This window comes from Ruegeria sp. YTSA072, from assembly GCF_059610285.1.
Genome location: NZ_JBXWNI010000001.1, coordinates 399,951 through 457,621, shown reverse-complemented (window position 1 = coordinate 457,621; position 57,671 = coordinate 399,951). Strand labels below are relative to the sequence as shown.

The following is a 57,671-nucleotide window of genomic DNA, read 5'->3' as shown; positions in this document are numbered from 1 at the left end:
AACTTTCCCCTGCCCCACGAACGCCCGTCAGGCTGTAACTTTGGCCCGCGCTGCGACTATTTCGAAGAAGGCCGATGCGACGCGCAGAACATTCTGATGGAGCCTGTGCCTGGCAATGACCGCCACCACACACGCTGTTTGAAGTTCAAGGAGATTGACTGGAACGCCCCGATCACTTTGGCCGACAAGAAAGAAAAAGGCGAAATCGGCCGCGTTGTCCTGAAAATGGACAACCTCAAGAAATACTATGAGGTAGCCGCCAATGCGTTGTTCGGGGGCGGTGAGAAGAAGGTAGTCAAAGCCAACGAAACACTGAGCTTTGAGGCACATGAATCTGAGACGCTGGCGATTGTGGGCGAATCTGGGTGCGGTAAATCCACTTTTGCCAAGGTTTTGATGGGGCTTGAAACGGCCACAGATGGGCAAATCCTGCTGGACAACCGCAACATCGAAGACGTGCCGATCGAAGAGCGGGATGCCAAGACCGTGGGCGAAGTTCAAATGGTGTTCCAGAACCCGTTTGACACTCTGAACCCCTCGATGACCGTTGGGCGACAGATCATCCGTGCGCTGGAAATTTTTGGCATCGGCAATTCCGAGGCTGAACGAAAACAACGCATGCTGGAATTGTTGGACCTGGTGAAGCTACCGCGCGCCTTTGCCGATCGGATGCCGCGTCAGTTGTCCGGTGGACAGAAACAGCGCGTCGGTATCGCGCGCGCCTTTGCAGGCGATGCGCGGATCGTAGTTGCGGACGAACCTGTGTCGGCTTTGGATGTGTCTGTACAAGCGGCGGTGACCGACCTGTTGATGGAGATTCAGCGCGAACACAAGACCACCTTGCTGTTTATCAGCCACGACCTGTCGATTGTACGCTATCTCAGCGACCGGGTAATGGTGATGTATCTGGGCCATGTGGTCGAATTGGGGACCACCGACCAGGTGTTTTCGCCGCCCTATCACCCCTATACCGAGGCTCTGCTGAGTGCTGTTCCCATCGCGGATACGTCGGTTGAAAAAGCGCATATCGTTCTGGATGGTGATATCCCCTCGGCCATGAACCCGCCCCCGGGGTGCCCTTTCCAGACGCGCTGTCGCTGGAAATCCGAAGTGCCGGGCGGGCTGTGCGAGAAAGATGTGCCGCCGGTAAAAACCCTGGCGGACGGACATCAGGTCAAATGCCATCTGTCCGAAGAAGTTCTGGCCCGCATGGAGCCGGTCATCAAGATCGCGGCCGAGTAACGGCCCAAACGCAAAGAACCGGCCACAGCGCCGGTTCTTTTCTGACTTGGGTTGGTAGTTTATCAGCCGCCCCAGATCACTTTCACATAGTTCTGGGTTTCTTTGTAAGGTGGCACGCCGCCATGCTTTTCCACGGCTTTCGGACCGGCGTTATAAGCCGCCAGCGCCAGACGCCAGGATTTGAACTTGCGATACTGCCACGACAAATAACGAGCCCCGCCTTCCAGATTTTGTTTCGGATCATGCGGGTTCACACCCAAAAGACGCGCGGTTCCAGGCATCAGCTGCGCCAAACCCAGTGCCCCTTTGTGAGACACCGCGTGCGGGTTCCATCCGCTTTCCTGTTGCACCAGTCGCAAGAACAACTCTTCCGGGACACTGTGTTTCCGGGCTGCTTGCCGCGCCAGCGCCAGGTATTGGCCGCGATATTTACCATTATATCGCTTGATGACTTGAGTTGGCTGCGCTGTTTTTGGCTTCAGCCGTTCAGAGCCGCGGTATTGGGTGGCAGCGCGCGAGTCTAAGATCTTGGATTGTTTGAGGAAAATATCCTTACGGTTTTTGGTGGACAGGGTTTCTGCCGCAGCCGGACCCGAAACCAGCGCAAGGCACAGAACAGAAAAACAACCAACTTGAAAACGCATTTATGCCAATCCCGCTCGCTCTCGAACCCGAATGAGTATAGGTATTTCAGGCAAGAATAAAAGCTTGGTAAACAGAACCTGCATAGTTTCTTGCCAACCGTTGCACACATCAACTGTGTTTTAACCATGACGCAGGCCGTATAGGGTCGCGTAGAAACTTCGCGTCAGATTCGGGCGCGCTCGACACAGACAAGAACGGGGAAATATATGGCAGGTTCAGTCAACAAGGTCATTCTGGTCGGAAATCTTGGCCGCGATCCTGAAGTTAGGAATTTCCAAAACGGGGGCAAAGTATGCAACCTGCGCATCGCCACATCCGAAAACTGGAAAGACCGCAATACTGGCGAGCGTCGTGAGCGCACCGAGTGGCACTCGGTCGCGATCTTTAACGAAGGGCTGGTCCGCGTGGCGGAACAATATCTGCGCAAAGGCTCGAAGGTCTATCTCGAAGGGCAATTGCAGACCCGCAAATGGCAGGACCAATCTGGGCAGGATCGTTATTCGACTGAGGTTGTTCTTCAGGGCTTCGGCTCGACCCTTGTGATGCTGGATGCACGCGGCGAAGGCGGCGGCGGGGGCGGTTACGGCGGCGGACAGTCAGGCAGCTATGGCGGCGGTCAGGCGGGCGGCGGCTATGGCGACCCCTATGGCGGACAGTCCAGCGCCCCTGCCCCTGCACCTGCATCCGGCGGAATCGACGACGACGAGATTCCGTTCTAAGGCAAACGGAGACGAATCATGACATGGTCCTTCTCTCTCGGCCGGGTACTGGGGTCGGAACTGAGGGTCCATGTCACCTTTTTCCTACTACTGGGCTGGGTCGCCTTTGCGGCTTATTCCAAAGGCGGGGTGCCCGCCGCGATCGACAACCTGATCTTTGTTCTGGCGCTGTTTGCCTGCGTTGTCGCGCATGAGTTCGGCCACGCGCTGATGGCGCGGCGCTACGGCATCAAAACCCCTGACATCACCTTGCTGCCTATCGGCGGGCTTGCCCGGCTCGAACGGATGCCTGAGAAGCCCATGGAAGAAGTCTGGGTCGCTCTGGCCGGGCCGGCGGTAAATATTGTGATCTGGATCGTTTTGATGGCCATGGGGGCAGGAATGACGCTGGACTCGCTGGCCCGGATCGATTCGACCAGTGCCGGACTGTTGAACCGGCTTGCCTATGTGAATTTGTTGCTGGCCGTATTCAACATGATCCCGGCCTTCCCTATGGACGGCGGCCGGGTATTCCGCGCGCTTTTATGTCTGAAGATGGACCGGGTAAAAGCCACACGTATCGCCGCTCTGGCGGGTCAGGTCGTGGCGGTGGCGTTTGGTTTTCTCGGTCTGAGCACAGGTAACCCTCTGCTGGTTTTGATCGCCGTCTTTGTGTTCGTCGCGGCCAATGCGGAAAGCCACGATGTGGCCATGCGCTCAGTCGCGCGGCGGGTGCTGGCCCGCGACGCGATGATTACCGAGTTTCACGCCCTATCGCCCAGCGACACGCTTGCAACTGCCGCACAGGCCGTCATTCACACCACGCAACACGAATTCCCCGTGTTGGGTCCGAATGGAGACCTGCTGGGCTTTATAGCACGCGGCACGCTGTTCACTGCCATGGCGCAAGAGGCACCTCGGTCCGATCTGGCAACTTCGATCATGGAAACCGAGATCCCGCGCGTTGAATTGACCACCGGCCTGGAAACCGTGCTGGGGAAACTACACAAGGGTGCTCCCGCCGTCGCAGTTTGCACGCAGGCCGGGACAATGGTTGGCTACATCACCCGCGAAAACATCGGTGAATTGATGGTGATCCGCGGACGCTGATCAGACCGTTGCCAAGGCGTCTTCCAGCACTGTCAGCACAGCGTCGCGCGGGACATCCGAAGTGACAAAAGCCTGGCCGATCCCGCGGGCAAGAATAAACCGCAACTGCCCGTCGATGACCTTTTTATCCTGCGCCATCAGGTCAACCAGCGCTTCGGCACCCGGCAGATCTCCGGGAATGTCCGCCAGATCGGTTTTCATTCCCATCGCGCGCAAGTGTGCCCGAACACGGCTCGGTTCCTCCTGTGAGCACAGCCCAAGACGAGAGGACAGCTCAAACGCCAGTGCACAACCGATAGCGACACCCTCGCCGTGCAACAGGCGATCAGAATACCCGGTGGCCGCTTCCAGCGCATGACAGAAAGTGTGCCCAAGGTTCAGCAGCGCACGGTCGCCCTGCTCAGTCTCGTCGCGGGCTACGATATCGGCCTTCATCTGAACCGAGCGTGTGACCGCCCGTACACGCGCGGCCATGTCCCCGTCCGAGACGTTGGGGCCGTTGACCTCAAGCCACTCGAAGAATTCGGCGTCACCCAGCAGGCCGTATTTGACGACCTCGCCATAACCCGACAGGAAGTCTCGCTGGGTCATCGTGCCCAGAACAGAAGTGTCCGCCAGAACCAGCGACGGCTGATGGAATGCCCCAATCAGGTTCTTACCCTGTGGTGCGTTTATTCCGGTTTTTCCGCCGACAGAACTGTCCACTTGCGCCAGCAACGAGGTTGGTATCTGGACGAAACGGACACCGCGCCGCAAAACGGCCGCAGCAAATCCCGCAAGATCACCAATGACCCCGCCACCCAAGGCGATAACCACGTCGCGACGTTCTACCTTTTCCGACAACAGCCACTCAACCGCGCGTTCAAAATGCGGCCAGCTTTTGGTGGCTTCTCCTGCGGGCAAGGCCAGCGAGGTCATCTCGATACCAGCTGTTGCCAGGCCATCCCGCAACGCATCAAGGTGCAACCCGGCCACGTTCTCATCCGTCAGAACGGCGACCTTGGGCCGGTGTAGCAAGGGCGCAATTATTGTGCCGGATTGTTCCAGCAGGTCAGGCCCGATTTCCACGTCATAGGAGCGTTCGCCCAGCTCTACATGTACGGTTTGGTGCATTTACTTCCGTTCCAATACGTCAGGGCGCGTCAACATCGACTCCACCACCCGGTCCACCATATTTTCAATCGAGGTTTCGCCATCGGACTCAACTGTCAGCCCTGCCTGCGCATAAACCGGGACGCGGGCTTCATACAAGGCGCGCAAGGTCGCATAAGGGTCGGCCGTGCGTAGCAACGGTCGTGTGTCCTTATGTTTGACCCTGTTCCACAACACCTTCAAGTCAGCCCGCAGCCAGACCGAAACCCCGCGTTCAGTGATCATCTGGCGGTTCTGATCGGAAAGAAAAGCGCCGCCGCCAGTTGACAGGATGCCTTTTTCCTCGTCCAGCAGACGTCCGATGACCTGACTTTCCTTGGCGCGAAAGAACGGTTCACCATCACGCTCAAATATCTCGGGGATGGTCATATTGGCAGCCGATTCGATCTCGGCGTCGCTGTCGAGGAAGGGAACACCCAGCCTTGCGGCCAAAGCACGGCCCACAGCCGTCTTTCCGGCCCCCATCATGCCAACAAGAACGACGGTTTTGTGCAGTTCAAAGACCGCATCAGTACCTTCTGTGTGGGCGTTATGCTTAATTTCGCTCATTTCAACGTGAATGACGTGATCTTACGAAAAATGCCAGCTATAACTATGGCAAAAGACAAAATTGGGGCAGCGTTGAGCAATGGGCCGTCTGATCAAGTTCCTGATATATATTGTTTGCCTGTGTTTTGTCGGGCTGGTGGGGTATGCGTATCTGGGTCCGATATTCGGAGTGGATTTCTCGGCCCCGCAAGACGAGATCCGAGAGCCGGTAATCCTGAATGTTGAATAAAGCCGCACTGGCTGCCTTATTGCTGGCTGGATCAGCGCAGGCGCAGCAGGCTCCTCTTTCTGTCATCGATTGGCTGACGGACCCTCCGGAAAACCTGCCAGGGACTGTCCTGTTGGAACCACCGGTCACGGAAACGGGCATTCAGCCGGATATCCAAGTCTCTCCGCTTGAGGCGCTGTCACAGCCGTTGGGGCTTGTGTCGTCGTCGGTGACTGGCCTGCCGGTGCATCTTTGGCAGAATAGTGATGCCGACCGGCTGGCCGAGCTGATCACCGACGTGCCGGTTCGCTATAACCCCGCGATGCAGCGGTTGTTGTTTACGCTGATCCTGTCCGAGGCCCGCGCGCCAGCTGGTTCGGGTGCTGAAGAAACCCTGCTGCTCGCCCGCATAGACCGATTGATGCAGCTTGGCGCAGCCGACCCGGCGCAATCGCTGGTCCAACTGGCCGGTCCGACCGACACACGCGACAGGTTCCAGCGCTGGTTTGACGCCACTTTACTTACCGGAGACGAGGATCGCAGCTGTACGTCGCTGATCGCGAAGCCACACCTGTCGCAGGACTACGCCGCACAGATTTTCTGCAAGGCCCGACGCGGAGACTGGCCATCAGCCGCCCTCACGCTGGAAGCTGCACATGCATTGCAAATACTGCCACCAGAAGAACTGGATGTGCTGGATCGCTTTCTCAGCCCCGAGTTGTTTGAAGACGCTGAATACCTGCCGCAACCAGATGATCCCAGCCCACTGACTTTTCGCCTGTTTGAGGCCATCGGAGAGCGCCTGCCATCGGCCCCACTGCCCCGTGCCTTTGCGAATGCCGACCTGCGGGACGTAGCCGGGTGGAAAGCGCAGATCGAAGCGGCTGAGCGGCTGACCCGTATCGGCGCGCTTACCCCCAACCAGTTGCTGGGGCTGTATACCGAGCGCTCTCCGGCCGCGTCCGGCGCAGTTTGGGACAGGGTCTCGGCCGTGCAACGGTTCGAGTCTGCACTGGATTCGCACAATCCCGAGAAAATCGCACGGGCTTTAAATACCGTGTGGACGCAAATGCGCCTGATCGGATTAGAGGTGCCCTTTGCAGAATTGTTCGCAGAACGCCTGTCACAGATCGAACTGACCGACCCGTCAGCGGAACAGCTGCGCTGGCGTATCCTGCTGCTGTCCGAACTGTATGAAACAGCGGCCCTTTCTGTGCCTGATCAATCTGACGAAAGTCACTTTCTGGCGGCGTTAGCGCAAGGCGATCCGGGGCGAGCGCGCTCTCCTTCGCCTCTGGCGGATGCGGTTGCGCAAGGGTTTGCATGGGCTGCTCCGGTCCCGCCGAATATCGAAACGATGCTAAACAATGATCAGCTGGGGGAAGCGATCTTGGAGACCATGCAGCGGTTCGCGCACGGGTCGCGCGGCAACCTAGTCGATCTAACAGCAGCCATTGCGACTCTGCGCCGTGTGGGTCTTGAGGACACCGCCCGCCGCGCCGCACTGAACTTGCTGATCCTGCAGGACCGCTGATCGTGGCGGCCCCGGCGACGCAGGACTTGTGGATTTCCACCTTTTTGCAAGCTCAGGCCGCCGAATTGGGGGCCGCGACCAATACGCTGCTAGCCTATGGTCGCGATCTGAAAGAATTCTCGGCCTGGCTGGAACGTCGAAAGACGGGTTTTCCCGACACACAAAGAGAACAAATCGAACAATACCTGATTGACTGCGACGCACAGGGCCTGTCCCGTTCCACGCGCGCACGTCGGTTGTCCGCGATCAAGCAACTGTTCCGGTTCGCCTTCGAAGAAGGTTGGCTTGAAGCTAACCCCGCCATTCAGATCAAAGGCCCCGGTCGACAAAAACGCCTGCCCAAAACGTTGGATGTCGCTGAAGTCGATCGTTTGCTTGAGGCCGCGCGCCGCACCGGTCGCAAAGATGCAGACCGGGTCCGCAACACCTGCCTGATGGAGGTTCTTTACGCCACGGGAATGCGGGTGACCGAATTGGTTTCGCTGCCAGTCTCTTCGGCCAGAGGTTATCCCCGGATGCTGCTTGTGCTGGGCAAAGGTGGCAAGGAACGGATGGTGCCTCTGTCCCCTCCAGCACGCGATGCGTTGGCGGCGTGGTTGCTTATCAGGGACGAGACCGAGGACAAGCAGGTTGCAGGCGGTGCTCAGCGTTCCAAGTTCCTGTTTCCGTCTCGCGGCAAATCCGGCTATCTGACCCGGCACAGGTTTTTTCTGCTGGTCAAGGAACTGGCCGTAGAAGGTGGCGTTTCCCCGGAAAAAGTGACACCACATACCCTGCGCCATGCCTTTGCCACGCACCTTCTGGCCAATGGCGCTGATCTGAGGTCGATCCAGACCCTGCTGGGCCATGCCGACGTGGCGACCACGGAAATCTACACCCATGTCCTGGACGAACGCCTGTCAGAGCTTGTGTTGCAGCATCACCCGCTGGCGAAAGACGGCGATGACGACGGCTAACCCCTTGATCCACAGCATGCGCACCCCCATAACGGATGCAGTATCACGAACAACCAAGGACCGATGGAACCCTCTTCTGCTTCTCTGATCGACGGCGCATTCTGGTTTACCACAGGCGCCATCCTGTTTTTGCTTGTCCTGTCGGGCTTTTTTTCGGGTTCTGAAACGGCATTGACCGCATCATCGCGCGGAAAACTGCGTGCGCAGGCCGACAAGGGTTCACGCGGCGCGCAAAAGGCGCTGGAAATCACGGACGACAACGAACGGCTGATCGGCTCGGTCCTGTTGGGCAACAACCTTGTCAACATCCTTGCCGCGTCGCTGGCGACCGCGTTGTTCACCCGGCTGTTCGGTGAAAGCGGCGTTGCGCTGGCAACGCTTGTGATGACGTTGCTGGTCCTGATCTTTGCCGAGGTTCTTCCCAAGACCTACGCGATCACCAATTCGGAAAAGGCGGCCGCTGCCGTGGCGCCTATCATCGGTGTCGTCGTGACGGTGTTTTCTCCCATCGTTGCAGCCGTGCGCCTGCTGGTACGTGGTGTTCTGCGCCTGTTCGGCGTCCAGATCGACCCGGACAGCAACATTCTGGCCGTGCGCGAGGAAATCGCCGGAGCGTTGCAGCTTGGACATTCCGAAGGCGTGGTCGAAAAGGAAGACCGCGACCGTATCCTTGGCGCGCTGGATCTGGGCGATCGTACGGTTGAAGAGATCATGTTGCACCGCTCGAATATTGAGATGATCGATGCAGACGCTTCGCCCGAGGCCATCCTTCAGCAATGTCTGAAAAGCAGCCACACCCGCCTGCCCGTGTTTCGCGACGAACAGGAAAACATCGTTGGTGTCGTCCACGCCAAGGACCTGTTCCGCGCGATGTACGCCCATGCCGGCGGCAGTGAGAACGCTGATAACCGACTGAAAGAGTTCGATATCCTCAAAGTCGCGAACGACCCCTATTTTGTTCCGGAAACCACCACTCTGGACGATCAGATGCGCGAATTCCTGCGAATGCACAGCCACTTTGCGCTGGTGGTGGATGAATACGGTTCGCTGCGCGGGCTGATCACACTTGAGGATATCCTCGAGGAAATCGTGGGCGAGATCGCGGATGAGTTCGACATAGACGAAGACGTATCCGTGACCCGAACCGAAGATGGGCAGTTTCTGGTCGAAGGGGCCACCACGATCCGCGACGCCAACCGCGCGATGGATTGGTCCCTGCCCGACGTTGAGGCAAACACCATCGCCGGTCTGGTCATTCACGAAGCGCAAATGATCCCAACCGTCGGTCAGGTCTTTTCCTTTCACGGCTTCCGCTTTGAGGTGACAAAACGTCAAGGCAACCGGATCACCGAACTGAAAGTTCGACCTCTCTGAGAACAACCCAAAAAACTGCAAGAATCCACCGGCGCTCTGATCCGAGCGCCGGTTTTCTTTTGGACAACCACCGTATCCTTCCTGTTTGGGGTCGCCAGCAGGTGCTGAACCCGGATCGCCTTCCGCGACACTTTCTGTCGCTGAAGCTATTGCAAAGGCAGCTTTCCTATTGAGACTGACGGCATAGCCATCAGGAGACGTGCATGAAACTCACAACCCAAGTTGCAGTCATCGGCGGCGGAGTCGTTGGATGTTCCGTACTGTATCACCTGACCAAGCTGGGGTGGACGGACGTGATGCTGTTGGAACGCTCCGAACTGACCAGCGGGTCGACTTGGCACGCGGCGGGTGGGTTTCACACCCTGAACGGCGACACCAACATGGCGGCGCTGCAAGGATATACGATCCGGCTGTATAAAGAGCTGGAAGAGATTACCGGCATGTCCTGCGGTCTGCATCATGTGGGCGGAGTGACGCTGGCAGATAATCAGGATCGGTTCGACATGTTGCTGGCAGAACGCGCCAAGCATCGGTTCATGGGGTTGGAGACGGAAATCGTTGGTCCGGATGAGATTAAAAAGATCGCTCCGATCACCAACACCGACGGGATCATCGGCGCACTTTATGATCCGCTGGACGGTCATCTGGATCCGTCGGGGACCACCCATGCCTATGCCAAAGCGGCCCGGATGGGAGGCGCTACGATCGAAACGCACTGCATGGTACGCGAGACCACCCAACGCACCGATGGGACATGGGATGTGGTTACCGACAAGGGTACGATCCATGCCGAACACATCGTCAATGCCGGTGGCCTTTGGGCGCGCGAGGTTGGCGCGATGGCGGGCGTCTATTTCCCCCTGCACCCGATGGAACACCAGTATCTGGTGACAGACTCGATCCCTCAGATCGAAGCGATCATCGACGCTGGCGGCGAGCATCCGCATGTGATGGATCCCGCCGGAGAAAGCTATCTGCGGCAGGAAGGGCGCGGGCTGTGTATTGGATTCTATGAACAACCCTGCAAACCCTGGGCTGTCGATGGCACACCGTGGGAGTTCGGCCACGAACTGCTGCCCGACGATTATGACAAGATCACCGACAGCATCGAATTTGCCTACAAACGCTTCCCCGTTCTGGCCGAGGCTGGCGTCAAATCGGTGATCCATGGACCGTTTACCTTTGCGCCCGATGGCAACCCGCTCGTCGGGCCGGTGCCGGGCATGCGCAACTATTGGTCCGCCTGTGGCGTGATGGCGGGTTTCAGTCAGGGCGGCGGGGTTGGCCTAACGTTGGCGCAATGGATGATCGAAGGAGAGCCTGAGCGCGATGTGTTCGCCATGGATGTCGCCCGCTTGGGCGACTGGATCGGGCCTGGCTATACGCGCCCGAAGGTGATCGAGAACTATCAGAAACGCTTTAGTGTCGCCTACCCCAACGAAGAACTGCCTGCCGCGCGTCCGAACCGAACCACCCCGATGTACGATATCTTCAGCGATCTGGGCGCGGTTTGGGGTCAGCAATACGGGCTGGAGGTTGCGAACTATTTTGCGCAAGGCGATGAGCCGGGTTATGAAACGCCCTCATTCCGCCGCTCGGATGCCTTCGAGGCGACCGGGCGCGAGGTGCGCGCTGTGCGCAACGGTGTCGGCATCAACGAGGTCCACAATTTCGGCAAGTATCGCATCACCGGCCCGGGTGCGCGCGACTGGCTGGACAGGGTCATGGCCGGGCGCATCCCAAAGCCAGGGCGACTTTCGCTGACGCCCATGTTGTCGCCCAAGGGCAAGCTGATCGGGGATTTCACCGTTTCCTGTCTGGCCGAAACCGAATTCCAACTAACGGCGTCATATGGCAGTCAGGCCTTCCATATGCGGTGGTTCCTGCAGCATCAGGACGACGGCGTTACAATTGAAAACGTCAGCGATCGTCTAAACGGTTTTCAGATCGCAGGTCCCAAGGCAACTGAGGTTCTGGCCGCCTGTACCCGTACGGACATCTCGGACCTCAGGTTCCTTGATGTTCGCCGAATGACCATCGGTATGACCAACTGCACCGTTCAAAGGGTCAGCTACACGGGCGATCTGGGGTACGAAATCTACTGTGATCCGATGGCTCAACGGCAGCTGTGGTGGACCCTGTGGCAGGCTGGTCAGCCCCACGGCATAGTGCCCTTCGGCATGCGCGCGATGATGAGCCTGCGGCTGGATAAGTTCTTTGGATCGTGGATGCGCGAATTCTCCCCCGATTACACCGCAGCTGAAACCGGGCTGGATCGCTTTATTGCCTTCACGAAGAACACCGACTTTATCGGTCGCGCCACGGCCGAGCTTGAACGCTCCGAGGGGACCGCGCGCAAGCTGGTGTCGTTCGAAGTCGATGCCGATGATGCGGATGTAAACGCCTATGAGCCGATCTGGCTGGATGGTGCGGTCGTCGGATTCTGCACCTCGGGCGGGTATTCACACTATGCCGGGAAATCCATCGCCATGGGTTTCCTGCCCTCGGACCGCATACGTGACGGCTTGGAGGTCGAGATTGAGATACTGGGCCAGATGCGCAAGGCGCGCGTGATCTCAACCCCACTGTTCGACGCGGACGGTGCACGTATGCGGGGATGACAAAAGACGGCTATGGCGGCTATGTGGTGGTATGAATTACATTCCCATCATCCTTCTGGCAGCAGGGCAATCCCGCCGCATGGCTGGCTCGGACAAGCTGATGCATAGCGTCGATGGCATGCCCCTGCTACGGCGATCCGCACAAACAGCGTTGCAGGTAGGCCCGGTACTCGTTGCGCTTCCGCCTGCTCCACATCCTCGCCAGGACGCCTTGAAAGGTATGGATGTTGTTGCAGTTGAAATACCCGACGCTGATGAGGGCATGAACGCCAGTTTGCGCGGTGCTCTTTCGCATGTGCCAGCCGATTCCGCGGCCGTCATGGTTTTACTGGCAGATTTGCCGGAAATCACAGTTGGTGACCTGAAGCAGGTCGCAGAGTCCGTCCAAGAATATCCAAATTGCTTGATCTGGCGTGGGGCGACGGCCACAGGAAAGCCCGGCCATCCGGTTGTGTTTGCTCGTCCGCTGTTCAAAGAGCTCAGGCAACTTACAGGCGATGAGGGCGCGCAGTCCGTTGTGCAGGCGCATAAGAATGCAGTGCATCTTCAACCACTACCCGGTCAAAACGCCCTGTTGGATCTGGACACTCCCGAGGATTGGGCACGCTGGCGGGCCGGGAAGGCCACATAACCGGCCTACCAAAATAGAAACGGCCCGGTCGATACCGACCAGGCCGCTTGCCCAAAACAGGACTACCACTTTTCACCAATCCTGAAAACGCTGCCAAAAATGCCTATGGCACCCTGGCTATTCCGCCGCTGAACCTAAACAAGACCCCCTCGTTAACATGCCGCTCAGCGTTTCCAGTGACTATGACAAGCCGTTGGCACCCCCTAGTGCCTTCGGCTCCCCCTTCGCTTGGGCAAGTTCATCGTCACCCAAACGGTGCGCCCAAACAATGTAAAATTGGAAAGAACGGTTAATTTTTGGCGTCTCGGTTTGGTTTTTGCGCAACATCCCGCCGAGGCGAGATCAACCTATAGACGATCATAAGCTACACGCCTTAGGTCACATCGGAAATTATGTATACTCTTTATTAAGCATATTTAAACCTTATCGGGAATATATGCACTTGTTTTGTTCAGGTTGTAGAAACGCGTCACAACCAAGAGACGAGCGCTTTTTCGCCAAAGCCTTCCAGTGATCCTTTGTTACCAAAACTGAATCAATTCAGGATGATTCAGAATTTGACTCCAAAATTGGCGACAATGAATGATTCGCGACTAGCGATTCGCTGGACTTCTCTTCGGATCCCCCATATGAAACACCCTGTTTGTGGCTAAATTAAGATATCTTAATCCTCAGCACAGGAAACTCACAGACTGATGCCTCATTTCCTCGGTTAACGCGCGCCAGCAATCGCGCGATATAAACAGGAGACTAAAATGAGCATCCGTAAATCCTCGCTGCTTTTGCCACGCGCCACTGGCTTGGTTGGCGCATCTGCCCTTGGTGCAGCACTGCTAGCCACGACTGCCCTGCCCTCGCTGGCCGACGAAGCCCTGGCCGACCTGGTCGAAGGCGTGTCACCGTCGGTAGTGACCATCATCGCTGAACAGGACATCGTGCCCGTGCAAGCACCGGGACAGGGACAGAATTTTGGATTAGAAGACCACCCCTTTGGTGAGTTCTTCAAACGCTTCGGAGCGCCTGAGGGCTTTCAGGGACCGCAGCGTGGACCATCGCAAGGCTTGGGATCGGGGTTTGTACTCGACGAAGCCGGGTACATCATCACCAACCACCATGTTGTCGACAATGCCTCGACCGTGACCGTCCGTCTGAGCGACGACCGTAGTTTCGAAGCCGAGATTGTGGGCACCGACCCGCTGACCGATATCGCCGTCCTGAAGATTGACGCCGGCGAAGCGCTGCAAGCCGTTGAGATCGGGGACAGTGACGTTATCCGCGTGGGTGAGGACGTCGTGGCCATCGGCAACCCGTTTGGCCTGCATTCGACCGTGACCACGGGCATCGTTTCGGCCAAAGGCCGCAATATCTCGGCCGGGCCCTACGCTGAATTCATTCAGACCGATGCGGCCATCAACAAGGGCAACTCGGGCGGTCCACTGTTCAACATGGAAGGCGAAGTGATTGGCGTGAACTCGGCCATCTACTCGCCCACCGGCGGGTCGGTTGGTCTGGGCTTTGCCGTGACCTCGAACATCGTTGAACATATCGCCGCCGATCTGCGCGATGACGGCCAGGTCAGCCGCGGCTGGCTGGGTGTTTCGATCCAGAATGTCAGCCCCGAGATCGCAGCAGCGATGGGTATCGACGCCTCAACCGGCGCGCTGGTGTCGGATGTCGTCGCAGGCAGCCCGGCCGAGGGCGTGCTTGAGCAAGGTGATGTCATCCTGACCTTCAACGACGAATCCGTCGACTCCAGCAGTGAATTGCCGATCCTTGTGGGCACAACCAAAGTCGGTACCGACAGTGTCATGACCGTTCTGCGCGATGGCAAGGAACAGCAGATTGAACTGACAATCGGTCAGCATCAAAGCGCCTCGGCTGAGATCGACAAATCCGTGGACAAAGGTATCTCGGGCACTGCATTGGGCGTGACCGTCGCACCGCTGACCGACAGCAACCGCGCTCAGATGGGCGTTGCTGAGAATGTCGACGGCGTGGTCGTCACTGATCTGAAGCCCGACAGCCCTGCCGCCAAGGCCGGTCTGCAACGCGGCGACGTGATCGTAAAACTGGGCGGTCAAGAGACCGCCTCACCCGACGCGCTGAAGGCTGCGCTGGACAGCGAAAAGACTGACCCCGCACTGGTGCTGATCAACCGGGGCGGAAACCAGATCTTCGTGGCGGTGGAAATCGCCTGACCCGAAGTCCGCGTGCGCCATTTGATGGGGATTTCTGGCGTGCGCCTCCTCGGCGGATTGAATTGTCCGCATTCCGCCGGGACTGCCGGGTGCGCTGCAACGCACCCGGCACGTAATTTACGCAAATCATGTGCTTTTCAGGAAATTTGTGTTTAAATCCCGATAGAAAGGAACCCTAAACATGAGCCGCCGCCTGCTGATCGTCGAAGATGACGAGGACACTCGTGAGTTCATCGCCAAGGGCTTTGGCGAAGAAGGCTATGTGGTCGAGCAGGCCGCAGATGGCCGCGAGGGTCTGTACCACGCCACGGATGGTGGGTTTGACGCCATCGTGCTGGACCGGATGCTTCCCGGTCTTGATGGCCTTTCGCTGATCCGATCCTTAAGGGCGGCTGGGGTCAAGACCCCTACCCTGATGCTGACCGCAATGAGCGCGGTTGACGAAAGGGTTAAGGGGTTGCGGTCGGGTGCAGATGACTACCTGGTCAAACCGTTTTCGTTTCAGGAACTCCACGCGCGGATCGAAGCCCTGTTGCGACGCCCGCAGGAATCTGAGGAAACCGCGACGCTGACCTGCCGCGACCTGGAAATGGACTTACTGACACGCAAAGTCACCCGCGATGGACAAGAGATTTCCCTGACCCCGCGTGAGTTCCAGATCCTTGAATTCTTCCTGCGCCGCAAGAACCGCGTCGTATCGCGCACCATGCTGCTGGAAGGTGTCTGGGATTACCATTTTGACCCAAATACCAACGTGGTCGACGTCCATATCTCAAAACTGCGCCGCCAGTTGGATGAAGGCGACAGGCCGCCGTTGATTGAAACGGTTCGAGGTGCGGGTTACATGATATCCGATGGATAACCTGCGACTTTCGTTCAATAATTCTCGCACCCGCCTCGTTCTAGCCAGCATGGTTCTCAGCACATTGCTGACGGCCATCGTGCTGGGGCTTGTATACTTCACCGCCAATCGCAGTATTGAGGGCGAGACTCGATCGGTGGTATCCGCCGAATTAACCGGTCTGGCCGATGAATATGAACGGCGCGGCCTATTCGGGCTGTTGCAAGCCATTGAACGCAGGATTCCAACCGCGTCCGAACGGGATGCTTTGTATCTTTTGACTGACCGGTTCGGTGTAAAGCTGGCCGGAAACCTCAAGCACTGGCCTGCGGACGTCACAGCAGGCAGTGGCTGGGTTGATTTGGAACTTCGCCGGGCCGATAACGACCAGTTGGTCCCGATCTCGGCCGCCTCGGTCCGCTTGCCCGGTGGCGAACGCCTGCTGGTAGGTCGTGATGCCCTTGCACGGCAGCAATTCGACAGGGCGCTGTTGCGCGCGGTTGGCTTGGCGCTTGCAATCGCGTTGGCGCTGAGCCTTTTAACTGGTTGGCTTTTTACACGGCTGGTCTTCACTCGCCTGTCTGAATTTGCGGGCACGGCGGAAAACATCGTGTCAGGTGATCTGTCCCGCCGCATGCCCTTGCGCGGAACCGGGGATGAGCTGGATCAAGTGGCCGGAACCCTGAACAGCATGTTGGATCGGATTGAGGAACTGATCAGCAATCTGCGCACAACCTCAAATTCAATCGCGCATGACTTGCGATCCCCCCTGTCCCGTCTGCGCCAAAGGGTCGAGTCGCTGTCTGACCCGTCCAAAAGTGATCTGGACCGCGAGGTCGACGTGGCCCGCGCTGCGGCCGAAATCGACCACGTGCTGCGCGTTCTTGGGCAGCTGACTGAAATCTCACGCGCCGAGGCTGGTGTTGGGCGGGAACAGTTCGAACCTGTGGACCTGCAGCAACTGATTGGCGACGTCGTCGAACTTTATGATCCTGTTGCGGCCGATCAGGGAATTTCTTTGGAAGTTGTGGGCACCGCTCACACTGTTCAGGGACACCGCCCGCTTCTGTCTCAAGCACTGTCGAATCTTCTGGAAAATGCCATGCGTTATGCCCCGGAAAAGACGGCGATCACGATCACCCTGTCAGAAAGCGGCCCCTACACCTGCCTGAGCGTGCGAGACCGGGGCCCTGGTGTCCCTGAAGAGGATTTGCCACGCCTGCAGGTGCCCTTTGTGACGCTCGATCCCGCAAGGACCGAGCGCAACTCAGGCTTGGGTCTGGCGCTAGTGGCAGCGATTTCACACATGCATCAGGGCGCATTCGAGGCCCGCAATTGCGACCCGGGTCTTGAGGCAACAATCAAACTGGCGCGTAAGCCCTAGATTGGCACACCCTTGATCGCCATCATCTTGTTTTTATAGCGTTTATCTGCCGTCACATCTGTTCCGAACCAGTCGGGCGGCGTGAATGCCTGCGCCTCGGCCTCTGTGTCGAACTCCACCTCGACCAGCCGCAGCGGCGCGAGGTTTCCCAGAAAAATGTCCAGCTCAAACACCCGACCGTCTGGCATTTTTCCGGTATAGCGTTCTTTCTCAACCCGACGTCCTTCGGTTTCCGGCCAGAAGGTTTCGAATTGCTCGGCCGTGATCTCGGCCTCGCGTTCCACCCGCACCAAGGAGCCCGCCCCTTTGAGCGTCAAAAAGTACCCGTCATTCTTCTGCCGCAGACGCAGTTCCGTGGAATCGCTCGGTGCAGTCAGATAACCTTGGCGGACGACAGCCTTATCCGCGCCGCTCAGGTCGGGCAGTTCCGCCACCAGGAACTTGCGTTCAATTTCGGTGCTCATCGCTTTGAAATAACTCCGTTTTCCATCTCATCGTACAGCTTTTGATATGCCAAGCTGGCAGCGCTGCGCGGGGCGAATTCACTGACCGGCGCACGGTTCTGCCCCATCCGTTCGATATCCGCCGCAAACGGGATTGAGCTGCGCAGGAACCGTTTGCGATAGAGCTTTCGCATCGCATCCATAGTCTCAAGGTGCAGGGTCTTGCGCTGTTGCACCATGGAGAAGAATGCCGTCAGCTTTTTTTTCGACAACTTGTTGGCATCAAAAAACCCGACCAACTGATCGAAAGACCGTTCAGACAGGGTCGTCGGGATGACCGGAACCACGATCTGATCGGCCGCTTTGAAGATGTTTTCCGACAGGGTCGAAAAGTTGGGGGGGCAATCCAGAATGATCACCTCATAATCGCTGCCCGCCGAGATCAGCGCTTTTTTCAGCCTGGATCGTTTGTTCCGCATCCGCGACAGGAAGACGTCAAAATCCCGGAAGGTCATGTTTGCTGGCAGCACGTCCAGCCCTTCGAAATCGCTGGCTCGAATGGACTTGGTAAAGCGCGCGACATCGTCAAAAAACCGCGCATCTGTCAGCTTTTTGGACGGCTTGACGCGCAGATAAAACCCAGACGCCCCTTGCGGATCCAGGTCGCATAGCAAAACCTTGTGCCCTGCTGCTGCGTAGGCATGCGCCAGATTGACCGAGGTGGCGGTTTTACCCACACCGCCCTTGTTGCTGTAACAGGCAATGATCTTCACTCCTCAGCCCTCCTTTTGATGAAACAAACTGCGGAACAGGTGCCGGATGTCCGGGCTGTCGAAATGCTTGAAATTTGCGATGACTCGGTCGCGTTCTGCCTTTTGGAGTTGATCCAGAACAGAAATCAGCCCGCCCACGGACAAGGCCAACTGCGCATCAGCGCGGCCTTGCATATTGGTGTGCTGTTTAACAAAGCTCAGAAGCGCCTCTTGTTGGACCGAGAAATCATTGAATAGACCCAAATTATCCTGCAGCCTTTTCAATGGCTTTATGATCGTTTTAAATGCCTTTTCAACGAACAAAGGGGCAAAGAACTCCATAAGATAACGCAGTTTTTTGCAGTCGATCCGCAACTTATGAACATCTTCATCAGGCGTGTCCGAGGTGATACGTCGCGCCAGTTTGCAGGTTTTGCGATATCGCTTCCAGATTAGGGCGCGCGCGTATTCATACGCAGGCCGATCTGCATTTGGGCCAGACTGCAGGTTTGTCGGATCAGCGAATAGTTCGGTCAACTTTTTCATCTGATTGTCATAGTTTTGCGTCCGAAAACGCCGGGACAGACTGCCAAGTGCCTGACTGCGTTCCTTTTCGAATTGCGCAAACATGGTCACGGCACCTTTATGAAGGTTCGGCGGTATGAGATTGAAGTAACTGTCTTTTTCCAACAGATAGACATCCAAATCGCGTACGCGACCAGTGGGTTCCATCAAACCGGAAAACTCGCGCTTTAGTGCAGCGGTTTGTTCGGGTGAGAACACACCCTTGAACAGGCCGATTACAGATCGCACGCGGCGCAGAGAAACGCGATAGTCATGCAAAAATTCAGTATCGATATCATCGATCACCCCCGCCTCATTCTGGCGCGCAACCGCCAGATAGGTCCGAATGATGTCGGTGGCGACTTCAATTGATGGCTCTTGTTTACTAACGCGGATTTCGGGCTTGGCCTTGTATATGGTCGCGTCGGGAAACAACCAGTCGAACAATGGCTTAGCCTTGCTTTTGCCAGCCTCCAACTTAGTCAGCTTTTCACAAACAGTCTTATACGCCCGGTCATATCCACGCATGTGTTGAACGGCTACAACTGTTACCTGCCCCTGATCCGAGGACATCAACATCATCGTGCCACGCACTTGCGTCTTTTGCAGGTCACCCAGAATGGCAAACGATCGGTGCTTGGCCCTGCCCGCTCCGACGCTCATCAACGCGCGCAACTTGGGAAAGCCCGCTAGACCCGCCTTGACGGGTCCGTCAGGCAAATCCTGCACGAACTTGCCCTTACCCTTGCACCACTGGGTTACGGCTCGGGCACCGTGCAAAAGGATCAAGGACTCATCGGTTTCGATCAAAACTTTGGCAGATGCCCTGAGGGATTGGTCATGACAATCCAGAATATCAAAATTTCCAGCAGGTTCAGCGGCCTCGAACCGCAATGCCAGTTCTTTCAAAGATTTAGTAAAACCCGCCTCATCGAATGTGCCCGGAATAACAAAACAGTTTTTGACCCGAGCCATTAAAAGTGTCCCTTTCACCGAGGATCCAGTACATGATCATGAATTCATATTCCTGCGATCCGATCAACGACTAACTCCGATGATCAACAGCAATGACCAGAACATCAGATTTAACTCGAACAACCAAATGACTCTGTCCGGGCATTTGGCTAAGACGGGGGTATGTCTGATCCTGTTTCATCGATCCGCAATCTCGGCCCGGCTTTTGAGCAATCCTGCGCACGCGCAGGCATTCATTCTGCGCAGGAATTGCGCGAATTGGGTGCGGATGAGGCCTATGCAAGGCTGTTACAGGCGGGCACCCGGCCGCATTTCATCGGATACTACGTATTAGTGATGGGATTGCAGGGGCGCCCCTGGAACGACTGCAAGGGCGAGGAAAAGAAGGCACTGCGCGTAAAGTTCGACGCGATAAAATCCAGCGTCAGCACCGCCCCGGAAACCCAGATGATCTCTGATCTGGATGCGATTGGCATACGCGTTGCGCCGAGAGATCTTAAACAGGTCTGAAACGAAAAAGGCCGCACCCCCAATGGGATGCGGCCCTGAACTTCGTCCGACGGCGGATTAGCCGACCAGTTCGATGCCCGAGAAGAAGTACGCGATTTCAACGGCAGCAGTTTCAGGCGCGTCCGAACCGTGGACCGAGTTTTCGCCAACCGATTCAGCGAACTCGGCGCGGATGGTGCCGGGTGCTGCGTCCGCAGGGTTGGTTGCGCCCATGACTTCGCGGTTCTTTGCAATGGCGCCTTCGCCTTCCAGAACCTGAACGATAACCGGCTCGGAGGACATGAATTCGCACAGTTCGTCATAGAACGGACGCTCGGCATGCACGTCGTAGAACTTGCCAGCCTGAGCTTTGGTCATGTGGATGCGCTTTTGCGCAACGATGCGCAGGCCAGCGTCTTCGAACTTGGCGTTGATCTTGCCAGTCAGGTTGCGACGGGTTGCATCAGGTTTGATGATCGAGAATGTGCGTTCCAGTGCCATATCGGCCTCTCCTTACTATATGGCGCGAGGTACGCGCCGAAATCCATCGCGCGCCGCCTAACACGGTATGTGCCTCATGAAAAGTGGAATGATTGCGCCAGTGGGTCTTGGCGATCAGATTGTGTCCGGCAAGGGCTCTGACGCGTCGATCCGGCGAACGTAAAGCACCGCAAGCAATCCGACAAAGCTGCTGGCGAACATCATGCCCAACACCAGAAAGGGCCCATTTTCAGGGCTAACAAACGCGCCGGTCATCAAGGTCAGAACTGCGCCCAACGCCACGATTAGTGCCCCGGAAAGCCCCGCGGCGCTGCCTGCCAGATTGGGTCTCACGGACATTACCCCGGCCGAGGCGTTGGCATTCGTCAGCCCGTTACCAAAGCCTACGCAAATGGCCGAGCCGAAGAATACCCAGACTGAACCCAGACCTGCTGTAAACAACAGCAACCCGCAGAAAGGGCCAATAGAGGCAACGACCCGACCGATCAGGATCATCGTCGTCAGCTTCGTGTGTGCTGCGATACGCCCGGTGATGTAATTGCCCACCATGAAGCCGCCGGTAATAATTCCGATCCCTAGACCCAGCATGGCAGGGCTCAGGTCGAACCAGACCGCGGCGACCAGTGGCGCACCGGTGATAAAGCTGAAGAACCCGCCGATCGAGAATGCCGCACACAGCCCGTAACCCCAGAACCGACGCGCGCGAAACAGGTGCGGGTATTCCTTTAGCTGAGCCGAGAATGTTGCGGAACGGTTCGTATTCGTCTCACCCATATCCGCCCACAACAGCACTAGCATCCCCGCCCCCAGGACCGAGTACAAAATGAATCCTGCCCGCCAGCCGAACAGAATATCCAGTGCACCGCCCAGCATCGGGCCAAGCATCGGTGCCAAAGCCATTGCCATCGCAACATAACCCAGTTTGCTGGCGGCCTCGTTCGGGGCATAGAGATCCCGGATTGAGGCGCTGGACAGCACGGGTCCGGCCACCACCGCTGCTTGAAGCAGACGGAAACCGAGGAACATCCAGATCGACTCGGCCAATACGCAGCCAACCGATGCCACTGTGAAAACTGCCATGCAAATCAACAGGATCGGTCTGCGACCATATCGGTCGGACAACGGCCCCATGATCAATTGCAACACGGCGGATACCGCCAGATACCCGGCGACTGACAGGTTAATCAGTCCGTAGTCGACCTGAAACCCCTCGGCCATCCTCGCAAGCGACGGCAGGAACATGTTCAACGACAAAACCGACAACGCCGTGGCGAAGATCAAAGTGACCAAAGAAGGAGGCGTCTGAGCCGCGCGCATGATGAAAACCGTCGAGTAATGCCAACCGGATCAGCGCTAACACATTGCCTGGATATTGAACATATCAAGCTGCTGGCGGCGGCACCAAGGCTCTGCTAAGAGCGCGTCATGCTACGGATTCAAGACATAACCTACGCCGTTGAAGGCCGCCCACTGTTCGATGGGGCCAGTGCGACTATTCCCGACGGCCACAAGGTAGGCCTTGTGGGGCGGAACGGCACGGGGAAGACAACCCTGTTCCGACTGATCCGGGGCGAATTGGCTCTGGAATCAGGCAATATCAATGTCCCAAAGCGCGCCCGGATTGGCGGAGTGGCGCAAGAGGTGCCCTCCTCGGACGTGTCGCTGATCAACACGGTTCTGGCCGCCGATACCGAGCGCAGCTCGCTGATGGACGAGGCCGACACCGCGACCGATCCCACACGTATCGCCGAAATCCAGACCCGCCTGGTAGATATCGACGCCTGGTCCGCCGAAGCGCGCGCCGCCTCGATCCTCAAAGGTCTTGGGTTTGATGATGACGACCAGTTGCGCCCCTGCTCCGATTTCTCGGGCGGCTGGCGGATGCGCGTGGCATTGGCGGCGGTGCTGTTTTCTCAGCCCGATCTGCTGTTGCTGGACGAACCGACGAACTACCTGGACCTCGAAGGTGCGCTGTGGCTGGAGAGCTATTTAGCCAAATATCCGCACACCGTCATCATCATCAGTCACGACCGCGGGTTGCTAAACCGCGCGGTGGGGTCGATTCTGCATTTGGAAGACCGCAAACTGACCTATTACGCGGTTCCTTATGACAAATTCGCCGAACGCCGCGCTGAACGGCTGGCGCAGGCGGAATCCGAGAACGTGAAAGCCAAGGCCCGGATCGCCCATCTGCAGAGTTTCGTGGATCGCTTCCGCTACAAGGCATCCAAGGCGGTTCAGGCCCAGTCACGCCTGAAAATGATCGAGCGCATTCAACTGGTTTCAACCCCTCAAGAGGCCGCTCTGCGCGCATTCTCCTTCCCCGAACCAGAAGAGCTGTCCCCGCCGATCATTCAGGTTGAAGGCGGCGTGACGGGCTATGGTGAAACCGAGGTACTGCGCCGCTTGAACCTGCGTATTGACCAGGACGACCGGATCGCGCTGCTGGGCAAGAACGGTCAGGGCAAGTCGACCCTGTCCAAGCTGCTGTCCGACCGACTGCCTTTGATGGCCGGCAAGATGACCCGCAGCAACAAGCTGCGGATTGGTTATTTTGCGCAGCATCAGGTGGATGAGCTTTATGTGGACGAAACGCCGCTGGACCATTTGCGACGCCTGCGCCCGAACGAGGCGCCGGGCAAGTGGCGGTCGCGTCTGGCGGGGTTCGGGCTGAACGCGGATCAGGCTGAAACCAAGGTTGGTCGTCTATCGGGCGGCCAGAAGGCACGCCTTTCGCTGCTGATCGCCACCATTGACGCGCCGCATATGTTGATCCTGGACGAGCCGACCAACCACCTGGATATCGAAAGCCGTGAGGCGCTGGTCGAAGCGTTGACCGCCTATTCCGGTGCGGTGGTTCTGGTCAGCCACGATATGCACCTATTGTCGCTGGTCGCGGACCATCTGTGGCTGGTCTCGGACGGAATGGTCAAACCCTTCGAGGGAGATCTCGAGACCTATCGCACCATGCTGCTGGGACGCTACAAACCGGCCAAAGAGAAACCGCAAGTGATCAAGCCCAAGCGCCCCTCGCGCGAGGCAGTGCTGAACCTGCGGGCGGACCTTCGCAAATGCGAGGACCGGATCGAGAAGCTAACGGATATGCATGATAAACTGTCGGCCAAACTTGCAGATCCTGCGCTTTACGAGGACGACAGGAAAAACGATCTTGCAACGTGGAACCGGAAATTTGCCGAAGTGGTCGAAGCCATGCAAAAAGCCGAGGCGCTTTGGGTTGTCGCAGCCGAACGCCTGGAAAAGGCCGAAGCGACATGACGAAACCCGTAATCGAAACGACAGCCATGATCGCAGGCATGCGCCCTGAACTTCAGGACGCAGAATTTGCCTTTGTCGTTTGGCCGCATGACAAAGCTTGGCCCGAAGGAACGCGGGCCAGTTGTATGGAGGCCGAAGGTTTGTCCCTTATCGTGCCGATCGACGCAGCACCCGCTGGCGCCATCAGTATGAAGTGCATCACCTTGCGGGTTCATTCCTCACTGGAAGGCGTTGGCTTGACTGCCGCTGTGTCCGATGCTCTTGCACAAAGTGACATTCCGGCAAACATGGTCGCGGGGTATCACCACGACCACGTCTATGTTCCAAGCAATCTGGCGGAAAAAGCTGTGGCCGTTCTGTTAGACCTCCAACAAGGTGCCGGCAAATGATCGACCTCGCCTTTTTCATCACTGCCTTCACCACCCTGTTCGTGGTGATTGACCCCTTTGGCACCGCGCCGATTTTTGTGGCTTTAACTCAGGACATGGACGCCCGCGCCCGTCGCCGGACGGCCTATCGCACCTGTGCCGTTGCCTCTGGCATACTCATTGCCTTTGCCGCCTTTGGCGAAGCGGTGCTGGGCTTTGTCGGTATCTCGATGGAGGCCTTCAAGGTCGCCGGGGGCGCGTTGTTGTTTCTTACCGCATTGGACATGCTGTTCGAACGACGCACCAAACGCCGTGAAGACCGGGTCGAGGAAGAAGAGGAACACCACGACCCGTCCGTGTTCCCACTGGCCATTCCGCTGGTCGCCGGTCCCGGATCAATTGCGACGATTATCCTGCTGGCCGGACAGCACCCGGGCATTCTTGGCATTGTCGAGGCCTGTATCGTCATGCTGGCCGTCATGGCCGTGGTTTTGACCTTCTTCCTGTCCGGCGGCTTGATTGCGCGTTTGCTGGGCAAAACCGGCCTGAACGTATTGACGCGGCTGTTGGGGATGCTGCTGGCGGCGTTGTCGGTTCAATTCATCCTGGACGGCCTCAAGGCCTTTGGTTTTGCGTCGTAAAACCCCATATATCTTTCAGAGAATATGGTGAGGAGCGCTATGGACGGCGACAACATTGGACGTTTGGTATATCTGGCCGTGCTTGGTACGGCCGTTGTGGCGTGGTTTGTCGCACAAAACCGCCAATCTCTGAACAAAACGCTGCAGCAGGCTTTGGCGTGGGTCTTTATCTTTGTCGGTGTCATTGCCGTTGTCGGCCTGTGGGAAGACATCCGCACCACTGTTGGCCCTGCCCCGCAAATGACTGTCACCGGCCAGACCATAGAGGTTCCGCGCGCCTCCGACGGGCACTATTATCTGCCCATTTATGTGAACGGAGAACCGGTCACCTTTCTGGTGGACACCGGCGCAAGCCAGATTGTCTTAAGCTCGCGGGACGCCGAACGTGTTGGCATTGATCCCGATCAGTTGAATTATTTCGGCCGGGCAAACACGGCCAATGGCGTTGTGCGGACCGCGCCAGTGCGCCTGGATACGCTGGCATTGGGGCCAATCACGGACCAGAATATCTCGGCCTGGGTAAACGAAGGGGAATTGGACAAATCCTTGCTGGGTATGGATTACCTGCATCGGTTCTCGAATATCCAGTTCGCCAATGGCCGCCTGCTTTTGTCTCGCTAAGGCATCCGTTGCCGCAATTCCACAATTGAGAACAAAATAAGAACATGCTAGCCTGACAGCATGTCTACACATCTTCTTGGCCGCAAACCCGCGCGTGACGTGCCGGGGATAGATCTTCATCCGCAGATCAGACTGCAACTGGCCCGCGTGCACGAGGCCTGCGGCCCCGCCCGGCGCAGCTTTGCCATGTGGCTGGCGGGGCAGATGCAGGGGCCGGTGCTGTGGATCGCGCCCGCATGGGAGCCCGGCCAGCTTAACCCTGATGGCATGATGGCCTTCGCCGATCCCGCCCGGTTCATCTTTGTGCGCCCGACCCGGTCCGAAGATCTGCTGTGGTGCGTAGAAGAGGCCCTGCGCAGCGCGGCCATGCCTTTGGTTGTCGGTGATCTGCCGGGCGCGCCGGGGCTGACGCCAGTGCGGCGCATGCATCTGGCCGCAGAACAGGGTGGTGCGATGGGGCGTGCCCCGCTGGGGATGCTGCTGACCCCCGGTGACGGAGGTGCACAGGGGGTAGAGACGCGCTGGCACATGGCCGCAAACCATCAGGGGGAGGCCCGGCGCTGGACCCTGACCCGCCGCCGCGCCCGCGCCCTGCCCCCGGTCAGCTGGCATGCCACGCAGACCAAACCGCGCGCCGGTCTGCACCTGCAACAGATCGCCACAGAAGACACACCCGTGTGATCACGCGCCCCTCACGGGGTTTGTGACTGGCCAAAGCAAGGGCCGAGCCCTAGCGTTTCGGGATGAGCCACGCGATCCATGATAGCCGATACTCCTGGCTGCGACTTGCGATCACTTTGATCATCGCAACCGTGGCAAATGTGGGAATGTGGGCAGTCATCGTTGTGATGCCCGCCATCGAAACCCAATTCAACGCCGGACGTGCCGAGGCCGCGATGCCTTACACATTGGCCATGATCGGGTTCGCCTTTGGCAATTATTGGATGGGGCAATTGGTGGATCGGCTGGGCGTGACCAAAGCCCTGACCGGGGCCGCAATCCTCAGCGCGACCAGCTATCTGCTGGCGACACTGGCGCCCAATATTGTGATGTTGTCGGTCGCACATCTTCTGTTGGGCCTCGGGGCATCCATCGGCTTTGGACCATTGATCGCCGACATCTCGCACTGGTTTATGAAACGCCGCGGGATCGCTGTGGGTCTGGTGGCAAGCGGAAACTACCTGTCCGGGGCTATCTGGCCGACATTGCTGTCTGGAATACTTGCGCGCGACGGCTGGCAGCAGGTCTACCTGACGCTGGCCGTCATAACGCTGCTGGTCGTTATCCCCCTGTCTCTACTGTTGCGCCGACAGGTCCCGGCCGAGGCGCACAGCACCGCAGCGTCTGCCGCACAAATCAAGGCGCGCAGCGTTGGCATTTCCCCCCGGGCACTTCAATACATCCTCGGTCTGGCCGGTATTTCGTGCTGTGTCGCGATGTCGATGCCTCAGGTGCATATCGTGTCCTATTGCGTCGGGCTGGGTTACGGACCCACAGTCGGCGCCGAGATGTTGTCCCTGATGCTGTTCGGAGGTGTGATCAGCCGAGTAATATCAGGCATGGTCGCCGATCAACTGGGCGGCGTTCTGACGGTTCTGATCGGCTCGGTCCTGCAATGCCTCGCGCTGTTTCTGTTCCTGCCTTATGACGGGATGGTCTCACTCTACCTGATCAGCCTGCTTTTTGGCCTGTCACAAGGCGGCATCGTTCCCGGTTATGCCCTTATTGTGCGCGAATATATGCCCCCGCGAGAGGCCGGTGCGCGCGTGGGGTTTGTCATGATGATGACGATCATGGGCATGGCGCTGGGGGGATGGATGTCCGGCTGGATTTACGACGTGACCGGCAATTACCAACTGGCTTTCGTAAACGGCATTCTATGGAACGGCCTGAACATCGGAATTCTGCTGTTTCTGCTCAGCCGCTCGCGCGCCCACAGACAAGAGGTTTTGGCATGAGATCATTGACGCGGCGCTTTCTGATTGCGGGTCTGGCGAGCCTTCCGTTGGCACGGCCAACTCATGCTGCGTTGGTCCAATATGAATTGTCTCGAGCCGGGACGTCCGTCGGCTTTTCCTTCATGCTTTCGGGGGTTGCGCAGTCAGGCACGATGCCGATCCAATCGGCAGATATTCGGGTCGACACGGATCAGTTACAAAACAGCCGTGTCACCGTCGTGTTGAATGTAGCCGCGGCGCGCACCCGGTTGCCCTTTGCCCGCGGCCCGATGCTAAGCAAAAGCGTGCTAAACGCGCAGGAATTTCCGAGCATTGCGTTCAAATCTACCCGAATACAGCTTGGCCCCACTGGCCGCATTTCCGAAGGCGCAACCATCACCGGAAACCTGACGGTGCGCGGGGTCACACGCCCGGTGACCCTGCAAGCCAATCTGTACCGTCAACCCGGATCCGAGGCTGATGATCTGAACGCATTGTCAATTCGACTGTCGGGCGCGTTGAACCGTCACGAATTCGGCGCCTCTGGTTATCCCGATCTGGTCGCCGATACCGTGTCTTTGAACATCCGGGCCGAGTTGACCCGCAAGGCCTGACACCCAAAGGACAAAAAACGACGCGCAGAGGTCGAATTATCACGCGCAACGCTCGCTGATGGGGTAATGCTGGGCGCACTATGCGCACGATCATTTCTTTTGCCGCCCTGTTTCTTTCTGTCATTCTTCTGCAGCTCTCGACGGGCGGCGTTGGTCCTTTGGATGCGATCTCGGGCATCACGCTTGGGTTCACGACCGGACAAATCGGTATGTTGGGTTCGGCCCATTTTGTTGGCTTCTTCATTGGCTGCTGGTGGTCCCCCCGCCTGATGGGCAGTGTCGGACATTCGCGCGCTTTTGCGGTCTGCACGGCCTTGGGTGCAATGGGTCTTATTGGACATACGTTGACCGAAAACCCGTACATCTGGGCAGCCCTTCGGGTCGCATCCGGAACCTGTGTCGCCGGGGCCTATACGGTGATCGAGGCATGGCTGAACGCCAAAGTCACAAACGAAACGCGCGGCCGCGCCATGGGGACTTATCGCATCGCGGATATGGGCGCGTCTCTGTGCGCGCAGTTGATCATCGCGGTTCTGCCGCCTGCTTCATACGTGTCCTACAACTTGCTGGCGATTCTGTGTTGTGCATCCCTGTTGCCGCTGACGTTGACACGGGCCAGCCAGCCGAAAACACCCGACGCCCCTCGGTTAAAGCCCAAACTGGCCTGGCGCAGCTCGCCTCTGGCTGTTGCAGGGGTGATCGTTGCGGCGCTCAGCTCTGCGTCGTTTCGGATGGTTGGTCCGGTCTACGGTCAGGAAGTTGGGCTGGACGTGGACCAGATTGCATTCTTCCTGGCGTCATTCGTATTGGGTGGCGCACTGGCGCAGTACCCGGTTGGCTGGCTGGCCGACAAATATGACAGGCGCTGGGTGCTGATCTGGCTATCCGTTGCTGCGGTCGTCAGCAGCGGTGTCACAATGGCGGCCAGCGGAACAGGAACGGTAGGCGTCATGCTGGCTGCCGTATTCTTTGGCCTGACAACCTTCCCGATCTTCTCAGTCTCTTCCGCTCATGCGAACGACTTTGCAACGGCAGAAGAACGGGTCGAGCTTTCCGCGGCACTAATGTTCTGGTTCGCTTTGGGTGCGATAGCCTCACCTTATATTTCATCGACATTGATTCAGCAGTTCGGACCCGGAGCCCTGTTTGCATTTGTGGCGGTCGGCCATGTTTTCCTGATAATCTTTGGCCTGGCCCGAATGCGCTCACGCCCGACGCCCGAAGAGCGGACCAACTATGTCTACGCACCACGCACGTCGTTCACCATCGGTCGTTTGCTGAAACGGTCGCGTGAAAAGCAATAAAAAAGGGCCGGAAAAACCCCGGCCCCTTTCGATTAGTGTTCTGTTCGCGATCCTTCTTCGATCACGCCGCCTTCTTCGGCAGGTTCAACCGTCGATTCAAGCGCACCGTTAACGACACCCCCGACACCGTTTTCCATAGACAGGCCAAGCTCTTCGCCCAGCTTCTTGAGTGCGGGCATCTGCACCGCCATTCCCATGATCGAGTCCAGCGCCTGGTTGACGACCGGCTTGTCGCCGTTCGATGCGCCACCGCCATTCGTGCCACCGATTCCGCCAACCTGATGGATCTTGATCGAGTCGATCTTCTCAGCCGGTTTGACCATTTCCGCGATGATCGACGGCATGGTTTCGATCCGCGCCAGATCAACCTTCATGCGGATCTGATCCACTGACAGCACGTTGTCTGCTTCGACGATCGCACGCTTACCTTCGGCTTCGGCCAGCATGTCGTTCTTCTTGGCCTCAGCCCGAATGTTCAGAGCGTCCGCTTCGGCCTGCGCCTCTTCACGGCGGGCTTCGGCGCGGTCAGCAGCGGCTTCTTTGTCAGCCTGCGCAGCCAGTCGGATCGCCGTCGCCTGACGTTCAGCTTCACGCGTGGCTTCAATCAGGGCGATCTGCTTGATACGCTCAGCCTCGGCAACCTTCTGCGCGGTCGCCACGGCTTCGGTCGCTTTGGTCGCCTCGGCACGGGCCAAATCAGCAGATGCACGCGCGCGGCTTTCCTCTTCGGATTTCTGCGCGATGATGATCTGACGCTCTTGCTCGGCCACTTCCAGTTCACGCTCTTTCGAGATCTCGGCCTCGCGGATTTTTCGCTCACGCTCAATGTCCGCCGAACGGATCGCTTCTTCCCGCGCAATCCGGGCGCGTTCTGTTTCACGCACCGAGTCTTCGGTTCGCGCAGCGATCTCGGCCTCTTGCGCAACGCGCAGGGTTTCGACCTGTTGCGTCTGCTCGATGCGCGCCTGCTCTTCGTCCTTTTCGATCAACAGCTTCTGACGCTGAGCTTCCATCGCTGCACGACGTACCTCGACCTCGGCATCGGCATCAATCTGCGCGCGCTCTTTTTTCGAGGTCGCAATGACCTCGGCCAGCTTGCGCATACCCACAGCATTAAAGGCGTTGTTTTCGTCCAGAGCCTCAAACGGCGTCTGGTCCAACGCGGTCAGCGAGACGGATTCCAAAGACAGTCCGTTCTTCAACAGATCCTCGGACACCGCATTCTGCACCTCTTGCACAAAGTCGGCGCGGTTTTCGTGCAGACCGTCCATCGTCATCTGAGCCGCAACTGCGCGCAGACCGTCGATCAATTTGCCTTCGATCATTTCCCGTAGCTGTTCGACGTCGAACGTCCGGTCGCCAAGGGTTTGCGCAGCACGTGCGATGCCCTCTTCTGTCGCCATGACAGAAACGTAGAACTCGACGCCCACGTCGACACGCATCCGGTCCTTGGTGATCAAAGCGGCCTCACCGCTGCGCTGAACCTCAAGGCGCAGGGTTTTCATGTTGACGGGGCTGACTTCGTGCAGCAACGGCACGACGATGACGCCACCATCCATGATGACTTTCTTACCGCCAGCACCGGTTTTCACCAGGCTGATCTCTCGGGTCGCGCGGCGGTAAAGACGGCCAAGCACAAGGCCGATAAACAAAACTACTGCCAGAATGGTCACAACTGTGACGGCTAGGAATGTAAGTTCCATGCAAAATCCTCCGTGATGGGGTTAGAAATTTTGGCTATTCAGACATGCCGACCAGAACGAACCGGTCGCGCCGTCGGTCGCGCAGCACAAGCACATCGGTGCCCTGCTCAAGCGTGTCCTTGTCCTGCAACGGCTCGGCGCGCAGGTAGTGGGTATTGCCAAATCGATCCATGACGCGCACCTCGGCGGGGCGTCCGCGCGAAGCGGTGCCTTGTGTGATCACGCCACGGCGACGGGCAAGCAGGCGCTCCGACATCGCCTCGGTCTCGGTCTTGGGCAGCAGACGAGCAAAGATGCCGCCAAAGCCACGTGCAAACCACAGGCCAAAGGCACCGGCGGGAATCGCGGCCATCCAAGGCGGAAGGTCAAAGCCTAACAGGTCGCGCAGCGTCAGTTGCAGGCCCATACCGGACAAACCGAAGCCTGCCAGCAGAACCACCAGCCAGATCATGAACGGTACTTTGCCGATCCCCAGCCACGCTAAAGGTCCCGCAGAGACCGCGCCTGGCGCGTATGCCTCGATCTCGGCCAATTCGAAATCGCCCAGATCCATGTCGGCATCAATATCCAGACCGAAATCACCGACATCCAGATCGGGGGCATCCACAACATCCAGATCGACATCGCCCTCGCCCGCCATAAGGCTTCCACCCAGGACCAATGCGATCAGTTCCAGCACAAGCAGGCCGAACAGAAGCGCAAGCGCCAAAGTGAAGGGTACAAATGCACCCTCAAGCAGAAAGTCGAACATCAGTTGTTTGCCCTCGTTATTGTATACTGTGGTATACATGATGGATGGGAACTCATTGCGGAAATTCAAGGGTTTGTGATTCTAATTTACAACTTTGAGGTATTGCATGCGATGAAGGCGGTGCAATCCAAGGCTGCAAGCCAGGCCGATTTTCCCGGCGACCCGTGCCTAAAATGACGTCCGAACCAAAGCCGGGGTTTTGCTGGCCGGTTACTTAATGTAGACGGGCGCGCAGACAGTTACGCGGAAACGGAACATGGCTCGGATTCTCATCACCTCAGCGATCCCTTACATCAACGGGATCAAGCACCTCGGTAACCTGATCGGCTCGCAATTGCCGGCTGATCTGTACGCACGCTACCTGCGTGGCCGGGGGAACGAGGTCATGTTCCTGTGCGCCACCGACGAACACGGCACACCTGCCGAGCTGGCCGCAGCGAAAGCGGGCAAGCCGGTGGCTGAATACTGCGCAGATATGTACGAGGTCCAGGCGGACATCGCCAAGCGTTTTGGTATGAGTTTCGATCATTTTGGCCGCTCGTCCAGCGAGCAAAACAAGACGCTGACCCAGCATTTCGCCGGGAAGCTGGACGATGCAGGGCTGATCCGAGAAGTCAGCGAAAAACAGGTCTATTCGAACGCCGATGGCCGCTTTCTTCCTGACCGCTACATTGAAGGTACCTGCCCCAATTGCGGTTATGAACGTGCGCGGGGCGACCAGTGTGAAAACTGCACCAAACAGCTGGACCCGACCGATTTGATCGAGCCGCGCTCGGCCATATCCGGATCGACCGATCTGGAGGTGCGCGAGACCAAGCACCTGTACCTGCGTCAATCTGCGATGAAAGATCAGCTGGACGCGTGGATCGACAGCAAGAAAGATTGGCCGATCCTGACCACCTCGATTGCCAAGAAGTGGCTGCATGACGGTGACGGCCTGCAAGACCGCGGCATTACCCGCGATCTGGACTGGGGCGTTCCGGTCAAGAAGGGCGATCAGGACTGGCCCGGCATGGAGGGCAAAGTCTTCTACGTCTGGTTCGACGCGCCGATCGAATACATCGCCTGCGCAAAGGAATGGGCGGATGCCAACGGCAGGACCGACGCCGACTGGGAGCGCTGGTGGCGCACCGACAAAGGTGCGGATGATGTCCGTTATGTCCAGTTCATGGGCAAGGACAACGTGCCCTTCCACACCCTTTCCTTCCCGGCAACTATTTTGGGCACCAACACCTACAACGAAGAATCTGGGTCATCCGAACGTTGGAAGCTTGTCGACTACATTAAGTCGTTCAACTACCTGAACTACGATGGTGGTCAATTCTCGACCAGCCAGGGCCGTGGTGTGTTCATGGATCAGGCGTTGGAAATCCTGCCGGCCGACTACTGGCGTTGGTGGCTTTTGAGCCATGCGCCCGAAAGCAGCGACAGCGAATTCACGTGGGAGAACTTCCAGCAGTCGGTGAACAAGGACCTCGCGGATGTTCTGGGTAACTTTGTCAGCCGCATTACAAAGTTTTGCCGCTCTAAGTTTGGTGAGGCAGTTCCTGAAGGTGGCGCTTATGGCGACCGCGAGCAAGCGCTGATTGATGAGCTGTCCAAACGAGTCCGCGCGTATGAAGCGCATATGGAGGCGATGGAGGTTCGCAAATCCGCGCAGGAATTGCGAGCGATCTGGGTTGCGGGCAACGAATACCTGCAGGCTGCCGCCCCGTGGTCGACCTTCAAGGAAGACCCTGAACAGGCCGCCGCTCAGGTGCGTCTGGGCCTGAATCTGATCCGCCTCTACGCCGTACTCAGCGCACCGTTCATCCCTGAAGCCTCGGCCAAGATGCTAAGCGCAATGAACACTTTGGACACCAGTTGGCCCGACGATGTTGCGGCCGCGCTGGACGCCCTGCCCGCCGGTCACGCATTCACGGTGCCGGACGTTCTGTTCGCCAAGATCACGGACGAACAACGCGAAGACTGGCAATCCAGGTTCGCGGGGCAGCGCGACTGAGATTTTGGATCACAACACCATAGTTACGGAGGCCATTTGGCCTCCGTTTTCATTTGAAATGGGGCAAAAACCGGGTTTGGGCGCCAAAACTCCATAGGATCTTGGCGTAAGTCCGCTTGAAACCGGAATAATTTCCGGGCGCACCACCCGGCTGACGCATTCAAGAAGCTTGAGATAAAGTTCCAAAACGGCCATCCTGCCAAGAAATCAGCACGACTCGTCGAGGCAACAGAGTTGCCCCGGCGCAATATCCTTAGGTCTAACGAGGCGCCCGCCATGTCCCTTGCATTCAGTAATTCCTTTTTTCGACACAGAGGTCCGGTCTTGGCCATCGCGGCACTGACCAGTTTGGGCGTCTCGTTCACGGCGCTGGCGCAGGATCAAAGCGACGCGCCGCCGCCGAAAGTGTCTATTGCAGCGGCCTATACTGAAGAAATTACCGATGAGGCCGTGTTCATCGGGCGCGCCGAGGCCATTAACAAGGTGGATATTGTCGCCCGCGTGAACGGCTTTCTTGAAACTCAGGATGTGGAAGACGGTGCGCTTATCAAAAAAGACGACCTGTTGTTCACCATCGAACCCGATCTTTATGAGGCGACCCTGGAGGCCCGGAAAGCCGATCTGGACCGGGCGGAGGCCAATCTGGAACTTGCCAAGGTCGATCTGGCCCGAAAGGAAGAGCTGTACAAACGCGATGCCACCCCGGAGTCCGAGCGTGACATCGCCCGCGCCAATGAACTGGTCGCCGAGGCCGAGGTCAAGGCCGCTCACGCTGCCATCCAACAAGCAGAGTTGGACCTGAGTTACACCGAGATCCACGCGCCATTTGACGGGCGGATTGGGCGTGTGGAAACCAGCGTAGGCGACGTTGTAGGGCCGACAAATCCTCCGCTCGTCAACCTGGTAAGCGAAGCTCCGATTTATGTAAATTTCTCTTTAAACGAAAAACAATTTACCTCGGTCCTCGAACAGGTTGGAGAGAGCGCAGCTTCACTGGCTGAAAGCAACAAAAGCCCGAATGTACACCTGACCCTGCCCAACGGAACCAAGCTCGACGAAACAGGTGAGATTGTTTTTGTGGACAACCGCATCGACCCTCTGACAGGTGCGATCACCGTCCGCGCTGAGTTCCCTAACACCGATCGGTATATCATCGACGGCCAATTCCTGAGCGTTCAAATCGAAGCATTGGAACCGACCCTTCAGGTGCTGGTCCCTCAGGCCGCATTGCAGCGCGATCAGCGCGGTGAGTTCGTGCTGGTGGTGAATGACAAGCAGATGGTCGAACAGCGCTACATCACAACCGGCGACGTGGTTGGGACAGCGATTATTGTGACGGACGGTCTGCGCGAAGGTGAAAGCGTGATCGTTGAGGGCCTGCAGCGGGTTCGCCCGGGCGTTGCGGTGGATGCCGTCGTCGCCTCTGAACAGCCGGGAGAATAACGGATGTTCTCAGCCCTGTTCATTAGCCGGCCCAAGCTGGCCCTAGTTATTTCGCTTGTCCTTACGATCATGGGCGGCATCGGCTATTTGGTTCTGCCGGTCGCTCAGTTCCCGGACATTACGCCACCGGTGGTCAGCGTGACGACCACCTATACCGGCGCCAACGCCGAAACCGTGGAAAACACCGTCGCCGCACCGATCGAGGCGCAGGTCAACGGTGTGGACGACATGATCTACATGACGTCGACCTCGGCAGATAATGGATCCTATTCGCTCAACGTCACATTCGAAGTGGGCACCGACCCGGACATCGCCTCAGTCAACGTGCAGAACCGCGTGGCTCAGGCCATGTCGTCCCTGCCTGCCGAAGTGACCTCATCTGGCGTGGTCACTCAAAAAGCATCCACCAACATGCTGTTGCTGGTGACGCTGACCTCGCCGAATGAGACGTATGACAGTGTCTTTCTGTCCAACTATGCTTCGATCAACCTGAAAGACGCGCTGGCGCGTGTTCAGGGTGTGGGTAAAGCCGACGTTCTGACCAATCTGGAATACGCCATGCGGATCTGGATGGACCCGGATCAGATGGCTGCTTTGTCCATCACACCCGGTGACGTGATCAATGCAATTCAGGAACAAAACGTCGAAGTTTCGGCCGGTTCCATCGGCGCTCCTCCGGTCCCGGAAGGGCAGACCTTTCAATACACGATCAAAACCAAGGGCCGCCTGACCTCGGCCGCAGAGTTCGGCGATATTGTCATCCGAACCGGGGATGCCGGTTCAATCGTACGGGTCAAGGACATCGCGCGGGTCGAGCTGGGTGCAGAATATTATGCGGCTTCGGGCTATTTCGACAGTGTCCCGGCCACGGTAATCGGCATTTATCAGGCCCCTGGCGCGAATGCGCTGGCCGTGTCGGACCGTGTCGAGGCCGAGCTTGAGCGATTGTCCCGAACCTTCCCGACGGATGTGGAATACGCCGTACCTTTCAACACCACAGACTTTGTCAAACAGTCGCTGAATGACGTGGTCTCGACCCTGATCCTGACCTTCATCCTTGTGATCTCGGTGGTGTTTGTCTTCCTTGGAAGCTGGCGCGCGACGATCATTCCGGCGGTTGCGATCCCCGTGTCGTTGATCGGGACATTCGCGTTCTTGCTGCTTTTCGGTATGTCGCTGAACACGATCTCTTTGTTCGCGCTGGTGCTGGCCATCGGGATCGTTGTGGATGACGCAATCGTTGTGGTCGAAAACGTCGAACGGATCATCGCCGACGAAGGGCTTCCACCGGCTGAGGCGACGCGCAAGGCCATGGGGCAGATCACCGGTCCGGTTATTGCAACCACGCTGGTTCTGTTGGCGGTGTTCGTGCCCGTCACCTTTATGCCCGGCATCTCGGGACGGCTTTATTCTCAGTTCGCTGTGACAATCTCGACCGCTGTGGTGATTTCGTCGATCAACGCGTTGACGCTGTCGCCTGCGTTGTGCGGTCTGGTGTTGCAAGCACGGTCCGGCCCGCCCAAGGGGTTGTTGGCGGTGTTCGAAAACTTCATCGGCGGCGTTCGCAGTGGCTATGTCGCCATCGTACGCAAATTGCTGATCCTGCCGATCATCGGTCTGGGCATCATCGTTGCGCTGGCCATGGGCACAGGCACGATCATGTCCAACACTTCGAGTGGTTTCCTTCCGCTGGAAGACAACGGATATCTGTTCGTGGATGTGCAACTGCCAGACGCCGCAACGTTGGAACGGACCGAAACGGTCACTGCACGTGTCGACGCACAGATCCAACAGATCCCCGGCGTCGCAAGCACAGTTCTGATCAACGGCTTCTCGATCCTGAACGGCACAACGACAAACGGCGCCGCGATCTTTGTGAACCTCGACAACTGGGATGAACGGAAAGAGGATGACCTGAGCGCTGATGCAATCCTGCAGAAAGTTCTGGCGATTGCCTATGGTGAAACTGCCGCATCGATAATCGCGTTCAACCCCCCCCCCATTCAGGGTCTGGGCAACTCGGCAGGTGTGGAGATGGAGGTGCAGCAGACCGGAGGCGGCACGCCTCAGGACTTGGCGTCTGCAGTCGGCTCTTTCGTCTATTCGGCCAACCAACGACCGGAAATCGGGCAGGCCTACACCACATTCCGGGCCAACGTTCCTCAGTTGTTCGTGGATCTGGATCGAGAAAAGGCCAAGACGCTGCAAGTCTCGGTGGCTGAGGTGTTCCAGACGATGCAGGCGCAGTTGGGGTCCTACTATGTGAACGACTTCAACCTGTTCGGGCGCGTGTATCGCGTGATGATTCAGGCCGACGGTTCTTATCGCGATAATGTCGACGATATCTCGAACCTGTATGTGCGCTCGACCAAGGGTGAGATGGTGCCTCTGGGTACGCTCATTGATGTCGAAAACGTACTGGGTCCGGTCCTGCTGAAACGTCACAACCTGTTCCGTTCGGCGACAGTAACGGCGGTTCCGGCGCCTGGGTTATCCACTGGTGACGCGATCAATGTCATGACCGAGGAGTCCACGACTGCCCTGCCCCCGGGCTATGCCTTTGAATGGACCGGGACCGCGCAGCAGCAATTGGCGACCGGTGGTCTGGTAGTGATCATCCTCGGTCTGGCGATCCTGTTCGGATACCTCTTCCTTGTAGGGCAATACGAGAGTTGGACCTTGCCTGTGTCGATCCTGCTATCGGTGATCGTCGCCTTGTTCGGGGCGGTGGCGGCGGTGGCTATCGTGGGCAGCGACATCAACCTCTATACGCAGATCGGGATGATCATGCTTGTGGGTTTGGCCTCGAAGAACGGCATCCTGATCGTTGAATTCGCGATGGAGCAACGCGCCAAGGGATTGTCGGTCAAAGACGCCGCAGCCGAGGCCGCCTTTCAGCGTTTCCGTGCGGTGATGATGACGGCCCTGTCCTTCCTGTTGGGTGTTGTGCCGCTTCTGGCGGCCAGCGGCGCGGGTGCCGCCAGCCAGAAAGCCATCGGTGTCGCCGTGTTCGGCGGGATGCTGGCAGCTACTCTGGTCGGCGTGATCCTAGTGCCGGTCCTTTACGCCCTGCTGCAGGGGATGCGGGAATGGATCAAGGGAACCAAAGACGATCCGGGCCCATCAGAAGAGGCCGCGTGATCCAAAACAACAGCCCCGCCAAACTGGCGGGGCTTTTTACCTTTTTGATCAGGCGTTCACTGCGACGGGTTCGGTTTTGCGATCCATCCAGCCTTGAATGCCGGCGATCTGCTCGGCACTTAACCGCAGGCCCATCTTATTTCTGCGCCAGACTACATCTTCAGCCGTGCGCGCATATTCTTTGTCCATAAGCCACGCCAATTCCCGTGCGGTTAGCGTCGCGCCGAAGTCCTCGCCCAGATCCGATGCGGATTTGGCATCGCCCAAAATTGTCTTGGCCTCAGTGCCATAGGCGCGAACCAGACGTTGCGCCCAGACACGATCCAGAAACGGGTAGTCGGCCGACAGTGCCTCGACCAAATCCGGTACGCCACCAACTGGAAAATCGCCGCCCGGAAGCGAAACGCCTGCAGTCCAGGGGCCGGGAAGATCGGGGAAATGCTCGGACACTTTGTCCATCGCACTCTCGGCAAGACGCCGATAGGTGGTGATCTTGCCGCCAAAGACATTCAGCACTGGCGCCCCACCCTGCGCGTCAACTTTCAGCGTATAATCCCGCGTCGCCGCGGTGGCGCTGCTGGCCCCGTCGTCATACAGCGGACGCACACCGGAATAGGTCCACACGATGTCATCGCGCGTAACCGGTTTTTGGAAATACTTCGAGGCAAACGCGCACAGATAGTCCTGCTCTGTCTCCGTACAGGTCGGGGGCTCTGCTGGGTCTGGGTGATCCAGATCCGTTGTGCCGATCAGCGTAAAATCGCGCTCGTATGGAATGGCGAAAATGATGCGCCCGTCCTCACCTTGGAAGAAATAGCACTTGTCGTGATCATAAAGCTTGGGCGTCACGATATGACTGCCGCGCACCAGCCGCACACCTTCGCGAGAGTTGATGTGGATCTTGGTCTGGATGATGTCCCCAACCCAGGGACCACCCGCGTTGATCAGCATTTTGGCCTGCACCACATGCGTTTCGCCGCTCTGCTTCTCGCGCATGGTGATCTCCCACAGATCATCAACACGTTTGGCCGCCAGAACTTCGGTCCCTACCAGAATATTCGCCCCACGTGCCTCAGCATCGCGGGCATTCAGCACCACCAGCCGTGAATCCTCAATCCAGCAATCGGAATACTCGTAGGCTGTGTGAAACTTGTCCTGCAGCGGCCTGCCTTCCGGCGCGCTTTGCAAATCCAGTGAGCTTGTCCCCGGCAGGATTTTGCGCCCCCCCAAATGGTCATACATAAACAGGCCCAGACGGATCAACCACGCCGGGCGCCGTCCCTTCATCCAAGGCATTACTGTGCTGAGAAGTCGCGAGGTCGGCGTTTCAGAATCGAACCGCATATCCTTGTGATACGGCAACACGAACCGCATCGGCCAGCTGATATGCGGCATTGCCCGCAGCAGGGTTTCACGCTCGATCAACGCCTCGCGCACCAGACGGAATTCAAAGTACTCCAGATACCGCAGGCCGCCATGAAACAGCTTGGTCGAGGCCGAAGACGTCGCCGAGGCAAGATCGTTCATCTCGGCCAAGGTCACGGACAATCCGCGCCCGGCCGCATCGCGCGCAATTCCGCACCCGTTAATCCCACCACCAATGATGAAAAGGTCCGTGACCTTGTCCGTGTGCCGTTCCATGTCCGGATGATTCTCTTTGTTTGAAAAACCGGGCTCATTAACCCGATGAACGCGCGTTTCGTCAACGTTTACTTTCGTTTATTTTCGTTTTATCACCACAAATCGAAGTGTTTCAGAAGTGTGGTCAATCAGATCACTTGGAAACCCTTCGAAACTAGAACAAAAACGAACACACACCGTTTCGGAGCCGACCATGTCCCTTTCCTTTCGTCAGTCAGACATTCTGAACATCGCCAGACAGGATGGCCGTGTGATGGTGGATGACCTGGCCGCTCAGTTCGGGGTCACGGTTCAGACCATTCGCCGCGACCTGTCTGAGCTGGCGGATCTGGGAAAACTGGACCGGGTTCATGGCGGGGCCGTCATTCGCTCTGGCGTTTCCAATATTGGCTATGAGGATCGCCGGGCCCTGAACGATGAGGCCAAGGCGCACATTGCGTCGGCCTGCGCCCGAGACATCCCGGACGGCGCGTCGGTTTTCATGAATATCGGGACCTCGACCGAGGCGGTTGCGCGCCAATTGGTGAACCACAAGAACCTGATGGTCGTCACAAACAACATGAATGTCGCCAATATTCTGGCCGAGAACACCGATTGCGAAATCGTCGTCGCGGGTGGTGTCCTGCGCAGATCGGATGGCGGGTTGGTGGGTAATCTGACAGTCGCAACCATCCGGCACTTCAAATTCGATTATGCGGTCATCGGCTGCTCGGCACTAGATGCCGATGGCGACCTATTGGATTTCGATTTTCAAGAGGTCCAAGTGAGCCAGACGATCCTGGCCCAGACACGGCGCACCTTTCTTGTGGCCGATAATTCAAAGTTTCAGCGTGCAGCCCCCGCGCGTATCACCTCGTTGGCTGAGATCGACACCTTCTACACCGACCGGCCTCTGACGGACCGCCTAAGCAAGAGGTGTCAGGGGTGGAATACCGATCTGCGCGTGTGCCGATAACCCCCTAAGTAGTTCTCCTAAAAGGTGAACTGGGTAAGAGTTTTCTTGCCAGACCTCCCAGTGCCTGACAGTATCGCGATATTGCGGTCGTTGCACGGAAGGGGAGAACCGGGCCATGATAGCGCTTTTATTTGCGTTACTTACAGCCACCATGGGGCTGAATTATTTTCGACAAACAATGGCAGCCAATGCGCTGTTTTTCTTCACGCTGGCGTTGAGTATGTACTGGCTGAAATTTCACGCTACCAGCCAACTGACAATTCAGTTGTAGGGGGTGATGATGACACCAGAACTGTCCCGAACCCTGAACGCCATAGGCATGCTGGCCGTCAGCCTTGTGCTGCTGTTGGCCTTTATTTATCAACTGGCACTTTATGAATTACCCTGCCCGCTTTGCCTGCTTCAACGCGTTGGCTTTGTCGCCGTGGGCGTTGGGCTGGGCTTGAACCTGCTATACGGCGCGCGGCCGCAGCACTATGCGTTGATGTTAATCGCAGCGCTTTATGGCGGCAGCGTATCGGTGCGCCAGATCCTTCTGCATATCGTTCCGGGCACGGGTCATTACGGCTCGCCCGTGTTGGGGCTGCACTACTACACTTGGGCCGCCATTTGCTTTTTCCTGATCCTGTTGGGCACCGCGGTTATGCTGCTGTTTGATCGCCAATACGCTGACGACACTTCGAATCAGCCTCGTTTCGGTGGAAGCACCTTGGCCAAAACTGCCTTCTTCATCATGCTTGGTCTGGCTGTTCTGAATGCCGGTTCGACACTGCTTGAATGTGGTCCTGGCATTTGCGCCGACCCGCCAACCAGCTACAAAGTGATTGACGAACTGGGCTCCAACAACTGAGGATGGGATAACCTTCCCGAACAGAGGCACAAACATGGGGTTACTTGGGCAGCCACTGGGCTATTACGACTACCTGACATTTGTTGCGTTGATTTTGCTACTGGCCGCCGTCATGGCGCTGTTTCTATTCGTGATGGGACTACCGGGCCGCATCGCGATCAAACGCAATCACCCCCATGCCGAAGCTATCAAGATCATGGGCTGGATGGGGTTTCTCGCCATCGTGCCTTGGGTCCATGCTTTCATTTGGGCGTTCCACGATGGAACGGTGGTCGATATCCGCCGCATGCCCGATGAAGAACGAAAGGCAGTTCGCAAAGAAATCAAGCGCTTGGGTGGTGAGTTGACGGAAGAATACCGTGACCCGCTGGATCCGGAAGAGACGCAAAAGAGCTAACGCCAAAGGAAACTACAAAATATGTTTGTCGCCCTCGGCATTACGCTTTTCTACATCATTTTTGTCTGGCTTATCTTCTTCAAGTTCCAGTGGCTGAAGTTCAACATCATGTGGGGCATCGTATCCTTCTGGGTCGGTGCGCACCTGCTGTTGATCTTTCTTGTCGCCCTTCGGTTCTTTCAGCCGTTCTCTATCGACAGCCACGTGGTCCGCTCAACCATCCAGATCGTCCCACGGCTGACCGAACCGACGATATTGACTGAGGTACTGGTCAAGCCAAATACCGAAGTCACAAAGGGCGATCCCCTGTATCGGTTCGACGACACTGTGTTCGCGCTTGAGGTTGAGGAAGCCACAGCGCAACTGGTCGCGGCCGAGCAGAACGCCAAGATCCTTGAACAGGACGTCATTGCCGCAGGGGAAGCCATTGAGCGTGCCAACGCGCAACTTGCCTACGCACAGACGCAGCAAGCCCGATACGAAAATCTCGTACCCGCAGGTGGTGCGCGGCAGGACGAGCTAGATCGCTGGAACGAACAGGTGACTGAGGATCAGGCTCAGGTCAAAGAGGCCACGGCAAATCTGGAAAAGGCTCAGCTTGCGCTGGATTCCCAGATTGACGGCGTGAACACCGGCATCCTTCAGGCACAAGCGCAATTAGACAAGGCCCAGTATTTTCTGGACAACACAACAATCTACGCCCCCGAAGACGGGATGATCGTGTCCCAACAGGCGCGTCCCGGTCTGGTCGTCGGCGATATCCGTCTGGGCGCCATCGCCAGCTTTGTCACCAAGGACAATCCGTACATTCTGGCCACGTACCGACAGCAGAACCTGAAATTTGTCGAGGTTGGCCAACCCGTTGAAGTTGCTCTTGATCTGTATCCGGGTGAAATCCTGACCGGCAAAGTCGAGGCAATCTGGTGGGCAACCCGACAAGGTCAGTACTTGCCCTCTGGCCGCCTGCCGGGGTTTGAGCTGCCAAAACTGCCCGGACGCATTGCCGTGCAAATCTCGGTCGATATCCCGGACGGGCACACCTTCCCCGCCGGTGGTCACGCGGCCGTGGCGATTTACACCGGTCAGGGCAAGAGCTTTGAGTTTCTGCGACGGATCAACATTCGTCTCTATTCCTTCGCCAACTTCATTCGACCATTGGATATCTAAGGACGCATATGATGACCCGGGCCAGACTTTACCGCCGACTGATGGGTACAGCCCTATGTGCCGCCCTTCTGGTCGGTTGTGCGCCAGTTGGCCCGGACTTCGTGCGCCCGAACTCACCGGTCGTCAAACAATGGATCGAGGTCAACACCCCAAGCACTGGCCAAAGCGGCCTGACCTCGCGCAGTGCGCCTGTGGTGAAATGGTGGGAGACATTCAACGACCCCACTCTCAACAAACTGATCGCCGAAGCCTATGCCCAGAACCTTGATCTGCAGGTTGCCGGTGCGCGCGTTCTGCAGGCACGCGCGCAGTTGGGCATTGCGTTTGGCGAGCTGTATCCGCAATCACAGGCCATCGGCGCATCCATTGAACGCCGTCAGGTCAGCGACAACCTCGGACCGATTTCCGATATCCGCCGGATCATTCCGTTGGACACCGAGTTTTCGACTTCGCAGGTCGGCTTTGATGCCCAATGGGAACTGGACGTGTGGGGCCAACAACGTCGTGGCGTTCAGGCCGCGCGATCCAATCTGGCGCTGCAAGTGGCCAATTATGACGACGCGCTTGTCACGCTGACCGGCGATGTCGCGGCGCTTTATGTCAACATTCGTGCCTTGCAGGAGTCGCTGGCCGTGGCGCGTGACAACATCCAGTTGCAACAGGAATCTGCTGATCTGACCCAATTGCGGTTTGACAATGGCGTAACAACCGAGCTGGACGTGCAGGAATCCACGGCCCTGTTAAACAATACCAAGGCCTTGGTGCCAGAGATTGAAAGTGATCTTCAACAGGCCAAAAATGCTTTGGCCGTGCTGCTAGGAACCACCCCTTCCCGCATGACCAGCCTACTAGGCAATTCCGGGCGGATCCCCTCTGCACGTACAAATGTGTCTGTTGGCGTCCCGGCCGAATTGCTGCGCCGCCGTCCGGACGTTCGCGCGGCCGAGCTGGCAGCGGCCACGCAATCAGCGCAGGTCGGGATCGCTTTGGCCGACCTTTATCCGCAATTCATCTTGTCGGGTGCTATCGGCCTGCAGGCCTCGGGCGGGCAGGATTTGTTTTCAGCAGGCAGCAACACCGGGCTCGCGAATGCCGGAGTAGTCTGGAACGTGCTCAACTATGGCCGGATCAAAAACAACGTCCGCGCGCAGGATGCGGCCTATCAGGCGTTGATCGCCAATTACCAGAACACTGTCCTGACCGCCTATTCCGAGGTCGAAAGCGCGATGGTTGCCTATGCCCAGTCACGCAAGCAAGTTGGCTTCTATGAAAAAAGCGTCGCGGCGTCGCGCAAAGCGGCTGATATCGCCATCGACCAGTACCGGGACGGTATCGCCAGCTATTCGCGTATCCTGAACACCCAAACAGCCCTGCTGCGGTCTCAGGCTAATTTGATTCAGGCCCGCCAGCAGGTTTCCAGCAATCTGGTTGCGGTTTACAAGGGATTGGGTGGCGGTTGGCAGATCCGGCAGAACCAGGAATTCCTACCAGAAACCGTTCTGGCCGAAATGGCATATCGCACGGATTGGGGCGATCTACTGGAGAAAACCCCAACCCGCGCCAGTCTGAACTGAGTGTTACTTCGTCAGCCCGCGCAAACCGCCTGAAATCAGGATGTTCACCTCGTACAGAATACGTGGTGCTGCCAGACCACCGGGGCTGGCGAGGTAATTCGGGCTCCATTCCGGATCGAACTTCTGCTTGAAGGATCGCAGCCCTTCGAAGTGATAGAACTGCTCGCCGTGTTCATAAACGAACCCTCCGACGCGGTTCCAGAAAGACGCCAGTTGCCTATTCTCAATTCCCGAAAACGGTGCCGCCCCCAGCGAGAACCAATGGAACCCCTGCTCTGCCCCCCAGGTCATCATCTCGGCAAACAAGGCGTCCATGATAAAGTTCGCCCCGTCCGGCTCATACCGCATCAGGTCCAACGACAATTCGGACTTGTTCCCGCCTTGGAAGAGGTTGGCGAAGGCGACGATCTTTCCCGTATCTGCCTTCTTCAGCACCGCGAAATCGAAATAGGACAGGTATTCATCGTCAAACCCGCCCAAGGCGAACCCCTTCTCCTCACCAGCCTTATGCTCCAGCCAATCGTCTGAAATCTTGCGCAGTTCGGGCAATACAGGGCCCACTTTGTCCTTCGGTATGATCTCGAATACGTAACCTTCGCGTTCGGCCCGGTTCTTGGCCTGACGGAACCGCTTGCGAGATTTGCCGTCCAGCGAGAAATCTTTCAACGGCACGCGCGCGACCTCTCCGATCTTCAGAATAGACAAGCCCAGATCCAGAAACGTCGGCAGGTACTTAGTCGATACGCTGTAGAAGGCGCACAACTTGCCCTCACGGTCCGCCATTTCGCGCAATTGCCAGATCAGTTGCTTTCCGGCGGTTTCATCCCCAACCGGCTCCCCCTTAGTGATCAGTGCATTGCCTGTGTCGGCATAGGCCAGAAATGCGTCATCGTCCGGTGAAATCAGGAATTGCTTGTCGCCGGTCAGTGAAATCTGCGACTCGGTGTCTTCGCTTTCCATGACCAGACGTTCAACAACCTCGGGGATCTCCGTCCGGACCGGTTCCGGAACTTCGCGCCCGAACAAAGAATTCACGGCCACCACGCCAAGAATAACCGCCACCACAAGACTGGATCGCAAAAAGCGTGAGGCGTCACCGTTCCACGCGAACTCCCACCACAAAGCGTTCTGATATTCGACATGCGAATAGGAAAACAGCCCGACCCAAAAGACGACCAAAAGCAAGGCGACCACGCTGACCAGCCACGGGATGTTCAGGCGGAAAATCGATGCCCCGCTGACGCGGTAAAACGCCCCGCGAAACGTGGCCAGCAAGGCGATTGTGCCCAACATGCTGATCGCTTCGTGCGTATCGAGACCCTTGGTCAGCGATGCGACGAACCCGGCAACCATCAGCAGCATGGCCACTATCCATGCGCGGTACAGCTTGCGGAACAGGCCGCGTGAAACAAGGATCAGTAGAACTCCGACAGCGCTTCCGGCAAGATGCGAAGCTTCGACGAAGGACAAAGGCAGAAAGTCCCGCAATGCGCTAAGGTTCTCGCTGCCTGCAGGCAACGCCCCGGACACCAGCAGAATGACACCCGCCACAGCTGCGACACCGGCCGCGACCATCGGCACAATCGGACGGATCACGCGGTAAACCCACGTGGCGGCTCCGCTGATGTGATGTCGGTGCGTCAGGGCCGAAGCCACCGCGATGGACAGCGTCGCAATGGCGAACGGCAGGAAGGTATAGACCAATCGGTAAAGCAACAGCGCCGCGATCACGTCAGACCGACCCGAGGCCCCTAGCCCGGCGATCAAAGTCGCCTCAAACGCGCCAATCCCGCCCGGAGCGTGGCTGAGAATTCCCACCGCGATCGCGCCAATGTAAACGGTGAAGAAGAACGGAAACCCGACCCCCAGATCATCCGGCATCAACACATACAGCGTCATTGATGCGCCAAACAGGTCACCCACCGCGGCCAGCGTCAGTAATCCGGGCAACTTGCCGCCCGGCAGGTTAAACCCCAATCCACCGGTGGCCAGCCTGCGTCCGCCCTTGGACAGCCAAATGAACAAAGTTGCAAAACCTACAAGCAGGCACAGCCCAATAACGGTTTCGACGGTGTCACTTATCGGCAGAACCTTGGACACCCCGTCTGGGTGAAAGGTCAGCAACCCGCCAAGCAGCAGAATGAAACCCGACCAAAATGCTATCCACGATGTGGCGATCACTCCTGCCACACGCCCCAGATCAAGGCCCAGAGACGCATAGATCCGGTACCGGATTGCCGTGCCAGTGATGTATGAAAAACCCAGGCAATTGGACACGGCATAACCGCAGGCTCCCGCCATACCGGCAACAGGCAAAGGGACTTCGCCATCCGCCACGCTTTGAACGGCAAATACATCGTAAAGTGACAGGGACAAAAAGCTGACAGCCGTCCAGCACAGGGCGAAAAACATCAGCTTCCACGATGTGTTCGCGACGTCCGTTTTTACATCGGCCCATTTGACGTGCGAAGACAGTTCATGAAGGACAGTCAGGGCAATAAGGGTGACCAGAATCGGTATCGCGATTCGGACTACGGGCTTTTCAAGAAATCCCGATACCCGCTCGGCCAGGCGCACAGCCCAGAGTTCTTCGGCGTTTTCATGAGTTGCCATGCTTTGTCCCTGCTCTCAGGCGCGATCACACTCTGCACGATAAAAACGCGCAGGCCGACTTTCGCACAATTTCGTTCAAGCTCAAAGCGCTACGGGCGTCAGACCCGACCTTTGCGCGTGGACAGCAATAGGTTAGTCTCGGACTTGGTAATCCCTTCCATACGCCGGATCTGGAACAGAACCTCGTCCAGCTCGGCCAGGGTTTCTGTCCAGATTTCCGCAATCAGATCCCAACTTCCATTGGTGGAATGCACGGCGCGCACCTGACGCATGGCGGCAATTCGGGCCATCGTGCGCTCGGTCCCGCGGCCTTCGATTTCCAGCATCATCAAGCCGCGCACCGGGCTTTGCGCCACGTCCTGACGGGTGAGTACCGTGAACCCAACAATCTCTCCGGATTGTTTGAGGCGCTGCAGGCGGCTGCGAACCGTAGTGCGCGTCACACCCAGCGTTTCGGCGAGTTCGGACAGGGACGCCCGTGCATCCCGGTGCAAGGCGCTGAGCAGCCTGCTATCCAAATCGTCCATGACTGCTTCTCATTTCGTTTATCCGAATGCCATTTTGAACATTTTGCTGTCTTTTCGCAAGCCATCACGAGGGTCTAGATAGTCATATGGATACGCAAAATGTAATATTGGTTGGCGCACCAATGGACGCAGGTAAGCGTCGTCAGGGGTGCCGCATGGGCCCGGACGCCTACCGGGTGGCCGGTCTGGAACAAGCTCTGACTGACCTCGGGCACCAAGTGTCGGATATCGGTAATGTCAGCGCCGATCCGTCAGATGTACAGGAGCATCCACACCTTGTGGCCCTGCCCGAGTGCGTCGGCTGGACCAGCGCCCTTAGCCGCGCCGCACAGGAAACCGCGCCGAACGGCCTGCCGATTTTTATGGGCGGCGATCACGCTTTGTCCATGGGCACAGTTGCTGGGATGGCAGCACATGCCGACGGGATCGGGCGACCATTATTTGTGCTTTGGCTGGACGCGCACAGCGACTTTCATACACCAGACAGCACCGGCAGCGGCAACCTGCACGGCACACCGGTTGCCTATTTCACCGGGCAACCCGGGTTTGACGCCTTTCCTCCGCTGGCTGCGCCGATTCCAACGGATCGAGTAGGGATGATTGGTCTGCGTTCCGTGGACCCGGCTGAACGTGCACGATTGGAACAGGATCAGGCCATGCTGGCAGACATGCGCAGCATTGATGAGCACGGCATTAAGGCACCTTTGATCGCGTTCCTCGACCGAGTACGCGCAGCAAACGGTATCCTGCACGTCTCGCTGGACGTCGACTTTCTGGACCCTTCAATTGCGCCCGCCGTTGGCACCACTGTTCCTGGCGGCGCGACCGAACGCGAAGCCCATCTGGCGATGGAACTGCTGCACGAAAGCGGCCTAGTCTGCTCGCTGGATCTGGTGGAACTGAACCCGTTCCTGGATGAACGTGGACGAACCGCAAAACTGATGGTCGATTTGGCCGCATCCCTGTTGGGCCGCCGCATCTTCGACCGCCCGACCCGGAGTTTCTGATGAATTCCCTTCAATCTCCTTCCGCTGTCGTCATGGTTCGACCGCATGAGTTTGTGTCGAACCCAGAGACTCGCCATGACAATACGTTTCAGACACTGGCACACCGATCCGCCGAAGCGACTTCAGCAGCCGCGCGCGATGAACATGATCGCGCAGTCGAACAACTGCGCGATGCAGGCGTCACAGTTCATGTATTTGATGATCACGGCCAACAAAACACACCGGACAGTGTCTTTCCCAACAACTGGTTCTCAACACATCCCGGCGGACACATTGCAATCTATCTGATGTTTGTTCCGTCGCGTCGACGCGAACGCCGCACAGATGTTATCGAGTTGTTGAAACAAGAATACCGCGTTCAGGACGTGATCGATTATTCGGGGCTGGAACAGGACGATCTCGCACTGGAAGGTACCGGAGAAATGGTTCTCGATCACGTCGGCCGCATCGCTTACACGGTCAAGTCAAACCGCGCTGATCCCGTTTTGTTGGAGCGGTTCTGCACGAACTTTAACTACGAACCCATCGCGTTCGAAGCTAGGGACGACGCAGGCCGAGACGTTTATCACACCAATGTCCTGATGGGGATCGGCACACATTATGCACTGATCTGCCTCGACATGATTATCGATGCCGAACGCCGCGCGACCGTGCAGGCGCGATTGGAAGAATCCGGTCGCATCGTCATCGATCTGTCCCATGACCAGATCGCAAACTTTGCTGGAAACACCATCGAGCTTAGTGGTCGTGATGGGCTCGTGCTAGCTCTTTCCAGCCGCGCCAAAGAAGCGCTGACACCCGAACAGACCGACATTATCGAAGACAGCGCCACTCTGCTGCCGTTGTCGGTTCCAACCATAGAAACAGCCGGGGGGTCAGTACGCTGCATGATCGCCGGCATCCACCTTTCCCGCCGATAGGAGACCATGATGCAACCTTCTGACAAGGCGCTTGTGCCCTTTGTATCCGTCGACAACATGATGCGGCTGGTGCACCACATCGGGCTTGAAAAGATGATCACTCAGATCGCAGCTCAGATTGAATCCGACTTCAAACGCTGGGAGAGCTTTGACAAAACCCCCCGCATCCCGGCCCACTCACCCCATGGCGTGATTGAGCTGATGCCGACCTCAGATGGCGAGGCCTACGGGTTCAAGTACGTCAACGGTCACCCAAAGAACACGTCCGAGGGCCTGCAGACCGTCACCGCCTTCGGCCTTCTGGCTGACGTTTACACCGGCTACCCGACCCTGTTGACCGAGATGACGATGTTGACCGCGCTACGCACCGCCGCGACTTCAGCATTGGTGGGCAGTTATCTGGCCCCGAAAAACTCGCGCGTCATGGCGATGATCGGCAACGGCGCGCAGTCTGAATTCCAATGTTTGGCGTTCAAGGCCATGTGTGGAATTGACACGGTACGTCTGTATGACACCGATCACGCAGCGACCGAGAAGTGTGCAGCAAACCTCAAGAACACCGGACTGACGGTCGTGCTGTGCAAAACGCCCGAAGACGCCATCGAAGGCGCACAGATCATCACCACCTGCACAGCGGATAAGAAGTATGCCACTATCCTGACCGACAACATGGTTGGACCGGGCGTGCATATCAACGCGATCGGCGGCGATTGCCCCGGCAAGACCGAACTGCATCGCGACATCCTGTTGCGGTCCGAGATTTTCGTTGAGTACCCAGAACAAACGCGCATCGAGGGCGAGATTCAGGCGTTGGAAGATGACCACCCGGTGACCGAGATGTGGCAAGTTATGACCGGACAAGCCGAAGGTCGACGCGATGATCGCCAGATCACCTTGTTCGACAGCGTCGGCTTCGCGATCGAGGATTTCTCGGCCTTGTGCTACGCCCAGTCCGCCATCAAAGGCACTGATTTCTTTGAACCTTTGGACATGTTGGCAGATCCGGATGATCCGCGGGATCTGTATGGAATGCTGATGCGGGCGAGCTGAAGAACCCGCACTTCACGTCGACTGGCCCCCGGTTCACCACCGGGGGCTTTTTCTACCCGGCCAATGACGGCAGGTAGAGTACGATACCGGGAAACGCCACGAGCAGCGCGATCGTTACGCCGTCGGCGATGAAGAACGGCGTAACGCCTTTGAACACGTCCTGAACGCTCAGATCCGGACGCACGCCTGCCACCACGAAACAATTCAGACCAATAGGCGGCGTGATCAGGCAAAACTCGGCCATTTTCACGACCAGAATACCGAACCATATCGCACACATCGGACCTGACATGCCAAAGGCGCTTTCTGCGGCGCTGACCGTCTCGCCCCCGTTCAGGGCCATGACCGCCGGGTAGACCACTGGCAGCGTTAGCAACAGCATGCCGATAGCGTCCATGAACATGCCCAAGACGGCGTAGGCCAGCAGGATACAGATCAGGATCAGCATCGGCGACATTTCCAACGAAGTGATCCAGTCCGAAAACGCGCCTGGAAGATCCGCAAACCCCAGAAACCGTACGTAGATCAGCACCCCCCAGATGATCGTGAAGATCATGGCCGTCAGTTTGGCGGTTTCCAGCAGCGCCGATTTCAGCTCGGGCCACCGCATCCCGTGGAAAAGGGCGAAACAGAAGACGATGAAGGCACCGATAGCCCCGCCTTCGGTTGGAGTGCCCCAAGCCTTTTCTCCAAACGGGTTATAGACAAAGCAAATGATGATCAGGATTACGGCGACAATCGGAAACGCGCCCGGCAGCGACGCAAAACGCTGCTTCCAGGTGAAGCCAGTTACCGGTGGACCAACGTTTTTGAACACAACCGCGATGCCGACGATCAGCAGACCGTACACAACGGCCGAAAATGCACCGGGGATAAACCCGGCAAGCAGCAGTTTGCCCACATCCTGTTCCACGATGATCGCATAGATCACAAGGATCGCGGATGGCGGGATAAGGGATGCAAGTGTACCGCCCGCTGCGACCACTCCGGCTGCGAATTGCTTGTTGTAACCGACTTTCAGCATCTCGGGGATAGCGATCCGGGCGAACACAGCCGAGGTCGCCACCGACGCGCCAGAAACGGCCGCGAACCCGGCTGTGGCGAACACAGTCGAAACCGCGAGCCCTCCGGGCACCCACGCAACCCAACGTTTAGCGGCCTCGAACAACGCGCGAGTCAGCCCTGCGTAATAGGCCAGATAACCGATCAAGATAAAGGTGGGGATCAGGCTGAGTGTATGGGCCGCAACCTTGGAATGGGGCACCTGCCCCGCCGTCTTGACCGCGACGGTTAATGCTTTGCCGAAGCGATCAGGATCGTATCCAAACTTGGCCCAGAAAATCCAAACCAACCCGACCAGCCCCGCAAGAGCCGCCGCGAAGGCCACGCGCATTCCGGTCACAACCAGAACCAGTAGGCCACCCGTGACCCACAGGCCAATTTCAATCGAGTCCATGCGCTAGTCCTGCCCTTCGAATTGCTCGGCCTCGGCAGCGGCCTGAGCGGCCGCATCCTGTATCAGTGGAACGGCTACGGGGCTTTCGGCCCCTACGATCAGCGCGCGACCATATCCCCAGACCTGAAGCAGCAACCGCAAGCAGAGCACCGAGAACGCCACAGGTGCCAGCAATTTGGCCGGCCAAAGCGGGATGCCGATGTCGATCGAACTGTCGCGGCTCCACATAGGAGCGCCAAAGTCGAACGAGCGGTCAAAATGGGACCAGCTGCCCCACACTAAAGCCAACATCAGCAGAAGGATCAGAAGGACCGAGATTAGCTCGAACAACCAAAGTGCCCGCCCGTGCAGACGTGAGATGACAATATCCATCCGGATATGACCGCCATCGCGCTGTACATATGAAATGCCCAAAAACGCAATCAGCGGCATCGCCTGTTCGATCCAGTCGACATAACCGGGCAAAGGCGCGTTGATCGCATTGCGTCCGCTGACCGAGACAACCGCCAGAACCATAAGACTGAACACGGCGATACCGCTGATCAGAGCCAGAAACCGTTCCAGCCTCAACAACTTACGATCCAAAGAACTCAGGAGGCTGCTGTCCTCAAGCACCGTGGCCTGTCCTGCCATTGCGGTGTTCCCCTGTATTTATTGGTGTCCGGGCGCCCCGATGGGCACCCGGATTTTTGGCTTAGTTGCCGCTACGTTGCTGTTCCAGCGTGGACTGGACCAAGTCGTACAGGTCCTGCGCAGGCAGACCCTGAGCGGACATATCTGCGATCCACTGCTCGCGGATCGGGTCAGCGGCCTTCGTGCGGAACTCGGCGATCACGGCGTCGTCGATCTGTACTTTTGCGACGCCCTTTTCATCCAGAACGCTGTCCCACTGTTCCAGCAGCGATCCATAATTGGCCAGATAGTGATCAATCGCTTCGTCGATCGAACTGTCCAGCGCCTCGCGATGCTCAGCTGGCAGTGCCTCGTAGGCATCGATATTGACCACAACCGGGCAATTCACAGTGCCAGGGTTCAGGTTGGCCGTCCACCAATCCGCTTCGTTGATCGTGCCAAAGGACAGGTGCGCGTGCTGAGCAAAGGCAACCGTGTCAACGACACCGGACTCCATTGCGTTAAAGGCCTCGGTTGCAGGAACCGAAGTCGGCACACCACCTACCGCCTCGAATGCCTTGCCCAGACCACCTGTGGCGCGGACACGCATGCCTTCGAACTCGGCAAGTTCGTCACGCGGGTCGCCGGTTCCGACAATGTTGTACTGCGGCATGGGTGAGGTCATGATGATACGCGCGTTCCACTGCGCCATCTCATCCTTGACGGCTGGATGATCGTAAACCGCGTGGCTGACGGCAACTTCCTCGTCCAAGTTGTCAACGCCCAGAAACGGCAGTTCCAGAACGGTGATCGCGCGGTTTTTGTCACGATGATACCCGGCACAGAACTGCGCCATCTCAAATGCGCCGATTTCGATTCCATCCAAATTCTCGCGTGGTTTGGACAGGCCGCCATAGCTGACATTGATGGTGAAATCGCCGTTTGTCTTTTCGCTGACCAACTCAGACAGTTTCTCGACATGCTCGGTGAACGCACGACGTTTGCCCCAGACCGAAGCATTCCATTCAGTTGCGGCTGCCTCGGACACGAACGCAACACACAAGGCGGCCACAGCAGAGCCGCTCAAGATCTTTTTCATATTGATTTCTCCCTTTGCTGCACCCCCTTACCGAGGCGCTTGGCGTCAAAGCTAGCGCCAACATCGGAATGTGCCAACCCCCGGTCAACATTCCTGACCAGCTGCGAATGGCACCGTTGAGCGCTAACAACCGAAAGGTGAGTCTCAGATGTAATTTAGTTGTAGTCGGGCGGCTTATTTCCCCACAAATTTTCATTACAGCCAAAGCTTTGTAAAAAAATCACTATTTCCAAAGATGACCTCTTTCTTTACAAATTCACTCCAGGCTAAAAAAGTAATTTACAAACTAATCGTGAGAAATCGGTAATTTATTTCCTTGTTTTCAGCTCTCCGTATTATTGCGCACAAGGAGGAAACAGATCGACATCGCCAGTTCAGCAGGCAAAATCGGTCTGATTCAATATGATCCAGAGGGAGGAGCCTCAGAATGACAACCGCTGCCCAGGCAGAAGCCAATACCTTTCCGCCGTCCGCCGAAACCGTGGCCCGCACGCATGTTAACGCTGAAAAATACACTGAGATGTATGCGGCTTCGATCAACGATCCCGTCGCGTTCTGGGACGAACAAGGCAAGCGGATCGACTGGATCAAGCCCTACACACAGGTCAAAGACGTAAACTATGATTTCGGCTCGGTCGGAATCAACTGGTACACAGACGGCACGCTGAACGTTTCGGCCAACTGTTTGGACCGTCACCTGAAAACCCGCGGCGATCAGACGGCGATCATCTGGGAGCCGGATGATCCAAAAGACGAAGCGCAGCACATCACCTATGCTGAGTTGCACCGCCGGACCTGCCGGATGGCAAACATTCTGGAATCGCTGGGCGTGCGTAAGGGCGACCGCGTCGTGATCTATATGCCGATGATCCCCGAGGCCGCTTATGCCATGCTGGCCTGCGCGCGCATTGGCGCGATCCATTCGATCGTCTTTGCAGGCTTCTCACCAGACGCTTTGGCGGCGCGCGTCAATGGCTGCGACGCAAAGGTTGTCATCACCGCCGACGAGGCCCCGCGAGGCGGCCGCAAGACTGCGCTGAAATCCAATGCGGATGCTGCTCTTCTGCATTGCAAAGACACAGTGAAATGCCTGGTGGTCAAGCGCACCGGTGGTCAGACCACATGGATCGACGGCCGCGACTATGATTACAACGAAATGGCGCTTGAGGCCGATGACTACTGCGCCCCTGCTGAGATGAGCGCCGAAGACCCGCTGTTCATCCTCTACACCTCCGGCTCGACCGGACAACCCAAGGGTGTGGTACATACCACTGGCGGCTATCTGGTTTTCGCATCGCTGACCCATGAGATCACTTTCGACTACCACGAGGGCGATGTGTATTGGTGCACGGCTGACGTGGGCTGGGTCACAGGCCACAGCTATATCGTCTACGGCCCGCTGGCCAACGGCGCAACTACACTGATGTTCGAAGGCGTTCCGACCTACCCCGACGCAGGCCGTTTCTGGGAGGTGTGCGCCAAGCACAAGGTCAACCAGTTCTACACCGCACCAACCGCGATCCGCGCGTTGATGGGGCAAGGCAACGAGTGGGTCGAGAAGCATGATCTGAGCGACCTCAAACTACTGGGCACCGTGGGCGAACCGATCAACCCTGAAGCCTGGAACTGGTACAATGAGGTCGTTGGTAAAGGAAATTGCCCCATCGTTGACACGTGGTGGCAGACCGAGACCGGCGGTCACCTGATGACACCCCTGCCCGGTGCACACGCGATGAAGCCTGGTGCCGCGATGAAGCCTTTCTTTGGCATTCAGCCCGTGGTTCTGGACCCGCAATCAGGCATCGAGATCAACGGCAACGGCGTCGAAGGTGTTCTGTGTATCAAGGACAGCTGGCCCGGCCAGATGCGCACAGTCTGGGGTGATCATGAACGGTTCGAGAAGACCTATTTCTCGGACTACAAAGGTTACTACTTCACCGGTGATGGCTGCCGTCGTGATGAGGATGGCGACTATTGGATCACCGGCCGCGTTGACGACGTGATCAACGTCTCGGGCCACCGTATGGGGACCGCCGAAGTTGAAAGCGCGCTTGTAGCCCATGCCGCCGTGGCCGAGGCCGCCGTGGTTGGATATCCCCATGAGATCAAAGGGCAAGGCATCTATTGCTATGTCACTCTGATGAATGACCGCGAGCCGTCGGATGAGTTACTGAAAGAGCTGCGCACATGGGTCCGGACCGAGATCGGCCCGATTGCATCGCCTGACGTAATCCAGTGGGCGCCCGGCCTGCCAAAGACCCGTTCCGGCAAGATCATGCGCCGTATCCTGCGCAAGATCGCCGAGAACGACTTTGGCGCATTGGGCGACACTTCGACATTGGCTGATCCGTCGGTGGTCGAAGACCTGATCGAAAACCGTGCGAACAAGTGAGGAAGTGATGGACGCTGCCACGATCACCACACCCGCTGTTCTGATCCTTCTCGGCCCTCCGGGTGCCGGGAAGGGAACACAGGCTCGTATGCTCGAGGATAAGTTCGGGCTGGTTCAACTCAGCACCGGCGACCTGCTGCGCGCCGCTGTTGCGGCAGAAACCGATGCTGGCAAGGCCGCGAAGGCGGTGATGGAAGCCGGCGATCTGGTCAGCGACGACATCGTCATTGCCATTTTGCGCGACCGTCTTGCTGAACCGGATTGCGCCAAGGGCGTCATTCTGGACGGTTTTCCTCGCACCACGGTTCAGGCCGAGGCGTTGGATGGACTACTTTCGGAAACCGGACAGAAGATCAACGCCGCCGTCAGCTTTGAAGTCGAAGATGGCGAAATGGTTATCCGTATCTCGGGCCGCTACACCTGTGCCGGATGTGGCGAAGGGTTCCATGACACGTTCAAGATCCCTGCCGTTAAAGGCAAATGCGACAAATGCGGCAGCACCGAGTTCAAGCGCCGCGCTGATGATAATGCCGAAACCGTCGCCTTACGTCTGGCGGCCTATCATGCGCAAACCGCGCCGCTGATTACCTATTACCAAGACCACGGTGTTCTCAAAGGTCTGAACGCCATGGGCAATATCGACGACATCGCAGGCAATCTGGAAAGGATCGTCAGCGACGCGATGAACTAAGGGAAGACGGCCCGCCCTGAATAAGGGCCCAATTCCTAAAGGAAAACTTCAA

The 57,671-nt window shown here is 57.6% G+C and carries 51 protein-coding genes (1 of these 51 only partly in view); 35 read left to right on the top strand and 16 right to left on the bottom strand.

Features of this window, described 5'->3' with window-relative positions:
* A protein-coding gene (locus tag AC2FIB_RS02200; RefSeq protein WP_282118615.1) for a dipeptide ABC transporter ATP-binding protein crosses the window boundary here: on the top strand, positions 1-1,242 show its 3' portion. Its footprint begins 846 nt before the window's first position; only the last 1,242 of its 2,088 coding nucleotides appear in the window; its start codon lies off the left edge, out of view; its stop codon occupies positions 1,240-1,242.
* A gap of 62 nt (positions 1,243-1,304) precedes the next feature.
* Here the strand turns inward: AC2FIB_RS02200 and AC2FIB_RS02195 are convergent, their stop codons facing one another.
* A complete protein-coding gene (locus AC2FIB_RS02195; RefSeq protein WP_496733067.1) occupies positions 1,305-1,886 on the bottom strand; it encodes a lytic transglycosylase domain-containing protein in 582 nt (193 codons plus the stop codon).
* 207 nt (positions 1,887-2,093) lie between these two features.
* On the opposite strand from AC2FIB_RS02195, the gene ssb reads away from it, so the two are divergent.
* Positions 2,094-2,606, top strand: coding sequence for a single-stranded DNA-binding protein (ssb, locus tag AC2FIB_RS02190; RefSeq protein ID WP_058273781.1), 513 nt, complete (start codon positions 2,094-2,096; stop codon positions 2,604-2,606).
* A gap of 18 nt (positions 2,607-2,624) precedes the next feature.
* The gene (locus tag AC2FIB_RS02185; protein ID WP_496733066.1) at positions 2,625-3,695 is read left to right on the top strand and encodes a site-2 protease family protein; all 1,071 of its coding nucleotides are present in this window, start codon (positions 2,625-2,627) and stop codon (positions 3,693-3,695) included.
* Here the strand turns inward: AC2FIB_RS02185 and aroB are convergent, their stop codons facing one another.
* Both aroB and AC2FIB_RS02175 read right to left on the bottom strand, forming a co-directional pair.
* Positions 3,696-4,808 (bottom strand): 3-dehydroquinate synthase, encoded by a 1,113-nt coding sequence (gene aroB, locus AC2FIB_RS02180; RefSeq protein WP_496733065.1) that lies wholly within the window; start codon positions 4,806-4,808, stop codon positions 3,696-3,698.
* On the bottom strand, positions 4,809-5,396 hold the full coding sequence (locus tag AC2FIB_RS02175; RefSeq protein WP_058277741.1) for a shikimate kinase: 588 nt from the start codon (positions 5,394-5,396) through the stop codon (positions 4,809-4,811).
* Between the two features lie 79 nt (positions 5,397-5,475).
* Between AC2FIB_RS02175 and AC2FIB_RS02170 the strand changes: the two genes are divergently transcribed.
* The 9 genes from AC2FIB_RS02170 (at position 5,476) to AC2FIB_RS02130 (ending at position 17,143) form a co-directional block, all read left to right on the top strand.
* Positions 5,476-5,625, top strand: coding sequence for a hypothetical protein (locus AC2FIB_RS02170; RefSeq protein WP_170557697.1), 150 nt, complete (start codon positions 5,476-5,478; stop codon positions 5,623-5,625).
* On the top strand, positions 5,615-7,138 hold the full coding sequence (locus tag AC2FIB_RS02165; protein ID WP_496733064.1) for a hypothetical protein: 1,524 nt from the start codon (positions 5,615-5,617) through the stop codon (positions 7,136-7,138). Before AC2FIB_RS02170 ends, AC2FIB_RS02165 begins: the two co-directional genes overlap by 11 nt.
* A 2-nt stretch (positions 7,139-7,140) precedes the next feature.
* A complete protein-coding gene (locus AC2FIB_RS02160) occupies positions 7,141-8,094 on the top strand; it encodes a tyrosine recombinase (RefSeq protein WP_496733063.1) in 954 nt (317 codons plus the stop codon).
* Positions 8,095-8,157: 63 nt separating this feature from the next.
* The gene (locus AC2FIB_RS02155) at positions 8,158-9,468 is read left to right on the top strand and encodes an HlyC/CorC family transporter (protein ID WP_496733062.1); all 1,311 of its coding nucleotides are present in this window, start codon (positions 8,158-8,160) and stop codon (positions 9,466-9,468) included.
* A 203-nt stretch (positions 9,469-9,671) separates the two neighbouring features.
* Positions 9,672-12,089, top strand: a complete 2,418-nt coding sequence (locus tag AC2FIB_RS02150; protein ID WP_496841684.1) for a GcvT family protein — start codon at positions 9,672-9,674, stop codon at positions 12,087-12,089.
* A 31-nt stretch (positions 12,090-12,120) separates the two neighbouring features.
* Positions 12,121-12,720, top strand: a complete 600-nt coding sequence (locus tag AC2FIB_RS02145; RefSeq protein WP_496733060.1) for a nucleotidyltransferase family protein — start codon at positions 12,121-12,123, stop codon at positions 12,718-12,720.
* Between the two features lie 755 nt (positions 12,721-13,475).
* Positions 13,476-14,918 (top strand): Do family serine endopeptidase, encoded by a 1,443-nt coding sequence (locus AC2FIB_RS02140; protein ID WP_496841683.1) that lies wholly within the window; start codon positions 13,476-13,478, stop codon positions 14,916-14,918.
* Between the two features lie 181 nt (positions 14,919-15,099).
* Entirely contained in the window at positions 15,100-15,780 is a 681-nt protein-coding gene (locus AC2FIB_RS02135) for a response regulator transcription factor (RefSeq protein WP_058273791.1), read from the top strand.
* Complete coding sequence (locus AC2FIB_RS02130) at positions 15,773-17,143, top strand: sensor histidine kinase (RefSeq protein WP_496733058.1); 1,371 nt, start codon at positions 15,773-15,775, stop codon at positions 17,141-17,143. Before AC2FIB_RS02135 ends, AC2FIB_RS02130 begins: the two co-directional genes overlap by 8 nt.
* Here AC2FIB_RS02130 and AC2FIB_RS02125 read toward each other — a convergent pair.
* Genes AC2FIB_RS02125 through AC2FIB_RS02115 form a run of 3 tightly spaced genes read right to left on the bottom strand, consistent with a single transcriptional unit; the run spans position 17,140 to position 19,877 of the window.
* Positions 17,140-17,607, bottom strand: coding sequence for a CYTH domain-containing protein (locus tag AC2FIB_RS02125; RefSeq protein ID WP_496841680.1), 468 nt, complete (start codon positions 17,605-17,607; stop codon positions 17,140-17,142). The two genes, AC2FIB_RS02130 and AC2FIB_RS02125, sit on opposite strands and share 4 nt — an antisense overlap.
* Positions 17,604-18,359 carry a ParA family protein gene (locus AC2FIB_RS02120; protein ID WP_496733056.1) on the bottom strand — a complete coding sequence of 252 codons (756 nt, stop codon included), beginning with the start codon at positions 18,357-18,359 and terminating at the stop codon, positions 17,604-17,606. Before AC2FIB_RS02120 ends, AC2FIB_RS02125 begins: the two co-directional genes overlap by 4 nt.
* Before the next feature lie 3 nt (positions 18,360-18,362).
* On the bottom strand, positions 18,363-19,877 hold the full coding sequence (locus AC2FIB_RS02115) for a CHAD domain-containing protein (protein WP_496841678.1): 1,515 nt from the start codon (positions 19,875-19,877) through the stop codon (positions 18,363-18,365).
* A 162-nt stretch (positions 19,878-20,039) separates the two neighbouring features.
* Between AC2FIB_RS02115 and AC2FIB_RS02110 the strand changes: the two genes are divergently transcribed.
* On the top strand, positions 20,040-20,387 hold the full coding sequence (locus AC2FIB_RS02110; protein WP_496733054.1) for a TfoX/Sxy family protein: 348 nt from the start codon (positions 20,040-20,042) through the stop codon (positions 20,385-20,387).
* Between the two features lie 57 nt (positions 20,388-20,444).
* Here AC2FIB_RS02110 and ndk read toward each other — a convergent pair whose 3' ends face one another.
* Positions 20,445-20,867: a nucleoside-diphosphate kinase gene (ndk, locus tag AC2FIB_RS02105; RefSeq protein WP_058273797.1), complete on the bottom strand. Its 423-nt coding sequence runs from the start codon at positions 20,865-20,867 to the stop codon at positions 20,445-20,447.
* Between the two features lie 114 nt (positions 20,868-20,981).
* Positions 20,982-22,184: a multidrug effflux MFS transporter gene (locus tag AC2FIB_RS02100; protein ID WP_496733053.1), complete on the bottom strand. Its 1,203-nt coding sequence runs from the start codon at positions 22,182-22,184 to the stop codon at positions 20,982-20,984.
* Positions 22,185-22,292: 108 nt separating this feature from the next.
* Between AC2FIB_RS02100 and AC2FIB_RS02095 the strand changes: the two genes are divergently transcribed.
* From AC2FIB_RS02095 to AC2FIB_RS02060, 8 genes are all read left to right on the top strand, one after another.
* On the top strand, positions 22,293-24,143 hold the full coding sequence (locus AC2FIB_RS02095) for an ABC-F family ATP-binding cassette domain-containing protein (protein ID WP_496733052.1): 1,851 nt from the start codon (positions 22,293-22,295) through the stop codon (positions 24,141-24,143).
* A complete protein-coding gene (locus tag AC2FIB_RS02090) occupies positions 24,140-24,532 on the top strand; it encodes an ACT domain-containing protein (protein ID WP_058273800.1) in 393 nt (130 codons plus the stop codon). Before AC2FIB_RS02095 ends, AC2FIB_RS02090 begins: the two co-directional genes overlap by 4 nt.
* Positions 24,529-25,152, top strand: coding sequence for a MarC family protein (locus AC2FIB_RS02085; protein WP_058273801.1), 624 nt, complete (start codon positions 24,529-24,531; stop codon positions 25,150-25,152). Before AC2FIB_RS02090 ends, AC2FIB_RS02085 begins: the two co-directional genes overlap by 4 nt.
* A gap of 39 nt (positions 25,153-25,191) precedes the next feature.
* The gene (locus tag AC2FIB_RS02080; protein ID WP_496733051.1) at positions 25,192-25,773 is read left to right on the top strand and encodes a retropepsin-like aspartic protease family protein; all 582 of its coding nucleotides are present in this window, start codon (positions 25,192-25,194) and stop codon (positions 25,771-25,773) included.
* A gap of 60 nt (positions 25,774-25,833) precedes the next feature.
* The gene (locus AC2FIB_RS02075) at positions 25,834-26,454 is read left to right on the top strand and encodes an ImuA family protein (RefSeq protein ID WP_496733050.1); all 621 of its coding nucleotides are present in this window, start codon (positions 25,834-25,836) and stop codon (positions 26,452-26,454) included.
* Between the two features lie 62 nt (positions 26,455-26,516).
* Complete coding sequence (locus AC2FIB_RS02070; protein WP_496733049.1) at positions 26,517-27,731, top strand: MFS transporter; 1,215 nt, start codon at positions 26,517-26,519, stop codon at positions 27,729-27,731.
* Complete coding sequence (locus tag AC2FIB_RS02065; protein ID WP_496733048.1) at positions 27,728-28,324, top strand: YceI family protein; 597 nt, start codon at positions 27,728-27,730, stop codon at positions 28,322-28,324. The genes AC2FIB_RS02070 and AC2FIB_RS02065 overlap by 4 nt, the downstream gene beginning before the upstream one ends.
* 80 nt (positions 28,325-28,404) lie before the next feature.
* Complete coding sequence (locus AC2FIB_RS02060; RefSeq protein WP_058273806.1) at positions 28,405-29,628, top strand: MFS transporter; 1,224 nt, start codon at positions 28,405-28,407, stop codon at positions 29,626-29,628.
* A gap of 32 nt (positions 29,629-29,660) precedes the next feature.
* On the opposite strand, the gene AC2FIB_RS02055 is transcribed toward AC2FIB_RS02060, so the two are convergent.
* Together AC2FIB_RS02055 and AC2FIB_RS02050 are read right to left on the bottom strand one after the other, a co-directional pair.
* Complete coding sequence (locus tag AC2FIB_RS02055) at positions 29,661-31,331, bottom strand: flotillin family protein (protein WP_496733047.1); 1,671 nt, start codon at positions 31,329-31,331, stop codon at positions 29,661-29,663.
* A 34-nt stretch (positions 31,332-31,365) separates the two neighbouring features.
* Positions 31,366-32,082 carry an OB-fold-containig protein gene (locus AC2FIB_RS02050; protein ID WP_496841672.1) on the bottom strand — a complete coding sequence of 239 codons (717 nt, stop codon included), beginning with the start codon at positions 32,080-32,082 and terminating at the stop codon, positions 31,366-31,368.
* 256 nt (positions 32,083-32,338) lie between these two features.
* Here AC2FIB_RS02050 and metG point away from each other — a divergent pair, with 256 nt between their 5' ends.
* The 3 genes from metG to AC2FIB_RS02035 all read left to right on the top strand — a co-directional run bounded on the left by metG (position 32,339) and on the right by AC2FIB_RS02035 (position 38,668).
* Positions 32,339-34,084, top strand: a complete 1,746-nt coding sequence (gene metG, locus AC2FIB_RS02045) for a methionine--tRNA ligase (RefSeq protein WP_496733045.1) — start codon at positions 32,339-32,341, stop codon at positions 34,082-34,084.
* Between the two features lie 276 nt (positions 34,085-34,360).
* On the top strand, positions 34,361-35,527 hold the full coding sequence (locus tag AC2FIB_RS02040) for an efflux RND transporter periplasmic adaptor subunit (protein WP_108858830.1): 1,167 nt from the start codon (positions 34,361-34,363) through the stop codon (positions 35,525-35,527).
* A gap of 3 nt (positions 35,528-35,530) precedes the next feature.
* Complete coding sequence (locus AC2FIB_RS02035; protein WP_496733044.1) at positions 35,531-38,668, top strand: efflux RND transporter permease subunit; 3,138 nt, start codon at positions 35,531-35,533, stop codon at positions 38,666-38,668.
* Between the two features lie 48 nt (positions 38,669-38,716).
* Here the strand turns inward: AC2FIB_RS02035 and glpD are convergent, their stop codons facing one another.
* Positions 38,717-40,309: a glycerol-3-phosphate dehydrogenase gene (gene glpD / locus AC2FIB_RS02030; RefSeq protein WP_496733043.1), complete on the bottom strand. Its 1,593-nt coding sequence runs from the start codon at positions 40,307-40,309 to the stop codon at positions 38,717-38,719.
* A 193-nt stretch (positions 40,310-40,502) separates the two neighbouring features.
* On the opposite strand from glpD, the gene AC2FIB_RS02025 reads away from it, so the two are divergent.
* The 6 genes from AC2FIB_RS02025 (at position 40,503) to AC2FIB_RS02000 (ending at position 45,252) form a co-directional block, all read left to right on the top strand.
* Positions 40,503-41,264, top strand: coding sequence for a DeoR/GlpR family DNA-binding transcription regulator (locus tag AC2FIB_RS02025; RefSeq protein ID WP_496733042.1), 762 nt, complete (start codon positions 40,503-40,505; stop codon positions 41,262-41,264).
* A gap of 115 nt (positions 41,265-41,379) precedes the next feature.
* Entirely contained in the window at positions 41,380-41,535 is a 156-nt protein-coding gene (locus AC2FIB_RS02020) for a DUF5993 family protein (RefSeq protein WP_496733041.1), read from the top strand.
* Positions 41,536-41,544: 9 nt separating this feature from the next.
* A complete protein-coding gene (locus AC2FIB_RS02015; RefSeq protein WP_496733040.1) occupies positions 41,545-42,114 on the top strand; it encodes a disulfide bond formation protein B in 570 nt (189 codons plus the stop codon).
* A gap of 34 nt (positions 42,115-42,148) precedes the next feature.
* Complete coding sequence (locus AC2FIB_RS02010) at positions 42,149-42,511, top strand: DUF3302 domain-containing protein (protein ID WP_058277715.1); 363 nt, start codon at positions 42,149-42,151, stop codon at positions 42,509-42,511.
* A gap of 21 nt (positions 42,512-42,532) precedes the next feature.
* A complete protein-coding gene (locus AC2FIB_RS02005) occupies positions 42,533-43,678 on the top strand; it encodes an HlyD family secretion protein (protein WP_496733039.1) in 1,146 nt (381 codons plus the stop codon).
* Positions 43,679-43,689: 11 nt separating this feature from the next.
* Complete coding sequence (locus tag AC2FIB_RS02000; RefSeq protein WP_496733038.1) at positions 43,690-45,252, top strand: efflux transporter outer membrane subunit; 1,563 nt, start codon at positions 43,690-43,692, stop codon at positions 45,250-45,252.
* A 3-nt stretch (positions 45,253-45,255) separates the two neighbouring features.
* On the opposite strand, the gene mprF is transcribed toward AC2FIB_RS02000, so the two are convergent.
* Positions 45,256-47,865, bottom strand: a complete 2,610-nt coding sequence (gene mprF, locus AC2FIB_RS01995; RefSeq protein ID WP_496733037.1) for a bifunctional lysylphosphatidylglycerol flippase/synthetase MprF — start codon at positions 47,863-47,865, stop codon at positions 45,256-45,258.
* 98 nt (positions 47,866-47,963) lie between these two features.
* Positions 47,964-48,392 carry an Lrp/AsnC family transcriptional regulator gene (locus AC2FIB_RS01990; RefSeq protein WP_496722388.1) on the bottom strand — a complete coding sequence of 143 codons (429 nt, stop codon included), beginning with the start codon at positions 48,390-48,392 and terminating at the stop codon, positions 47,964-47,966.
* Between the two features lie 86 nt (positions 48,393-48,478).
* On the opposite strand from AC2FIB_RS01990, the gene rocF reads away from it, so the two are divergent.
* From rocF to ocd, 3 genes are read left to right on the top strand one after another with little or no spacing between them, the layout of a single operon-like run.
* Positions 48,479-49,399, top strand: a complete 921-nt coding sequence (gene rocF, locus AC2FIB_RS01985) for an arginase (RefSeq protein ID WP_496733036.1) — start codon at positions 48,479-48,481, stop codon at positions 49,397-49,399.
* Positions 49,399-50,319: a citrulline utilization hydrolase CtlX gene (gene ctlX, locus AC2FIB_RS01980; RefSeq protein WP_496841665.1), complete on the top strand. Its 921-nt coding sequence runs from the start codon at positions 49,399-49,401 to the stop codon at positions 50,317-50,319. Before rocF ends, ctlX begins: the two co-directional genes overlap by 1 nt.
* Before the next feature lie 6 nt (positions 50,320-50,325).
* Positions 50,326-51,369, top strand: coding sequence for an ornithine cyclodeaminase (ocd, locus tag AC2FIB_RS01975; RefSeq protein ID WP_496841664.1), 1,044 nt, complete (start codon positions 50,326-50,328; stop codon positions 51,367-51,369).
* A gap of 52 nt (positions 51,370-51,421) precedes the next feature.
* On the opposite strand, the gene AC2FIB_RS01970 is transcribed toward ocd, so the two are convergent.
* The 3 genes from AC2FIB_RS01970 to dctP all read right to left on the bottom strand — a co-directional run bounded on the left by AC2FIB_RS01970 (position 51,422) and on the right by dctP (position 54,536).
* The gene (locus AC2FIB_RS01970) at positions 51,422-52,825 is read right to left on the bottom strand and encodes a TRAP transporter large permease (protein ID WP_058273820.1); all 1,404 of its coding nucleotides are present in this window, start codon (positions 52,823-52,825) and stop codon (positions 51,422-51,424) included.
* A gap of 3 nt (positions 52,826-52,828) precedes the next feature.
* Entirely contained in the window at positions 52,829-53,458 is a 630-nt protein-coding gene (locus tag AC2FIB_RS01965) for a TRAP transporter small permease (protein WP_170557777.1), read from the bottom strand.
* 61 nt (positions 53,459-53,519) lie between these two features.
* On the bottom strand, positions 53,520-54,536 hold the full coding sequence (gene dctP / locus AC2FIB_RS01960) for a TRAP transporter substrate-binding protein DctP (protein WP_496733033.1): 1,017 nt from the start codon (positions 54,534-54,536) through the stop codon (positions 53,520-53,522).
* 427 nt (positions 54,537-54,963) lie between these two features.
* Between dctP and acs the strand changes: the two genes are divergently transcribed.
* On the top strand, positions 54,964-56,928 hold the full coding sequence (gene acs / locus AC2FIB_RS01955) for an acetate--CoA ligase (RefSeq protein ID WP_496841663.1): 1,965 nt from the start codon (positions 54,964-54,966) through the stop codon (positions 56,926-56,928).
* 7 nt (positions 56,929-56,935) lie between these two features.
* On the top strand, positions 56,936-57,619 hold the full coding sequence (locus AC2FIB_RS01950; protein ID WP_496733031.1) for an adenylate kinase: 684 nt from the start codon (positions 56,936-56,938) through the stop codon (positions 57,617-57,619).
* The last annotated feature ends 52 nt before the right edge of the window (positions 57,620-57,671 follow it).

Coding starts and splice junctions, on each gene's coding strand:
- AC2FIB_RS02170 (WP_170557697.1), top strand. CDS start 5,476: ATGGGCCGTCTGATCAAGTTCCTGATATATATTGTTTGCCTGTGTTTT.
- dctP (WP_496733033.1), bottom strand. CDS start 54,536: ATGAAAAAGATCTTGAGCGGCTCTGCTGTGGCCGCCTTGTGTGTTGCG.
- AC2FIB_RS02195 (WP_496733067.1), bottom strand. CDS start 1,886: ATGCGTTTTCAAGTTGGTTGTTTTTCTGTTCTGTGCCTTGCGCTGGTT.
- glpD (WP_496733043.1), bottom strand. CDS start 40,309: ATGGAACGGCACACGGACAAGGTCACGGACCTTTTCATCATTGGTGGT.
- AC2FIB_RS02185 (WP_496733066.1), top strand. CDS start 2,625: ATGACATGGTCCTTCTCTCTCGGCCGGGTACTGGGGTCGGAACTGAGG.
- AC2FIB_RS02020 (WP_496733041.1), top strand. CDS start 41,380: ATGATAGCGCTTTTATTTGCGTTACTTACAGCCACCATGGGGCTGAAT.
- AC2FIB_RS02125 (WP_496841680.1), bottom strand. CDS start 17,607: ATGAGCACCGAAATTGAACGCAAGTTCCTGGTGGCGGAACTGCCCGAC.
- AC2FIB_RS02115 (WP_496841678.1), bottom strand. CDS start 19,877: ATGGCTCGGGTCAAAAACTGTTTTGTTATTCCGGGCACATTCGATGAG.
- ctlX (WP_496841665.1), top strand. CDS start 49,399: ATGAATTCCCTTCAATCTCCTTCCGCTGTCGTCATGGTTCGACCGCAT.
- AC2FIB_RS02005 (WP_496733039.1), top strand. CDS start 42,533: ATGTTTGTCGCCCTCGGCATTACGCTTTTCTACATCATTTTTGTCTGG.
- AC2FIB_RS02175 (WP_058277741.1), bottom strand. CDS start 5,396: ATGAGCGAAATTAAGCATAACGCCCACACAGAAGGTACTGATGCGGTC.
- AC2FIB_RS02065 (WP_496733048.1), top strand. CDS start 27,728: ATGAGATCATTGACGCGGCGCTTTCTGATTGCGGGTCTGGCGAGCCTT.
- AC2FIB_RS02145 (WP_496733060.1), top strand. CDS start 12,121: ATGAATTACATTCCCATCATCCTTCTGGCAGCAGGGCAATCCCGCCGC.
- AC2FIB_RS02085 (WP_058273801.1), top strand. CDS start 24,529: ATGATCGACCTCGCCTTTTTCATCACTGCCTTCACCACCCTGTTCGTG.
- AC2FIB_RS02015 (WP_496733040.1), top strand. CDS start 41,545: ATGACACCAGAACTGTCCCGAACCCTGAACGCCATAGGCATGCTGGCC.
- AC2FIB_RS02135 (WP_058273791.1), top strand. CDS start 15,100: ATGAGCCGCCGCCTGCTGATCGTCGAAGATGACGAGGACACTCGTGAG.
- AC2FIB_RS02130 (WP_496733058.1), top strand. CDS start 15,773: ATGGATAACCTGCGACTTTCGTTCAATAATTCTCGCACCCGCCTCGTT.
- AC2FIB_RS02100 (WP_496733053.1), bottom strand. CDS start 22,184: ATGCGCGCGGCTCAGACGCCTCCTTCTTTGGTCACTTTGATCTTCGCC.
- AC2FIB_RS02095 (WP_496733052.1), top strand. CDS start 22,293: ATGCTACGGATTCAAGACATAACCTACGCCGTTGAAGGCCGCCCACTG.
- metG (WP_496733045.1), top strand. CDS start 32,339: ATGGCTCGGATTCTCATCACCTCAGCGATCCCTTACATCAACGGGATC.
- mprF (WP_496733037.1), bottom strand. CDS start 47,865: ATGGCAACTCATGAAAACGCCGAAGAACTCTGGGCTGTGCGCCTGGCC.
- AC2FIB_RS01990 (WP_496722388.1), bottom strand. CDS start 48,392: ATGGACGATTTGGATAGCAGGCTGCTCAGCGCCTTGCACCGGGATGCA.
- acs (WP_496841663.1), top strand. CDS start 54,964: ATGACAACCGCTGCCCAGGCAGAAGCCAATACCTTTCCGCCGTCCGCC.
- AC2FIB_RS02035 (WP_496733044.1), top strand. CDS start 35,531: ATGTTCTCAGCCCTGTTCATTAGCCGGCCCAAGCTGGCCCTAGTTATT.
- AC2FIB_RS02010 (WP_058277715.1), top strand. CDS start 42,149: ATGGGGTTACTTGGGCAGCCACTGGGCTATTACGACTACCTGACATTT.
- AC2FIB_RS01965 (WP_170557777.1), bottom strand. CDS start 53,458: ATGGCAGGACAGGCCACGGTGCTTGAGGACAGCAGCCTCCTGAGTTCT.
- ndk (WP_058273797.1), bottom strand. CDS start 20,867: ATGGCACTGGAACGCACATTCTCGATCATCAAACCTGATGCAACCCGT.
- AC2FIB_RS02140 (WP_496841683.1), top strand. CDS start 13,476: ATGAGCATCCGTAAATCCTCGCTGCTTTTGCCACGCGCCACTGGCTTG.
- AC2FIB_RS02000 (WP_496733038.1), top strand. CDS start 43,690: ATGACCCGGGCCAGACTTTACCGCCGACTGATGGGTACAGCCCTATGT.
- AC2FIB_RS02075 (WP_496733050.1), top strand. CDS start 25,834: ATGTCTACACATCTTCTTGGCCGCAAACCCGCGCGTGACGTGCCGGGG.
- AC2FIB_RS02110 (WP_496733054.1), top strand. CDS start 20,040: ATGTCTGATCCTGTTTCATCGATCCGCAATCTCGGCCCGGCTTTTGAG.
- AC2FIB_RS02040 (WP_108858830.1), top strand. CDS start 34,361: ATGTCCCTTGCATTCAGTAATTCCTTTTTTCGACACAGAGGTCCGGTC.
- AC2FIB_RS02060 (WP_058273806.1), top strand. CDS start 28,405: ATGCGCACGATCATTTCTTTTGCCGCCCTGTTTCTTTCTGTCATTCTT.
- rocF (WP_496733036.1), top strand. CDS start 48,479: ATGGATACGCAAAATGTAATATTGGTTGGCGCACCAATGGACGCAGGT.
- AC2FIB_RS02165 (WP_496733064.1), top strand. CDS start 5,615: ATGTTGAATAAAGCCGCACTGGCTGCCTTATTGCTGGCTGGATCAGCG.
- ssb (WP_058273781.1), top strand. CDS start 2,094: ATGGCAGGTTCAGTCAACAAGGTCATTCTGGTCGGAAATCTTGGCCGC.
- ocd (WP_496841664.1), top strand. CDS start 50,326: ATGATGCAACCTTCTGACAAGGCGCTTGTGCCCTTTGTATCCGTCGAC.
- AC2FIB_RS02150 (WP_496841684.1), top strand. CDS start 9,672: ATGAAACTCACAACCCAAGTTGCAGTCATCGGCGGCGGAGTCGTTGGA.
- aroB (WP_496733065.1), bottom strand. CDS start 4,808: ATGCACCAAACCGTACATGTAGAGCTGGGCGAACGCTCCTATGACGTG.
- AC2FIB_RS01950 (WP_496733031.1), top strand. CDS start 56,936: ATGGACGCTGCCACGATCACCACACCCGCTGTTCTGATCCTTCTCGGC.
- AC2FIB_RS02155 (WP_496733062.1), top strand. CDS start 8,158: ATGGAACCCTCTTCTGCTTCTCTGATCGACGGCGCATTCTGGTTTACC.
- AC2FIB_RS02055 (WP_496733047.1), bottom strand. CDS start 31,331: ATGGAACTTACATTCCTAGCCGTCACAGTTGTGACCATTCTGGCAGTA.
- AC2FIB_RS02070 (WP_496733049.1), top strand. CDS start 26,517: ATGAGCCACGCGATCCATGATAGCCGATACTCCTGGCTGCGACTTGCG.
- AC2FIB_RS02080 (WP_496733051.1), top strand. CDS start 25,192: ATGGACGGCGACAACATTGGACGTTTGGTATATCTGGCCGTGCTTGGT.
- AC2FIB_RS02025 (WP_496733042.1), top strand. CDS start 40,503: ATGTCCCTTTCCTTTCGTCAGTCAGACATTCTGAACATCGCCAGACAG.
- AC2FIB_RS02090 (WP_058273800.1), top strand. CDS start 24,140: ATGACGAAACCCGTAATCGAAACGACAGCCATGATCGCAGGCATGCGC.
- AC2FIB_RS01970 (WP_058273820.1), bottom strand. CDS start 52,825: ATGGACTCGATTGAAATTGGCCTGTGGGTCACGGGTGGCCTACTGGTT.
- AC2FIB_RS02050 (WP_496841672.1), bottom strand. CDS start 32,082: ATGTTCGACTTTCTGCTTGAGGGTGCATTTGTACCCTTCACTTTGGCG.